The organism is Pseudomonas sp. NPDC087614 (assembly GCF_044743485.1).
GTDB lineage: Bacteria > Pseudomonadota > Gammaproteobacteria > Pseudomonadales > Pseudomonadaceae > Aquipseudomonas > Aquipseudomonas baetica_A.
The window spans coordinates 1-57,671 of sequence record NZ_JBIUWN010000032.1; the positions used below are offsets into that span (position 1 = coordinate 1).

Consider the following 57,671-nt stretch of genomic DNA (forward strand, 5'->3'; position numbering starts at 1 on the left):
TCTTTCGGGATCGAAGGAAACTGGGGTTTGGCCTCCGAGGCCGGTTTCTTTTTGGTCGGCATACATGCTCCTTTTCAACATGTTATGCCCGAACATAAAATTTCTGACAATCTCTCGCCAGGTCTGCGGGCTTGAGGCAGTAGACACTCCCTCCCAATCAGTCAGAACCCCGAACACTGCTGCGATACATAAACACCAAAGCCAACCCCAAACAAACCATCGCCAACATCCGGTTAGCGGACAAATCGATAGCCGGGTTACCAAGCCAGCCAAAGTTATCGATCAACATCCCCATCCCGAGCTGCCCGACAATTACCGCCACGGTCGCCACCGCGGTACCCACCCGAGGCACTGCACCGACCATCACGATCATGTACACCACGCCAAACAACGCACCGCTGAGCTGCCATTTCGGCACGTCGAGCAAACTCACCGCGTGGGCCGGTTCGAAGAACACAATCAGCAACCCGGTAACCAGCGCACCCACGGCAAACGTCAGCAAACTACTGCGCAACACCCCAACGGTTTCACCCAGACGCCCATTGATCGCAGCCTGAACACTCAACACCGCGCCCGCTGCAACCACCACGGCCAACAAAATAATCAGATTCATCATCAACCCCGAGCAATCAAGACAAGTGCCGCGACAATCAGCAGCAGCGCCAGCCAACGTTCACCGTTGACCTTTTTACGAACCGCGCCGAACCAGCCAAAGTGGTCGATCAACACACTCTTGCCAACCTGCCCGGAGAGAATCGCGATCATGGTCATGGCGATGCCGATGTGCGGGGTCGCCAGCGTCAGCACCACCACATAGACCGGTCCGAGAACACCTCCGATCAACTGCCAGCGCGGCAATGTGTTCAACGCCGGCCCTTGTTGCTGGCCGCTGAACAACAGGAGCAAAAACAGAATCGCCGAGCCCACGCCGAAAATGCTCAACGTCGCCCACAAATGCCCCACCTGCACACCCAACGGCCCGAGCAACCCGGCCTCTACCGACAACCCCATCCCCGCCAAAATCACCAGCGGCAGCAACAACAAGCGCAACCCCGGTCTGACCGCCGGCGGCGCAACACTCACTTCATCCAACGTCTGCATCACAAACATCCAGGCCAATAAACGATGGCGCGGATTATCGGCTGGCGCTGCTGTGCGATAAATGGGAGCATCCGGACAACACTTTTGCGCAATACGCACAGCAGGGCACCGCATGCACGGGTTTAACGAACTGGGATTCAAAGCGCTAAGGCTGTTTGTGGCCGTACTCGACCACGGCAGTTTTTCCGAAGTCGCCCGCCGCGAAGGCGTGGCGCCCTCATCGATCTCTCGGCAGGTCCAGTTGATGGAGCAGGCGCTCAACCAGCAATTGCTCTACCGCCACACCCGGGCGGTTACGCCAACCGAAGCCGGACGCATGCTCGGCCATCATGCGCGGCTGGTGCTGGTGCAACTGGAAGAAGCCGAGCAGGCGTTGCAGGAACAGCAAAGCGAACCCACGGGCCTGGTGCGAATCAACGCCCCCGTGGTGTTCGGCCAACGCCATCTGACGCCGTGGCTCGGTCAGTTATGCGCGCGCTATCCGAAGCTGCAACTGGATATTCAACAGACTGACCATTACGTCGATCCGCTGCAGGAAGGCGCCGATTTGCTGTTTCGCATCGGCCCTTTGCACGATTCCAGCATGCAAGCGCGGATTCTGGCGCCGCATCGATTCCAGGTCGCCGCCAGCCCCGCTTACCTCAAACGCCACGGCATCCCGCAACATCCGGATGATCTGGCGCAGCATCAGTGCCTGGCCTACAAAGGCGCGACCGGCCAACAGCGCTGGTTTTTTCGCCGTGAGGGGCAAGACTGGACGCCGTATTCGGTCAAAGGCCCGATCACCGGCAACCACGCCGACACCCTCACGCAAGCCGCCGAGCAAGGGTTGGGGCTGGTGATGTTTCCGTCATGGCTGATTGGTGAGGCGGTGCGCGAAGGCACGCTGGTACCGGTACTGAGGCAATATCAGGTCTCCAACAGCCTGGAGCCGCAGCAGATTGCAGTGCTGTGGCCGGGGAGCCGTCGGCTGTCGGTGAAGGTGCGCACAGTCATCGACTTCTTCATCGAATGCTTCGGCGAAATCCCCTATTGGGACAGACCTTAAGCCCTGCACAAAACCCAATGTGGGAGCGGGCTTGCTCGCGAAGACGGTGTGTCAGAGACACAAATACTGAATGTCACGACGCCTTCGCGAGCAAGCCCGCTCCCACAGGTTATGTGTAGCGTTCTAGATACGGAACTGCCCGACCAGTTTGCCCAGTCGCTGGCCCAGATCCGCCAGGCTGCGTGAAGTCTGCGCCCCCAACTGCGTTTCATCCGCCACGTTATCCACCGCCACCGCAATCTGATGCACGCTGCGGTTGATCTCTTCGGCCACCGCCGTTTGCTCTTCGGCAGCGCTGGCAATCTGCGCGTTCATCGAGTTGATTGTCGCAATCAACTCAGCCATCGCATCCAGCGAAGCCCCGGCCTGATTGGCCTGCACCGAGGTGCCATCACCTGCCTCACTGGAACGGCGCATGGCCTCGACCGCCGACTGCGTCCCGGCCTGCAGGCGATCGATCATCCCCTGGATTTCCTGCGTACTGATCTGCGTACGACTGGCCAGCGCCCGCACTTCATCGGCCACCACCGCAAAACCGCGTCCGGCCTCACCGGCCCGCGCCGCTTCAATCGCCGCGTTCAGTGCCAGCAGGTTGGTTTGTTCGGCAATCGAGCGGATCACCCCCAGCACGCCGACAATCGACGACACGTCCTGTTGCAGGCTGTCCAGCGACACGCCACTGCTGCGAATGTCGTCCACCAGCGCATGAATCTGCTTGATGCTGCCGGCCACCACGCGCTTGGCGCTCTGGCCTTCCTCGTCGGTCTGCTGGGCAGCGACGGCAGCGTTTTGCGCACTCTTGGCGACTTCCTGCGCGGCAGCGGACATTTCGTTGATCGCCGTGGCGACCTGATCGGTCTCGTGGCGCTGACGCTCCATCGCTTGATCCGAGCGCTGCGCCTGATCGGACACCTGCGTCACCAACCCGGTCAGTTGCGTGGTCATCTCGGTGATCTGGCGCACCAGACCATGAATCTTGTCGACGAAACGGTTGAACGAGCCGGCCAGTTCGCCGAGTTCATCCTGGCTGGTGATGGTCAGTCGGCGAGTCAGGTCGCCCTCGCCCGCCGCGATGTCATCGAGGTTGGCTTTCATCAAGTTCAGGGGACGCAGAATGGTGTTGGCCAGCAACATCCCCGCCACGGCAATGAGCAACAGCATCACCACAGCCACACCCACGATGCTCAGCACCACGCCTTGCATACGTTCCTGCACCTTGGCTTCGACCACCTCCACCTGCGCCTCGATGCCGTCAAGGTTGACCGAAGAACCGACGGCCATGTCCCACTTCGCCAGGTATTCGGTGTAGCCGAGTTTCGGCACCAGCACCTTGGCATTGCCTGGCAGCGGTGAGCTGTATTGCAGATAGTGGGTGCCGTCCTTCGCCACACTCACCAGACCGCGGTTGACGTAGACGCCGTTTGGATCGCGGTTGTCCTTGAAGCTTTTGCCTACGCCTTCGGGATCATTGGCCTTGAACAGGCGCACGGTCTGGGAGTCGTAACCGAAGAAGTAGCCATCCTTGCCGTAGCGAATACCCGACAACAGTTTGATCGCTTGCGCACGCGCCGCTTCATCGCCGGGAGCGGCGGCGTCGTATAAAGGCTTGATCGCGGTCATGGCCACGGCGACGTAACTTTGCAGCGTGGCTTTGGCGTCGCTGAGCAGACGCTGGCGGGTTTCTTCGACTTCCTTGCTGGCCTGATCCTGAAGGATGAACAGCGTGGTCAGGCTGATCACCAGCGCAAATAGCAACACCGGAAGAACGGCAAGGGAAAGGACTTTAGCCTTGAGACTCAGGCGCATGGGGGGCTCACTCTCTTGGTTTTATTGGCGTGGTTAAAGGCTTTAACGGCACGCCAGATCAAAAGTTGAGCAAACGATTCAATCCCCCCCTGTGGGAGCGGGCCTGCTCGCTCCCGCAGGGGGATTTGTGGTGTTAAAGAACCATCGCCCCGACCCAACCGAACGCCAGCAGTGGCAGGTTGTAGTGCAGGAACGTTGGCACCACGGTGTCCCAGATATGGTGATGCTGGCCGTCGATGTTCAGGCCGGAGGTCGGGCCCAGCGTCGAGTCCGAGGCCGGTGAACCTGCGTCGCCCAGTGCACCGGCGGTGCCGACAATGCACACGGTCGCCAGAGGGCTGAAACCCAATTGCACACACAGCGGCACGAAAATCGCCGCCAGAATCGGCACGGTGGAGAACGACGAGCCGATGCCCATGGTCACCAACAAACCCACCAGCAGCATCAGCAACACACCCACGCCCTTGCTGTGGTTGATCCATGTTGCCGACGATTCGACCAGTGTCTGCACCTGCCCGGTGGCCTTCATCACTTCGGCAAACCCGGAGGCGGCGATCATGATGAACCCGATCATCGCCATCATCTTCATGCCTTGAGTGAACAGGTCATCGGTCTCGCGCCACTTGACGATACCCGAGGCCGAGAAAATCAGAAAACCGGCCAGCGCCCCGATAATCATCGAGTCCAGCAACAACTGAACGACGAATGCCGCCGCAATCGCCACACCGGCCATCATCAGACTCAGCGGGTTGTACTGCACCGCCACTTGCTCGACCTGCTCGATTTTCGCCAGGTTGTAAACGCGCTTCTTGCGGTAGCTGACGAAAGCCATCGCCAGGCCGAACACCATGCCCAATGCCGGAATACCCATGGCGTGGGTGACATTGATGCCGCTGATGTCGACACCGCTGCGGGCAACGTTGGCCAGCAGGATTTCATTAAGGAAGATGTTGCCGAAGCCCACCGGCAGAAACATGTACGGGGTGATCAGACCGAACGTCATCACGCAGGCAATCAATCGGCGATCCAGTTGCAACTTGCTCAGTACATAGAGCAGTGGCGGTACCAGCAGCGGAATAAACGCGATATGGATGGGCAAGATGTTCTGCGAGGCTATCGCGACCATCCACAGCATGCCGATCAGCAGCCATTTGACGTTGCCGCCGTCGGTCGAATGCTGACGGTCAACCATTACCAGAACCTTGTCGGCCAGCGCGTGGGCCAAGCCGGACTTGGCAATCGCCACCGCGAAAGCGCCGAGCAACGCGTAGGACAACGCCACCGTCGCCCCGCCGCCCAGACCGCTATTGAACGCCTTGAGCGTGGCATCAATGCCCAGACCGCCGGTCAGACCGCCGACCAGCGCACCGACGATCAGAGCGATCACTACGTGCACGCGGGACAGACTCAGGATCAGCATCACGCCGACTGCTGCAATCACTGCATTCATTTCACTACCTCAAAATCACTGCGGTGCAACAGCCACCGCCAGACAGGATGAGCCCGCCCACGGAGCACCGGCGGATTTGCAAAGAGGGTCTTATTAGAAGGGCGCGCACTTTGCCGCAGAGTGGCAGCGGTGTCAAAGCCTCCAAACCCGCCAATGGCTGTGACAATCCGCCCTATTGTGTTTTAAGGATAAAGAAAGCCGATTCGCGGCCGCTACAGTGCAAAGTCTCAGATATTTATCGAATAAGGACGTCTCCATGTCGCTCAGACAACTTTCCATCCAATGGAAAATCACCCTGCTCGCCGGGCTTTGCCTGGCCGGTATCGTGACCCTGTTGGTCGGTCTTTCGCTGTACCGCATGGAGCACAGTTCCGAACTGGTGAAGGCTTCAAGTATGGAGATGCTCACCGAGTCGGCTCAGGCGCGCATCGAATCCCAGGGAGAAGTGCAGGCGGCGGGCATTCGCCAGCAGTTCATGGACGCCTATCAATACGGCCACGGTTTCTCGCGACAGGTGTTGTTCCTGCGTGAACAGGCAGAAAAGCGCTTTCTCGATGCCTTCGACCTGCGCGAAGACATGACCCGTCAGGTCAAGTCCGCGCTGCAAGCCAACCCGGATCTGCTTGGCCTGTCGCTGGTGTTCGAAGCCAATGGGCTGGACGGCAAGGACGAACTGTTCGCCGGGCAAGCGGAACTGGGCAGCAACGACAAGGGCCGCTTCGCCCTGTACTGGTCGCAGCCTGTGCCAGGCAAAGTCACGTCGATGGCGTTGCCGGAAAGCGACATGGCCGATACCAGCACCGGCCCCAGTGGCCAAGCGGCCAACGCGTGGTTCACCTGCCCGCGCATGACCCTCAAGCCCTGCGTGATCGAACCGTACTTCTACGTGATCGACGGCCAGAAGGTGCTGATGACCAGCATCGTCTTCCCGCTGATGGTCAACGGCAAGGTCATCGCTTCGCTGTCGGTGGACATCAACCTCAACAGCCTGCAAGCGATCAGTCAGGGCGCGAGCAAAAAGCTCTATGACGGCCAGACCGCCGTGAGCATCATCAGCCCCGCCGGCCTCCTCGCCGGTTACAGTCCGGACGCCGGCAAACTCAGCCAGCGCCTGGACGCCGTCGATACCACCAGCGGCGCCGAACTGCTGCGCCTGCTCGCCTCCAGCAGCAGCGTCAGCAGCCTGCACAGCAAGGGCCTGTTGAAAGTGCTGTCGCCGTTCCAGCCGATCCCGGGCGGGCCGTCGTGGGGTGTATTGCTCGATGTGCCGGAGAAAGTCCTGGTCAGCCGCGCCGAAGCACTCAAACAACAACTGGATGCGAGCAACACCTCGGGCACGCTGATCGAACTGAGCCTCGGCGTGCTGGCCGCGCTGGTTGGCCTGTTGTTGGTGTGGCTGATGGCGCGCAGCGTGACCAAACCGATCCTCGGCGTGGCGCACATGCTGGAAGACATCGCCAGCGGCGAAGGTGATCTGACCCGGCGCCTGGCCTACGACAAGAAGGACGAACTCGGTCAACTGGCCGGTTGGTTCAACCGCTTCCTCGACAAGTTGCAGCCGATCATCGCCGAAGTGAAACGCTCGGTTCAGGACGCGCGCAACACCGCCGACCAGTCCTCGGCCATCGCCTCCCAGACCAGTGCGGGTATGGAGCAGCAGTACCGCCAGGTCGATCAGGTCGCCACCGCGTCCCATGAAATGAGCGCCACCGCCCAGGACGTCGCCCGCAGCGCCGCCCAGGCCGCTGAAGCCGCCAAGGATGCCGATCGCGCGACCCGTGAGGGCCTGACGGTGATCGACCGCACCACGGCGAGCATCGACACACTCGCCAGTGACATGAGCGCTGCGATGGTCCAGGTCGAAGGCCTGGCCGCCAACAGCGAGAAAATCGGCACGGTACTGGAAACCATCCGCGCCATCGCCGAACAGACCAACCTGTTGGCACTCAACGCGGCCATCGAAGCCGCCCGCGCCGGTGAAGCCGGACGCGGTTTCGCCGTGGTCGCTGACGAAGTACGCAACCTCGCCCGCCGCACGCAAGAGTCGGTCGAGGAAACCCGTCAGGTCATCGAGCAGTTGCAGAACGGCACACAGGATGTGGTGGGTTCGATGGGCAACAGCCATCGTCAGGCACAGGGCAGTGTCGAGCAGGTGGGGCAAGCGGTGACAGCGTTGCGCCAGATTGGCGATGCGGTGACGGTGATCAGCGACATGAACCTGCAGATCGCCAGTGCGGCGGAAGAACAGAGCGCCGTGGCTGAGGAAATCAACAACAACGTGGCGACGATTCGTGATGTGACCGAGTCGCTGTCCGGGCAGGCGAATGAATCGGCGCGGGTGAGCCAGTCACTCAATAGCCTGGCCAATCAGCAGCAGGGTTTGATGGATCAGTTCCGGGTCTAAGGCTCACTGCACAACGCAATGTGGAAGCGGGCTCGCTCGCGAAAGCGGTAGTTCAGTCGACATCTTGATTGACTGATCCGCCGCCTTCGCGAGCAAGCCCGCTCCCACAGTGGTTTTATAGCGACCTGCGGTTCAGCGCCGGGGCAACTCGATCACCACCTTCAACCCGCCCCACTCGCTTTCGCCCAGCACCAACAACCCACCCCACGTATCGACGATATCCCGCACGATGCCCAGCCCCAGACCATGCCCCTGCGTCTGCTCATCAAGCCGCGTCCCACGGCTGAACACTTGACCCCGTTGCGCTTGGGGTATGCCCGGCCCGTCATCCTCCACGCTCAGGGCAAAGCCATCAGTACGCTTGATCACACGGAGACGAACCTCGGCATCCGCCCATTTACAAGCGTTGTCCAAGAGGTTGCCGAGCAGCTCCAGCAGGTCTTCCCGATCCCACGGTAATTGCAGCCCCGGTGGCGCTACGTAACTCAACGCCAGATGCTCGCCGTGGATCATGTTCAGGGTCGCCAACAGTCCCGGCAGTTCTGCGTCACAGTCAAACAACGCCCCCGGCAGCGCATCACCGGACAATCGCGCACGGTTGAGCTCGCGATTGAGCCGCTGCTGCACTTGCTCCAGTTGTTCCTTGAGGATCTTGCGTAACTCGGGATGGCCATCGAATTTTTCGCTCGCCGCCAGACTCAACAGCACCGCCAATGGCGTTTTCAGGGCATGCCCCAAGTTGCCCAGTGCATTGCGCGAGCGTTTCAGGCTGTCTTCGGTATGGGCGAGCAAATGGTTGATCTGCGCCACCAACGGTTCGAGTTCAACCGGCACCTGATCATCGAGTTGCGAACGCTGGCCCTGCTGCAATTGGGCGATCTGTTCACGCGCCTTTTCCAGCGGTCGCAAGGCACGGCGCACGGTGAGCCGTTGCAAAAACAGAATCAGCAACAGCCCGAGCACGCCCAAACCCAGTCCGATCTGGCGCATGCGCTGAAAGCTTTCGCGCACCGGGGTGTAATCCTGGGCGACGCTGATCGAGATCGACTGGCCCAGCCGTCGATAGTCCGAACGCAACACCAGCAACTGCTGCCCGTCCGGGCCCAACTGCAGATTGCTGTGCAGGCCTTGGTGTTCGAGCTGCGGCAGGTCCTGATCCCACAACGAACGGGAACGCCAGTGACTGTCGGCAAAATCAATGCGGAAATAGTGCCCGGAGAACGGTCGCTGATAGGCCGGCGACAGGTGCCGCTCATCCAGCTGCAAGCCTTGCGGGCCACGCACCAGCGCCACCAGCAGGCTTTCGCTGTCGTTACGCAAACCGGCCTCGAGATAGCGCTGCAATCCCACCTCGAACAGCCACAGACTGGTTTGCGCCAGCACCACGCCGACCACCACCAGCACGCTGATCAACCCCAGGCTCAAGCGGCGCTGGATTGACCTCACGACGCTTGCCCGCCGAACAGGTAACCCTGGCCGCGACGGGTTTCGATCACGCTTTTGCCGAGCTTGCGGCGCAGGTGATTGACGTGGACTTCAAGAACGTTGGAATCACGCTCGGTCTCACCGTCGTAGAGGTGTTCGGCGAGGTGGCTTTTGGAGAGGATTTGCTCGGGGTGCAGCATGAAATAGCGCAGCAAGCGAAATTCGGCGGCGGTCAGTTGAATGTCGGCGCCGTCGCGAACGACACATTGGCGACCCTCATCCAGATGCAGGCCGGCTGCCTTTAGCGTCGGCTGGTTGGCCTGGCCTTTGGAGCGGCGCAACAACGACTGAATGCGCAAATAAAGCTCTTCGGGATGAAACGGTTTGGTCAGGTAATCGTCGGCACCGGCCTTCAGGCCTTCGATGCGCTCGGCCCAGGAATCGCGTGCCGTGAGGATCAGCACCGGCACCGCCAGGCCACCGGCACGCCATTGCGCCAGCACCTCTAGCCCCGGTACGCCAGGCAAGCCGAGGTCGAGGATGATCAGGTCATAGGGTTCGCTGCGGCCCTGATACACCGCATCCCGACCATCCGCCAGCCAATCCACTGCGTAACCTTGGCGTTGCAGGCCGGCGAGCAACTCGTCGGCCAGCGGTACGTGGTCTTCCACCAAAAGCAAACGCATCGATCAATCTTCCTCGTCTTTCACAAGTTCACCGGTATCAGCCTTCAGGTGCAGCTCTCGCGCCACACCCTCGACGGTCAGCAACTCGACTTCATACATGTAGACGTCGTGCTTCTCTTCCAGCTCGACCTCCAAAAGCTTCGCGCCGGGGTAACGCGCCATTGCCTGATGCAGCACTTGCTCCAGCGGCAAAATCACACCCGCGCGAACCAGGCGCAGCGCTTCGTCCTGATCGAGGTCGCGAGCCATCGCCGTCGAACAAAAAATCACGAGCGCCAACGCCGTGCAACGGGTGGCGCGAACATTAACCTTCATTACTTATCCTGATGATCCCTGAGAACCTGCCCCGTCACCGCGTTCAATTCCAGATCCCATTCCTGCCCCTGCGGATCACGCATTTCAATCTGGTAGATGTACTTGCCGTACTGCTCTTCCAGCTCGGTGTCGGTGATCTCGGAACCCGGATGTCTGGCCAGCGCCGTGGTATTGAGCTTCTCGAAGGAGACGATAGTACCAGCGTCGTGCAGACGCAGGGCTTCATCGGGGCCAAGGTCGCGGGCGTGGGCGATGCTGGCGGTCAAGCCGAAAAGCGAGGCGATGGACAGGGCAGTCAGGGTTTTCATGGGTGACTCCATATTTTTATGTGTTGCAACGCAGGGCACCTTAGCGGGATGAACTTAACTGAAACTGAATTGCCATCATTGTTTCCTCGCTCCCACAGAGGGCCGCCGTGGTTCTATAATCCTTCGCTTGCTAACGATCGAGACCGGTATGACAGCCATCCACATCAAGTTTCCGTCCCTCACCCTCAAGGCCGGCCCCCGGGCCATGGCGCGCATCCGCGCCCAAGGCCTCAACGCTGCTGATGTCGGCACCCTGCCCGGCGCGGCCGGTGGGCCAAAGGCCTTGGGGATTCAGGGGCTGGATCTGGCCTTGTTCGGTGAGTGGCTGCCGAGTGCGCCGCGCGAACGTTCGCTGATCGGTGCGTCAGTGGGTTCCTGGCGCTTCGCCAGCGCCTGCCTGCCGGACGCCGCCGCAGGCATTCGTCGCCTCGGCCACCTGTACGCCGAGCAGAATTTCAACAAAGGCGTGACCATGGCCCAGATCAGTCAGAGCTCGCAGCGCATGCTCAATGACCTGCTCGATGGCCGCGACGACAGCATTCTCAATAACGCCGATTACCGCTTGAACATCATGGTGGTCAAAAGCCAGGGCCGTCTGGCGGACGACCATCGCGCTCAACTCGGGCTGGCACTGGGCTCGGTGATTGCCGATAACCTGCGCGGTCGCGCGCGGCTGTCGCGACATTTCGAACGGCTGATCATCCACGATCCGCGCTTGGCACCGCCGGTGCATGCGCTCAACGATTTCCCGTCGCGCTTCGTCGCGCTCAATGCTGCCAATCTGCGTCAGGCGCTGCTGGCCTCGGGTTCGATTCCGATGATCATGGAAGGCGTGCGCGACCTGCCCGGCGCCGGTGCAGGGACTTTCCGCGACGGCGGTCTGCTCGACTATCACCTTGACCTGCCCTACAGCGGCGACGGCATCGTGCTCTATCCGCACTTCACCGACCGTGTGATTCCGGGCTGGTTCGACAAGACCCTGCCATGGCGCCGGGCCTCGGTGGAGCGCTTGCAAGACGTGTTGTTGCTCGCGCCGTCAAAGGAATATCTGGCACGCCTGCCCTACGGCAAACTGCCCGACCGCAACGACTTCAAGCGCTTCATGGGCGATGCGCCGGGCCGGCAAAAATACTGGCACGCGGCGATGGACGAGAGCCGGCGCCTGGGGGACGAATTCCTCGAACTGGCTGCCAATGGTCGCCTCGCCGAGCGCTTGCTGACCCTTTAGTCAGCAAGGCCAAACACAAGCTGATAAACTCGCCGCCTGCCCGAATCGCTGCGGCGAACGCCATCTGAACAGAGCCGAAACTACTGTGGAAATCTTCAAGGAATTTACATTCGAATCCGCCCATCGCCTGCCGCACGTACCGGACGGCCACAAGTGCGGGCGCCTTCACGGCCACTCGTTCAAAGTGGCGATTCACCTGAGCGGCGACCTCGATCCGCACACAGGCTGGATCCGCGACTTCTCCGAGATCAAAGCGATTTTCAAGCCGCTCTACGAGCGCCTGGATCACAACTACCTGAACGACATTCCCGGCCTGGAAAACCCGACCAGCGAAGTCCTGGCCAAATTCATCTGGAATGAATTGAAACCACTTCTGCCGGAACTGAGCGCGATCCGCATCCACGAAACCTGCACCAGCGGCTGCATCTATCGCGGCGAGTAATTCAATACACATCCCCTTGTAGGCGTTGCCAGAAGCCGCTTCAGGGGATCGGTGTTCATCAAGGATATAGAGAACAGCCTTCGCGGCTGTTTTTTTATGCCTATGCTTTTTTGGCTCCCACCCTGCCAAGAGGACAGGACCATGACGGACTGGCTGCTGGATCAAGTCTTCGACTTCAACGGGCATAGCGTGCGGTTGACTCACAAAACATCGACATCACCATTAAGAGTCAGTCCTTCAATCCATGTATGAAGCCCCCGCTTGATAACATGCCGTGATTTGAACGCCCCTGACTCCTCTAGAATATCTTTCAATATCGGTGAATGCGTAACAACCCAAATCTGCGATCGCTTACTGGCAGAGCTAATCAAACCAGCCAACGATCTGAGCATATCAGGATGAAGGCTGTTATCAGGCTCGTTCAAAACAATAAAAGGAGGCAAAGAACCGGATGTCAGCGCAACGACCAGGCAAATATACTGCAACGTACCGTCAGACAACTCCCACGCATTACTTGTCCGATTACTGTGAGCGAAACGCAAACCAAACGAAACGGTACGCTCGGGCTTTGAAATATCCAAAGTTGCTCCACCGAATGTATCCGCAATCAGTTTTTCAATAACATCAAGATCCTGAACTATATATTTTTGCGTCGCCAAAACAGCAGCGAGATTTGTTCCACAGGAATCAAGCACGGTACCACTAACAGCGTAGCAAGGCTTACGGATGGGTGACTCAATATCAGTCCTGAAACCATGATAAAAACGCCACCCCATTATTTCATGTTTGATACGCAACACCTCGGGAAAACGCTCCGCATCTGTGAGAGAGTTTAATGCCGTTGCCGAGGGAAATAGTCGAATAGAATTAGTCATGTCCAGCATGGCCATTTCTCGACCCATGACTTTCAAGAAACTATTCTCTCTGACCATCAGAATATGAGTTTTTCGCCCATCATAAAACGATAGCTTTTCATTTTTAATTTGCGGTTCAAACTCAAAGCCATCGCCCAATACAATTTTCTCTCCAAAAACATTTTTTTGCGGCACCAAGCCTGCTGTAATTCTATAACTGTAATAGCCATCATCTGGAAAAGTTGAAAAACGCACTTCAAGAATAATTTTTGAGCGTTCGGCACTGCGCTTTGAACTTTCCGAAAGGATCGACTGCATGCCACCTTCCCTAACGATAAACTTTGAGAACTCCCCCGTCGCGGCGGCCTGCACGAGCTTTAGTGCATTATACAAATTGGTCTTCCCAACTCCATTAGCGCCATGAAAAATGTTCAATCCGTCAAGATTAATAAACACATCATCAATAGAGCGATACCCTTTAACTGAAACAGACAAAACTCTCACTACTAAAGCTCCACACAATATTCGCCATTAAACGAGACTACTCGATCAGCCAGCTTTAATATTGACTCGCGATGAGCAACAATGATCACAATGTTAGACGCATTATATTTCTTTATATTTGATATGACTGTACGCTCTGCCGCCTCATCAAGAAACGCGGTACTCTCATCAAAAACAACCACCTTATGATCCCGCAAAAAACTTCTTGCCAGCGCAAGACGTTGGCGCTCTCCTCCCGACAACATTAGACCTCTGTCTCCAATTTCCGTGTCCAGTCCGGACGGTAATCCTTTCAGGAATACCTCAAGATTAGCGAGCTTTAGAACAGCTTCCAGTCTCTCATCCGGTGCATTCTGATCGGCAACTTTTAGATTAAATCTCAGCGTACCGTTGAACAAACCAACCTCTTGGGACACGAAAGAAAACCTGGAATAAAAATCGTGATCAGACAAATCGCCTATCGCAACACCACCATATTTAATTAAACCTGACGATGGCACGTAGAGTCGCATCAGCAATTTGACAATAGTTGACTTACCCACGCCAGACGGGCCAGTGATCGCGACGACTTCACCCGGAGCAAATCGAATTGACAAATCACACAGCACCTTTTCTACAGGTCGGTTAGGGTAAGAGAACCCAACATTACAAAACTCCAGACCATGACCAACGTTCGGAAGTTTATTATTTTTATCAACACGCCGAATTTCGCAAGCGTCAAAATGCTTTAGTAATGGTGCAAACCCACTTAGTGACTCGATCATGCTTCCAACACTCTTTAAAAGAGCGTCGTACGGCTGACAAACCTGAAACATATAGGCTGCAACCATTACTAAATGACCAACACCTATCTCACCGGAAAGCAACCTTAACGAGGACTCATAAATAACCACAAAAAAAACCAATGAAAAAACAACTATCCTGACCACCTCCAGAGAAGTACTTTTCCTATAGAAATCCAACCAAGACTGGTAAACCCCTTCTTGATCTTCGCGAAAAAACCGCAGTAGAAACTCCTCAGCTAAATAAATACGTATCGTCTCAATATTCGAAACAATGCCATGGACAGTTTTAGAACATCCCATTTCCTTCAATATCACAGCTTTGAATAGCTCTGACAAACGACCTATCACTGAAGCGCTAAGAATGGCATATACAAAAACATATAAAAAAATCATAAACATTACGAAAAAATCTTCAAAAAACAGCAACACTACAAACGATACTAATATCTGAACCAAGGACGGCAGCACACCAACCAATAAAGAGCGCACAGTATTATCCATACTCGCAGAAGCACATTGCAACACCTGCGCAAGGTGTGCCGGCCCTTGTACAAGACTCTCATTCGCAGATAAACCAATTGATTTCTTAATAAACATCTCACCAAGATTTATATTAACCCTCTGAATAAACATCATTGTCAACACATCAGACGAATGAGATAACACCTGAGATATAAAAACAACACCAATCACCAAAACCAGAAAGTTCAAGAACTGTTCATGATCACTTGAAGCGACCGCAAGCATCCGTTGAAAAAACATGGGCAACAACCCAAACCCTATCGCGGTAAGAAAAACCAGCGTCACCAAAAAGGCCAAACGACCTGCATCCTTTGATTTCATGGACAACTTTAATAGCTTATAAGCATCGACAAACCCTTTGGCCTTCATTCGAATACTTCCTGAAAGTTAAGCTTGAACAATTCATGAGGTAACAGGGGAAAGGATCGATCACTTGTCATCAGGGATTTCAGGGCTAGGCATTCTCCGGCACTTCCTTTCATCAGACCACAACCTAAAGTGGCCGAACCATGAATCGACCAATACTTACTTTCCAAATCACTATTCAAAGCTTTCTTGAATAGTCGCCGATAAATCAACTCTACGCCCAAGGCTCCGTTGGAAACTGAGAAACTTTCTTTTTTGCCAGGTTCTAAAACACTCGCCTCAAATAATGCACGAACATTGTATTTCTGTAGGAACTCATTGATCATGCAGATATTAAAATGTCTTTTTAAAAAATCTAATACATAAATAATCCCTGCCCCCCCATAAGCCCACCCAAACTCATCTTGAAGTTCTATATTTCGAGGTTTACTTCTCAAATCAGGCCAATTACCACGCTGAGGGTCGAAGCAATTGATTTCCGACATGATCACGCCTTTTATCAATGGCAGGATCGCCCCATCAGGAATATCAAAAACAAGGGCATATACCGCGATCGAATAAGCGACTCCTGCTTGACCATGCGAAAGCCCAGATAATATCTTCTTTGCGTGCCTTGAGATATTGGCAGAAAATATTATCTGCTCACCATCGAGTTCGGATCGCGCTACTAAAACATCGAATAGCGACCTAGCAACATCTCGCCAAACCTCCATCCGTGATAGTTCAAAGTAACAACTTGCAATCACTAGAGCCCCGGCAAGACCATAAACCAATCCCGAACCCATTTTCTTATATTCACATGCATAAATAGACGTGACAATTTTATCGGTTGCAGCGGAAATAGAGGTCAGGTTCCCATCTATAAAAATCGGAGCTATCGAACTCAACCCACCGACATATGCTCCACCTATTGGGGACGAGGAGAGGAACTCACTACCCACCACCATTTCATAATACGCGGAGAGAAACTCCTTATTCTCAGACTCTGACTCGAATAACCCCCCAGTAGAGGCGAGATACCCAAGCCCTCCCGAACCCGAAAACAAATCGAACCCTACCGAAGTTAGCTCAAGATAGCTCTCACTTCTACTGGTAAACAGTAACGGGGGAGATTTTTTATAAAGCATGTGCTTAGCAGTTCTCTTTACTGAAGCGGAAGTCGTGTCTAAAGAAAAACAATTAGAGACTTCTCCATCATCAAAGAAGCCAACCCTATTAAACCTAAAGTTCATATCGACTACTTTTCCAGCCTCTTTATACACGCACTTTAAAAATTCAATCTCGTGACCATACCCATCACTTACTATACGATGCAAATCACTCCTTACACTATCGTACCCACTCACATAGTTAATCAGTTTAATACTTTTCACAGCATGAACTGAACAAACGAAAAGAGCCTTTGCACTAGACGTAAACCTTGGGACATCCCCAAGAAAACAGGCTTCAACCTCAGCCTTTAAGAGAGCGGGCTCAGCCCGATAATCTTCGATTGATCCGAGGCAGGACTCGATATAGTTTTTTCGCCCTTCATTACTCTTTAGAAGTAGCGGATGAAAAGACGCCTCAATCACCAAGCAATAATTAGCCGTGTCTCTCAATATCATTCTATTTTTAAGATTAGAAGCTTGATTAAAAACCTCACAAACCGCTGATACTCAGCAGTTATAATTTTATAGCACTCCACACAGCCAGCAACCATACAATCAATATAGTCCATCGGAATCTGTACACAACCATCAAACACTACCGCGTTCGGATTTTTGTTCAAAGATGCTTTTCCAATGATTTCTTTCCGAAATATATTTCCTATCCCCGCGTGCTCGGTGTCGGCAAGTCCATCTGTGTATTTAATAACATTCGGCACAAGCCCAGTTCTAGCTATTGCCGAACGAGACGCGTCAACATAGACATGATGAAATACTGCTTCCAAGTCAACCGGCACAGGATTTCCATGATGAGTTACTATATTTTCATAATGAAGATCGGTAACCCCTAACGAAGCAACTGCGGCAATCAAATAGCCTGCTAACTTATAATAGTTCTCTACCTCCGCTTGGCTCTTCAAAGGAACCTGATCACACCACTTCACCCATCCGAAATCCTGCCCCGATATATATTCAGGAAACTCCCAGCCTTGGATATCACATTGATCCTTAAAGAAATCCCCAAGAAACTCGCTTGTTTTCCTTTCCAGTTCCAGGTCGCGCAATTTCAAGGCAAAGGCGGGGCATCCCCGTACGTAAAATAGAGCGACATTTTTATTTCCATCGTGACTTTCATCCCCGAGCAAAAACACATCACTCACTTCATGAGCGTCCGCCAGAAAACCAGTCCGTAGCAATTCCGGAAGCGACTGAACAAAAGCCCCCTTTACTAAGGAAAAGTTTTCCAACTCATCCGCAAAAAGTTTATCTAGCAAGTACTGCAGTGATTCATATTTACTCAAAAATTCTAGATACAACTCATCCTTCTCTAAAAAATCCTCGTACGTCATACTGACGCCGAGATCTTCATTGACATGCGAAACTTCTGCCTCAATGGTTTGCCGAACATAACTTTCCACCTTGTTCGCAACATGTATAGCAAACGCATTAGCCAGTTTTTTATCGAACAAAGAAGCAAGATCGAACTCTTTACTCTTATACAGTTCATTCAGATAATCATTTACTAAAACTCTATGCGCTCCGAAATAAGTCGACATGGATTCAACTTTTGAAAAACCACTCATCAACATTTCCTTATGTCAAATAAAATACCGCCTTTCGGCGGTTTGCGACTAGTTAAAGACAACTACATTGGCACTTGGCACCAGCCCATAACACGTCCCGCTTTTTATTGATTTTGGCGAGTAGGAAGCATAGCAACACCTGCTGAAGCATTGAGTACAGTTACTTGTCGCCGGCCCCGTGTGTACAGGTCTTGTAAGCTCCATTCCAGGGGGAGTATTTTCAATTTGCAAAAGAAGTGGATCTACATACATTTTTACGAAGGCAGCACTCATCATGACGCCATCCGCCCGAATAACATTTTTAATAGATTCAATATCGACACTACGATTACTCATCTTACGTCCTTGTATTGCCATTAGAATGCTTTGAAAAATTGAGAATCATTTGGAGCTATAGATATATTGGATCAAACCTTTACGGTCAATAAATTCGAAGCAGGAACAGGACTAATATCCTGTAGGACTATTCCAGTGGGGCCATAGGAACAATCCAGACTCAATTCAAAATATTAAGTTCTTTCATACAAGAAATTGACAGAACAAAACGTCAAGATGACAGCTCACCCCAATAGTTGTTAATCCAACAACTATCAATTCATATAGTTCTCAAGCATTGGAAATAGCTATTCAAACTTGGTTCGAACTCTGCAACCTTCCCCGCCTCTCTCTCATTCCAGCAAGGAACGCCCTATGGCGCAGAGCGATGCCGGCAACGATCCCCCCCTCAGCGAAGTCCCCAAAGTGGCGATTCACCTAAGCGGCGACCTCGATCCGCACACGGGCTGGATCCGCATCCACGAAACCTGCACCCGTGGCTGCATCTATCGCGGCGAGTTATCCATGAAGAACACTGAAATTCCTGTAGGGACGGGCAAGCCCGCGCACAGGGGTGATGCATGACGAATTCATAAATCACAGGCAAAAAAAAACCGCAGTGGGCGATACCCATGCAGTTCTGTTGAATCGTTCGATGTTCGTTAAGGTGGTAACCCCACCAGCCACACCCCGGCACACAATGTTCCCGCTGTGGCTGCTTCCTTCCGGATCTGACCAGGTTCACGGGTAATCGTTGCGGGGGGACCGATGGGGTCACCATAACGACACTCACCTGTCGGCGAGCCGCGCCATTGTACCTATCTGAGACGAAGTTACAACCGTTGGTTTCAGATAAAAAACATGAAGAGGTTCAAGCACTTGCTATTGCGCTTGCAACACCTCATCCGCCCTGCCGCCCTCTTGCTGGATCACCAGGTGAATGAAGTGCAGCTTGGCAATCGCCGCCGCCGGCAACACGAACGGGTAGAAGTCCGGCTGACCCATGCTGCGTGACAATTCGTTGAGCATGCCGGCCAGTTCTATCCAGGCGTTGACGAACGACAGAAACGCCCCGCCGCCAGGATGTTCAGGTTCGTACAGAGTGCTTGGCGCAAATGGCTGGTAGTCGAAGTCCATTTCCCGCGCACTCATGCCAAAACCCAGCGCAGTGTCCACTGCGTCCATCATGTGCAGGTAATGCGCCCAGGTTTCCGCCCAGTCTTCCCAAGGGTGCATGGTCGCGTAGGCACTGACGTAATGCTGCGGCCAGTCCAGTGGGGCGCCTTGTTGATAGTGGTGGTCAAGTGCCTCGGCATAGCTGGCGCGCTCGTCGCCAAACAGGTTGCGGAATGATTGGAGCCATGGACCGTTAGCGATCAGCCGATCCCAGTAGTAGTGCCCAACCTCGTGGCGAAAATGCCCCAGCAGCGTGCGATAGGGCTCATGCATTTGCGCCCTCACCCGCTCGCGATGGGCGTCGTCGGCTTCTTTGATGTCGAGGGTGATCAGGCCGCTCGCGTGGCCGGTCATTGGTGAATTGCCTTCGAGGTCGACGCCGATGAAATCGAAGGCCAGTCCGGTTTCTTCACTCACCGTTTTCGGGATGACCTGCAAGCCGAGGGTGATCAGTTGTGCCACCAGGCGGCGCTTGGCCGTTTCCACCTTGCGCCACAGTTCGGGGTTTTCAGAAACCGAAAGATCGGGAATCGTGCGATTGAGGCTGCAGGCAACACACAGGAGGTCGCGACCGTTGTCCGGCAGCAACCAGTTGCACGCCGCAGGCGTATCGAGATTGGCACAACGACGGAACAGTCCCGCCTCGGGATCGGCATCCAGCGTCCAGGAGCCTTCCTGCGGCCCCGGTTGCAGCGAGGTCAGGCGACTTTGTTCAGACTGATAACCGAGCAATGCGCTGCAAGCCAGGCACTGACTGTTGCGAAAGAACAGTGACTGACCGCAGCGACACGGCCAGACTTTGCTGTTGCGTGAAGATTCGCCCATGAACGGCGCGACGATGCGAGAACTGAGTTGCTCGAAAAAGCGGTACATGGCGATCTCTCCTTGGGGCTTGCCAAGACTAGATCATTCCCGCCCAAAGATCGTTCCCACGCAGAGCGTCACTAGTGTCCGGTAAAACCTGTTTCATAGCAGAAGGCAGCCTTGAGCTGCCTTCTGCTCCGTTCGCTTCTGCCTTCGATGTTCAAGATGTTCGATGCTTGATGGCCGTTCGAACAACGTGTGGGCTAGCCGAATGACGAAGCTGGAAATAGCCCAGAGCCACCTGACCGGCGCTGATAAAGGTGCAGCAAGAGGTACGTGATCAAAGCGCTGTATATCTGAAGACGAACGGCATTTTCGGAGAACTTGAAGCATCTGTGCAAATCGGGTGCTGCTGAACATAGGCGAAAATCGAGCCTGAAAAACCTGATTATTGCTCAGGAAGCAGGCACAGCAAGGGGGAGCAAGCTCCCCCTTCAGTTTTTACCGGACACTAGTGACGCAATGCGTGGGAACGAGAGGTCAGACGGAGAGGCCACAGCCCTTCAGGAACGCGATAAATGCCTCCTCATCCATCACCTTCACCCCAAGCTCATTGGCCTTGGTCAGCTTGGAGCCAGCGCCTGGGCCGGCCACCACGCAATGCGTCTTCGCCGACACCGAACCGGCCACCTTCGCCCCAAGGCTTTCCAGATGTTCCTTGGCGACATCGCGGCTCATCAACTCGACCTTGCCCGTCAGCACCCAAGTCTGCCCGGACAGCGGCAAACCTTCGACGACCTTCTTCTCGCTGTGCCAGTGCATGCCGAAATCACGCAGTTGCTTCTCGGCCTCTTCGGCCAGTTGGCGATGCTGCGGCAGCGCAAAAAACTCACGTACCGAATTGGCCTGTTTCTCCGGCAATGCCTGACGCATGTCCAGCCAGTCGGCGCTCATTACCGCGTCGAGCGAGCCAAACCTGTCTGCCAGCTTCTGCGCCCCGCCTGGGCCGACCGAAGGAATGTGCAGCTTGTCGAGGAAGCCGCCCAGCGTAGTGCTGGCGGCAAACTCGGCGCCCAGTTCGCCCTGATCCTGAATCTGCAAACCATGCCCGAGCAATTCGCCGATCACCTGCTGGTTGTGCGCATCTTCAAAGAAGCTGTGAATCTCGTGTGCCACTTCCAGGCCGACATCCGGCAGATAGGTCAGCACCTGCGGCAACGCCTGTTGTACGCGCTCCAGCGAACCCAGCGAACGCGCCAGTACCTTGGCCGTTTCTTCACCAACATCGGGAATGCCCAGGGCATAGATGAAACGCGCCAGCCCCGGCTTCTTGCTGTCTTCAATGGCCGCGAGCAGTTTGTTGCCGGACACCTCGGCAAAGCCTTCCAGATCGACGATGTCATCAAACTTCAGCGCGTATAAATCGGCCGGCGAACTGACCAGGCCTTCATCGACCAATTGCTCGACGCTCTTGTCGCCGAGGCCTTCAATGTCCATCGCACGACGCGAGACGAAGTGAATGATCGCCTGCTTCAATTGCGCGCCACAGGCCAGGCGCCCCACGCAGCGATACACCGCGCCTTCGCTGACGGTTTCCTTGCCCTTGCTGCGCTTGATCAGTTGCGTGCGCTCAACGTGGGAGCCGCACACCGGACAGCTCTCCGGAATCGCCACAGGTCGTGCATTGTCCGGACGGCGTTCGGTGACCACTTGCACCACTTGCGGAATCACATCACCGGCACGACGGATAATCACGGTGTCGCCGATCATCAGGCCCAGCCGCGCGACTTCGTCCATGTTGTGCAGCGTTGCATTGGCCACGGTGACGCCCGCGACCTTGACCGGTTTCAGGCGCGCCACCGGAGTGACGGCGCCGGTACGGCCAACCTGGAATTCCACATCGAGCAACTCGGTGAGCTCTTCCATCGCCGGGAATTTATGCGCGATCGCCCAACGCGGTTCGCGGGCGCGGAAGCCCAGTTCACGCTGATCGGCAATGCTGTTGACCTTGAACACCACACCGTCGATTTCGTAAGTCAGCGAGCTGCGTCGCTCACCGATGTCGCGGTAGTAATCCAGGCACTCACCGATGCCTTTGGCCAGTTTCAGCTCGTGGCTGATCGGCATGCCCCACTTTTGCAATTGCTTGAGGTTGCCGATGTGGGTGTCGGAAATATCGTGGGAGACCTGACCGATGCCGTAGCAGCAGAACTCCAACGGACGGTTGGCGGTGATCTTCGAATCCAGCTGACGCAGGCTGCCGGCAGCGGCGTTGCGCGGGTTGGCGAAGGTCTTGCCACCGATGTCCAGTTGCGAGGCGTTGAGGCGCTCGAAACCGGCCTTGGACATGAACACTTCACCGCGCACTTCCAGGGTCGCCGGCCAGCCTTCGCCGTGCAGCTTCAGGGGAATGTTGCGCACGGTGCGCACGTTGACGCTGATGTCTTCGCCGGTGGTGCCGTCACCGCGTGTGGCGCCACGAACCAGCAGGCCGTCCTGATACAGCAGACTGACCGCCAGGCCATCGAGCTTCGGCTCGCAGCTGTACTCCACCGCCGAGCCACCGCCGAACAGATCGCCAGCCGGCAGATCCAGACCTTCAGTGACGCGGCGATCAAACTCGCGCATATCGGTTTCTTCGAAGGCGTTGCCGAGGCTGAGCATCGGTACTTCGTGGCGCACCTGAGTGAACGCCGTCAGCGCCACACTGCCGACACGCTGGGTCGGCGAGTCACGGGTGATCAACTGCGGGTTGGCTGCTTCCAGAGCCTTGAGCTCGTGGAACAACCGGTCGTACTCGGCATCCGGAATGCTCGGCTCGTCGAGGACGTGGTAACGGTAGTTGTGCTGATCCAGCTCAGCGCGCAGCGCTAGAATGCGGTTTTGGGCGGCGGTCATGGGTGTTCTCTCATAAAGCAAAAGAGCAGCCGAGGCTGCTCAATCTATTTTGCCGATTGCCTCTTTATAACGAGGCAATCTTTTCAATCAACGCTTATGGGTCAGGGCGCGGCGCTCGAACTCGACGATGCGCTGACGGTAATGCTCGATGGTCTGCGCGGTCAGGACGCTGCGTTGGTCATCCTTGAGTTCACCGTTCAGTTCCTGGGACAGCTTGCGGGCAGCGGCCACCATCACGTCGAAGGCCTGCTTCGGATGACGCGGGCCAGGCAGACCGAGGAAAAAGCTCACCGCCGGGGTGCTGAAATGATCGATGTCGTCCAGATCAAAGATGCCCGGCTTGACCGCATTGGCCATGGAGAACAGCACCTCACCGTTGCCAGCCATGCTTTCGTGACGGTGGAAAATATCCATCTCACCAAAACGCAGACCGCTTTCCAGAATATTCTGCAACAGCGCTGGGCCTCTGAAACCGGCAGCGTCGCGGCAGATCACGCTGATCACCAGAACCTCTTCGGCTTGCGGTTGATCCTTGTCACTGACCACCGGTGCAGCCTTGGCATCATTGGCGAAGTCTTCACGACTGCTGAAGCTCGGGCCGCCGTCCAGATCCAGGTCAAGGTTCAGGTCGCCCTGGGCCGGACCGTTGCTGCCACGCTTGCCACGCTTGGAGCCGGATTCGCGAGGCTCGCGTGCTTCGCGGGCCGGCATGCTCACCGACGGCAGATCGTGCTCGTCCAGTTGTGGCTCTTTATGGGTGTCCAGAACGCGGGCCGGGCCCAACAGCTCGGCGCTGGTGTCCTCGTCCGGCAGATTCGACAGACTTCGATCAAGACGGAATTTCAGTTTTCCCTTGCCGCCGCGCATCCGGCGCCAGCCATCGAAAAGAATACCGGCTATCACAATGATGCCGAGGACGATCAGCCACTCGCGCAGACCGATTTCCATGTAATCCCGTGCCTCTATAAAAAATGCTGAAAAATAAGGGGTTTACACTGTGCAAACCGCTTTAAAACGTGGCGCCAACTCTATGTTCTGACAGGTGTTTTGCCCACGTATACGAAAAATTGACATTAAACTAGCACGATCAAAGGCTTCGCAGCTACAAGCTTTAAGCTCCAGGCTGCAAGCCGCTTCACTTGCCGCTTGAAGCTTGCAACTCGCCGCTGCGCCGCTAGGCGTCCACCATCGCCATCGCCATCGCCTCCTCGACATCCACAGCTACCAGTCGCGAACAACCCGGTTCATGCATCGTCACACCCATCAACTGCTCGGCCATTTCCATGGCGATCTTGTTGTGAGTGATATAGATGAACTGCACCGTCTGAGACATCTCCTTAACCAATCGTGCGTAGCGTCCAACGTTAGCGTCATCCAGTGGCGCGTCAACTTCATCGAGCATGCAGAACGGCGCCGGGTTCAACTTGAAGATCGCAAAAACCAGTGCCAGCGCGGTCAGGGCTTTTTCCCCGCCGGAGAGCAAATGGATGGTGCTGTTCTTCTTTCCTGGCGGCTGCGCCATGATCGTTACCCCTGTATCGAGTAGATCTTCGCCCGTCAGTTCCAAATACGCGCGCCCGCCACCGAAAACTTTTGGAAAAAGCGCCTGTAAACCGCCATTGATCTGATCAAAGGTATCTTTGAAACGGTTGCGGGTTTCCTTGTCGATCTTGCGAATAACGTTTTCCAGCGTCTCCAGTGCCTCGACCAGATCGGCATCCTGAGCATCCAGATAACGTTTACGCTCGGATTGTTGCGTGTATTCGTCGATGGCCGCGAGGTTGATCGCACCCAGACGCTGAATCCGGGCATTGATCCGTTCGAGTTCCTCTTCGGCTTCGCGTTCACTGGCTTGTGCCGTTAATGTCGCGAGCACGCCATTGAGATCGTAGCCATCTTCGAGCAGTTGATCCTGCAGAGCCTTGCGGCGCACGGTCAGGGCTTGCCATTCCATGCGCTGCTGTTCGAGCTGGCCACGGATCAACTGCGATTGCTGCTCGGCTTGCGTCCGGCGTTTTTCCGCTTCGCGCAATTCACGGTCGGCATCTTCCAGGGCGATTTGCGCAGTCTTGAGTTCTTCGTCGACGGTCATGCGCTTGTCGAGCAGCTCTTCGAGTTTCAGGCGCAGTTCTTCCAGAGGGGCCTCACCCTCCTCCAGATTCAGACTCAACTGTTCGCGCTTTTCGGTCAGACGCTCGGCCTGCATTTCCAGACGCTCCAGCGCCTGGCGCGTGGAGTCATGCTGCGCGCGCAACGAGCCGAGCCGCACGGCCAATTGATGCGCATGGTCCTTGTGCTGCCGCGCTTCCTGACGCACGCGGTCGAGGCGCTCGCGCAAGCTGTCGCGCTGGGCCAGCAGCAACTCGCGTTGCTCGGTGTCCAGCGCCATGGCGTCGAGGGCGTCCTGCAATTGCATGCGCGCTTCGCCTATTTGCTCATGCTCAAGCTCACGCTGTTCGCCGAGCTCGATCAGCTCTTCATCGAGACGGGTACGGCGCAGCGTGAGTTGTTCGGCCTTGGCTTTGCCGGCGGACAACTGGGCTTTCAATTCACCTTGCTGACGGGCTTCGTCTTGCAGCAAGCGACGTAAATGTTCGCGACCGTTTTCCTGCTGACGCTGTTGCGCGCGCAGGGTTTGCAAACGGGTTTCCATCGCCTCGACCGTGGCTTCACGCTCTTCACGTTCGAGATGCAGCGTCTCGATTTCCTGGCCACGGGCAAGCATGCCGCTTTCGGCTTCGCTGGCACGGCGCACGCGCAGGAAATGCCGACCGACCCAGTATCCATCACGACTGATCAGGCTCTGCCCGGCGCTCAACTGACCGCGCAAGGCCAAGGCCTGCTCCAGACTGTCGACCGGTTTGACCTGACTGAGCCATGGCGACAGGTCAATCTGCGCCTCGACCTTGTCCAGCAAGCTGCCCGCCACTCGCACGCCATCGGTGCCGGGGCTGAGCAGGCGCAAATCGCCCTGAGTGAAGCCGGACAAATCAAAACCGTTGAAATCATCCACCAGCACCGCTTGCAGGTCGGCGCCGAGCACGGTTTCCACCGCCAACTCCCAACCGGCCTCGACCTTCAGGCCTTCGGCCAGACGCGGTCGTTCGGCCAGGTTGTGCTCCTTCAGCCATTCAGCCGTGCCGGTGCCCGGATCGAGCGCGGCTTGCTGCAAGGCTTCCAGCGAGGCCAACCGGCCATTCAAACGCTGCAAATCGCCCTGCGCCTGTTGCTGCGCGGTCAACGCTTGCTGCAACTCCTGGCGCAGTTGCTCAAGCTTTTCGACCTGAGCCTCTTCGCTGGTCTGCAAATCTTCAAGCGTCGCTTCGGACTCGGCGAGTTGTTCGTTGAGCGCAATGATCGCCGCGTCTTCCGGATCGGCCGACAGCAATGCACGCTCTTCGCCGAGGCGCTTTTGCCGATCGGCCAGACGCTCCATGCTGGTTTCCAGCTGCTGGATGCGCGACTGCTGGACTTCAGCCTGACGGCGCGGTTCGGCGGCGGTCAGGTTGAAGGTGTCCCACTGCTCCTGCCAGCCGTGCATGACGGTTTCGGAATCTTCCAGCGCGGCGGCAGCCTCTTCGGCGGCGGCGCTGGTGACTTCCTGCTCGGGGGTGAGCATGTCCAGCTCTTCACCGAGGGTCAGCAGCAACGTGCGGTCGTGGCCCAGGTGCGATTCGGTTTCCAGACGCGCGCGCTCGGCTTCTTTCAAGTCGTCCTGCAATTGACGCAAACGTTGCTGGCCGTGCTGGATGCTCTGCTCGACCCGGGCGATGTCGCCGCCGACCGAATAGAAGCGTCCCTGCACCAGATTGAAGCGTTCGGACAGGTCATGATGCCCGTCGCGCAGGCGCTCGATAGCGGCGTCGGCGTTACGTTGCTCGGCGACCAGCGCTTCGAAACTGATTTCCTGGGTGCCGATGATCGACTCGCGCTGGCCAACCTGATCGTTCAGATCCTGCCAGCGCAGGGCCGACAGTTGCGCCTTGAGCTGACGCTCCTCGGCTTTGAATTCCTGATACTTCTTGGCGGCCTCGGCCTGGCGGTGCAAGCGCTCGAGTTGACGCTCGAGTTCTTCGCGCAGGTCGGTCAGGCGGGCAAGGTTTTCGTGGGTGCGGCGGATGCGGTTTTCGGTCTCGCGCCGACGCTCCTTGTACTTGGAAATGCCGGCCGCTTCTTCGATGAAGTTGCGCAGATCTTCAGGCTTGGACTCGATCAGCTTGGAGATCATCCCCTGCTCGATGATCGAGTAGCTGCGCGGGCCGAGGCCGGTGCCGAGGAAGATGTCGGTGATGTCGCGACGACGGCATTTGGTGCCGTTGAGGTAATAAGTCGTCTGGCTGTCGCGGGTCACTTTGCGACGAATGGAAATCTCCGCGTAAGCGGCGTATTCGCCCAGCAGCGTGCCGTCGGAGTTGTCGAACACCAACTCGATGCTCGCCTGACTCACCGGTTTACGGCTGGTCGAGCCGTTGAAGATGACGTCGGTCATCGACTCGCCACGCAGGTTCTTCGCCGAACTTTCGCCCATCACCCAGCGTACGGCGTCGATGATGTTCGACTTGCCGCAACCGTTCGGCCCGACGACCGCCGCCATGTTACTGGGGAAGTTCACCGTGGTCGGGTCGACGAAGGATTTGAATCCCGCCAGTTTGATGCACTTGAGCCGCACGCTTAGGCGACCGTCAGGGCGGACACCACCAGATCGCAACTGCGCTGGGCGTAAGCCGTCAGCACGATGCGGATCTGCGGCAGATCACGGGCAAGCACGGCGGCCAGCAAGCGCTCGAACAGTTCGAGGAACTCGCTCATCTCGGCCTTGCGCTGCTCGAGGGCGAGGAAGTAGGCGCGGCTCATCGCCGGTTGCAGGTTCTCGACGGTCTCTTGCAGGTACGGGTTGTTGGCAAACGGATAGGCCGCGCGCATCACGGCGAAACTGTCATCGACGAAGGTACGGATGTCCTGACGCTCGTAGCTGGCGGTCAGGCGCTGCTGGATCTGCACGAACGGCGCCATGTCGGCCTGGTCTTGCCAGCCGTTGGCCACCGAGTTGCCGAGCAGGATGTACAGCTCGCTCATCAGCGTGCACAGGCTCTGCACCTTGTGCGCCGTCAACTCGGTGACGTGCGCGCCACGGCGCGGCAGGATCGCGATCAGGTGGCGGCGTTCGAGGATCAACAAGGCTTCGCGAACGGATCCGCGGCTGACATTGAGTGCCAGCGTGACCTTCTGTTCCTGGATGCGCTCTCCCGGCTTCATTTCGCCACGAATGATGCGTTCGGCGAGGTGGTGAGCAATTTGCTCGGCGAGGCTGTCCGGCGCCTTGAACGTCATGGTTGTCCTTCAAACTCTATCGATCTGCACAAGCGGCGCAGTGTAGCGCAAATGCACGGTCATGGCGGAGTGCCCACTCAGCGGTTTTTGGCACGAATCCCGCAAAAAAGCAGAGGATCCAATGAGGGTCAATACTGAATAGACACGTTGCTGATCGACGAAACGCATTTTCCTGACCTTTAAGTCAGAAAACCATTGACCGAAAAGTCAGACCTGCTAAATTCGGTTCACGTCGGTTAACAACAATAATGAGTCTGCGAGGCCTTCCGTGATCCAGTTTTTACTTAACCAGGAACTCCGTAGCGAGCACGCCCTGGACCCGAATCTGACCGTGCTCAATTACCTGCGTGAGCACGTCGGCAAATCCGGCACCAAAGAAGGATGCGCCAGCGGTGATTGCGGCGCTTGCACCGTAGTAGTCGGCGAGTTGCAAACGGATGACGCTGGCCGCGAACACATTCGTTATCGCAGCCTCAACTCGTGCCTGACGTTCGTGTCGTCGCTGCACGGCAAGCAACTGATCAGCGTCGAAGACCTCAAGCACCAAGGCGAACTGCACAGCGTGCAGAAAGCCATGGTCGAGTGCCACGGCTCGCAGTGCGGTTTCTGCACCCCCGGTTTCGTCATGTCGTTGTTCGCCCTGCAAAAGAACAGCAATGCACCGGATCATGCCAAAGCCCACGAAGCACTGGCCGGCAACCTCTGCCGTTGCACCGGCTACCGGCCGATCCTCGCCGCTGCCGAACAATCGTGCTGTGGCAAGCAACCGGACCAGTTCGACGCCCGCGAAGCCGAAACCATCGCCCGCCTCAAAGCCATTGCCCCCACCGATATCGGCGAACTCAACAGCGGCGACAAGCGCTGCCTGGTGCCGCTGACCGTGTCCGATCTGGCCGACCTCTACGACGCCTACCCGCAAGCCCGACTGCTGGCCGGCGGCACCGATCTGGCGCTGGAAGTCACGCAGTTCCACCGCACCCTGCCGGTGATGATTTATGTCGGCAATGTCGCAGAAATGAAGCGCATCGAAACCTTCGACGACCGCATCGAAATCGGCGCCGCCACCGCCCTCTCCGACTGCTATGAAGCACTGAACGCCGAGTACCCGGACTTCGGCGAACTGCTGCACCGCTTCGCCTCTCTGCAAATCCGCAATCAGGGCACCCTCGGCGGCAACATCGGCAACGCCTCGCCCATCGGTGACTCACCGCCCCTGCTGATCGCCCTCGGTGCGCAGATCATGCTGTGCAAAGGTGACACCCGGCGCACGTTGAATCTTGAGGACTACTTCATCGACTACCGTGTCACGGCGCGTCAGGAAAGCGAGTTCATCGAGAAGATCATCGTCCCGCGTGCCAGCGCCGAGCAGCTGTTCCGCGCCTACAAAGTGTCGAAACGTCTGGACGACGACATCTCTGCCGTCTGCGCCGCGTTCAACCTGCGCGTCGAAAACGGCGTGATCACTGACGCCCGCGTCGCCTTCGGCGGCATGGCGGCGATCCCGAAACGCGCCGCCCATTGCGAAGCCGTGTTGCTCGGCCAGCCGTTCAACAACGCCGTGGTCGAACGCGCCTGCGCCGCGCTGGCCGAGGACTTCACACCGCTCTCGGATTTCCGCGCCAGCAAGGAATATCGCCTGCTCAGCGCGCAGAACCTGCTGCGCAAATACTTCATCGAACTGCAAACACCGCACATCGAGACTCGGGTGACCGCTTATGTCTAACCATCACGCCGTAGAGAAGACCCAAGCTGAACTGGCTGAACTGTTCGCCAAAGACCTGACCACCGGTGTCGGCCGTAGCGTGAAACACGACAGCGCCGCCAAGCATGTGTCCGGTGAAGCGCAGTACATCGATGATCGCCTGGAATTCCCCAACCAGTTGCACCTGTACGCACGCCTGTCGGACCGCGCCCACGCGAAAATCATCAGCATCGACACCAAGCCTTGCTATGAATTCGAAGGCGTACGCATCGCCATCACCCACCAGGACGTGCCGGGCCTGAAAGACATCGGCCCGCTGATGCCGGGCGATCCGTTGTTGGCCATCGATGATGTGCAGTTCGTCGGTCAACCGGTGCTGGCCGTCGCCGCGAAAGATCTGGAAACCGCGCGCAAAGCGGCAATGGCCGCGATCATCGAATACGAAGACCTGGAGCCGGTGCTGGATGTGGTCGAAGCCCTGCGCAAACGCCACTTCGTGCTCGACAGCCACACCCACCAGCGCGGCGATTCGGCCGGTGCTTTGGCCACTGCCGAACACCGCATTCAAGGCACGCTGCACATCGGCGGCCAGGAACACTTTTACCTGGAGACGCAGATCTCCTCGGTAATGCCGACCGAAGACGGCGGCATGATCGTCTACTGCTCGACGCAGAACCCCACCGAAGTGCAGAAACTGGTCGCCGAAGTGCTCGACGTGTCGATGAACAAAATCGTCGTCGACATGCGTCGCATGGGCGGTGGTTTCGGTGGCAAGGAAACGCAAGCCGCGAGCCCGGCATGCCTGTGCGCGGTGGTCGCGCACCTCACCGGCCAGCCGACCAAGATGCGTCTGCCGCGCGTTGAAGACATGCTGATGACCGGCAAGCGTCACCCGTTCTACGTCGAGTACGACGTCGGCTTCGACAGCACCGGGCGCCTGCACGGGATCAACATGGACCTGGCCGGCAACTGCGGCTGCTCACCGGACCTGTCTGCCTCGATTGTTGACCGGGCGATGTTCCACTCGGACAACTCCTACTACCTGGGCGACGCGACCATCAACGGTCATCGCTGCAAGACCAACACCGCGTCGAACACCGCGTACCGGGGTTTCGGTGGCCCGCAAGGCATGGTTGCCATCGAAGAAGTGATGGATGCGATTGCCCGTCACTTGAACCTCGATCCGCTGGCCGTGCGCAAGGCCAACTACTACGGCAAGACCGAACGCAACGTCACGCACTACTACCAGACCGTCGAGCACAACATGCTCGAAGAAATGACCGCTGAACTGGAAGAAAGCAGCCAGTATCACGAGCGCCGCGAAGCGATCCGTCGCTACAACGCCAACAGCCCGATCCTGAAAAAAGGCCTGGCGCTGACCCCGGTGAAATTCGGTATTTCCTTCACCGCCAGCTTCCTGAACCAGGCCGGTGCGCTGATCCACATCTACACCGACGGCAGCATCCACCTGAACCACGGCGGCACGGAGATGGGCCAGGGTTTGAACACCAAAGTCGCGCAGGTCGTGGCCGAAGTATTCCAGGTCGAAATCGATCGCGTGCAGATCACCGCAACCAACACCGACAAGGTGCCGAACACCTCGCCGACCGCTGCCTCCAGCGGTGCCGACCTCAACGGCAAGGCCGCGCAGAACGCCGCCGAGATCATCAAGCGACGCCTGATCGAATTCGCCGCACGCCAATACAAGGTCAGCGAAGAAGACGTCGAATTCCACAATGGCCATGTGCGTGTGCGCGACCACATCCTGACCTTCGAAGCGCTGATCCAGCAGGCGTATTTCAATCAGGTCTCGCTGTCGAGCACCGGGTTCTACAAGACCCCGAAAATCTACTATGACCGCAGCCAGGCCCGTGGCCGCCCGTTCTACTACTTCGCCTTCGGCGCGGCGTGCTGCGAAGTGATCGTTGACACCCTGACCGGCGAGTACAAGATGCTGCGCACCGACATCCTCCACGACGTCGGCGCCTCGCTGAACCCGTCCATCGACATAGGTCAGGTGGAAGGCGGTTTCGTCCAAGGCATGGGCTGGCTGACCATGGAAGAACTGGTCTGGAACAACAAAGGCAAGCTGATGACCAACGGCCCCGCCAGCTACAAGATCCCGGCCGTGGCGGACATGCCGCTGGACCTGCGGGTGAAACTGGTGGAAAACCGCAAGAACCCGGAAGACACCGTGTTCCACTCCAAGGCTGTGGGCGAGCCGCCGTTCATGCTCGGGATTGCCGCGTGGTGCGCGATCAAGGACGCCGTGGCGAGCCTCGGTGACTACAAGCATCAACCGAAAGTCGATGCACCGGCGACCCCTGAGCGGGTGCTGTGGGGGTGCGAGCAGATGCGCCAGCTCAAGACTGTGAAAGCGGTAGAAACAGAGACCGAGCTGGCTTCGCTCTAGACCGAGGCGCGCCATTCGCGAGCAAGCCCGCTCCCACAGGAAAATGCATTCCAAATGTGAGAGCGGGCTTGCTCGCGAAGACGACTGAACAGACAACACAGATGTCGAGGTGACTATGTACAACTGGATCGACGCCCTCGCCGACCTGCAGAACCAGGGCGAACCCTGCGTTCTGGTGACGATCATCGAAGAACTCGGCTCGACGCCACGCAATGCCGGCTCGAAGATGGTGATCAGCGCGAACCAGAGCTTCGACACCATCGGTGGCGGGCATCTGGAATACAAAGCCATGCAGATCGCCCGCGACATGCTCGCCAGCGGCAAGCAAGACACTCATCTGGAGCGCTTCAGCCTCGGCGCCAGCCTCGGCCAGTGCTGCGGCGGCGCCACCGTGTTGCTGTTCGAACCGATGGGCCAGGTACAGGCGCAGATCGCGGTGTTCGGCGCCGGCCACGTTGGCCGTGCTTTGGTGCCGTTGCTCGCCAGCCTGCCGTGCCGGGTGCGCTGGATCGACTCGCGGGAGGCGGAGTTCCCCGAACAGATCCCCCACGGCGTGCGTAAAATCGTCGCCGAAGAGCCCGTGGATGAAATCGATGACCTGCCCGCCGGCAGCTACTGCATCGTCATGACCCACAACCATCAGCTTGATCTGGAGCTGACCGCCGCAATCCTCAAGCGCAACGACTTCACCTGGTTCGGCCTGATCGGTTCGAAGACCAAACGGGTCAAGTTCGAACATCGCCTGCGTGATCGCGGTTTCGACCCCAGCGTCGTGCAACGCATGCGCTGCCCGATGGGCATCGGCGAAGTCAAAGGCAAACTGCCTGTGGAAATCGCCATCTCCATCGCCGGCGAAATCATCGCCACCTATAACGCCAATTTCGGCCAGCACAGCGCCAGCGCCGAGCCGATTGCCAAACTGCTGCCCGTATCGCGCCGCAGTCAGGCCACCAAACTCAAAGCCTCAAACTGATTAGAGAACCCTCATGCCTCTGACTCGCAAAGCCTACCGCGCCGCCATCCTGCACAGCATCGCCGACCCCGCCGAAGTCGGGATCGAAGCCTCCTACGAATATTTCGAGGACGGCCTGCTGGTGGTCGATGGCGGCAAGATCAGCGCCCTCGGCCACGCCAGCGAACTGCTGCCGACCCTGCCGGCAGACATCGAGATCACCCAGTATCAGGACGCGCTGATCACTTCGGGCTTCATCGACACTCACATCCACCTGCCGCAGACCGGCATGGTCGGTGCCTACGGCGAGCAACTGCTGGACTGGCTCAACACTTACACCTTCCCGTGCGAAAGCCAGTTCGGTGACAAAGCTCACGCCGATGATGTGGCCGATATCTTCATCAAGGAACTGCTGCGCAACGGCACCACCACCGCGCTGGTGTTCGGCAGCGTGCACCCGCAGTCAGTGAACTCGTTCTTCGAGGCGGCCGAGAAGCTTGACCTGCGCATGATCGCCGGCAAGGTGATGATGGATCGCAATGCGCCGGACTACCTGACCGACACCGCCGAATCGAGCTACGTCGAAAGCAAGGCACTGATCGAGCGCTGGCACGGCAAGGGTCGTCTGCACTATGCGGTCACGCCGCGTTTCGCCCCGACCAGTACCCCGGAACAGCTTGGGCTGGCGGGGCAACTGCTGACCGAATACCCCGATCTGTACATGCAGACCCACATCAGCGAGAACCTCAAGGAAATCGAGTGGGTCAAGGAACTGTTCCCGGAGCGCAAGGGCTACCTGGACGTTTACGATCACTACAACTTGCTCGGCGAGCGCTCGGTATTCGCTCATGGCGTACACCTGTGCGATGACGAGTGCGCACGGCTGGCGCAAACCGGCTCGGCGATCTCGTTCTGCCCGACCTCGAACTTCTTCCTCGGCAGCGGCTTGTTCAACCTGCCGATGGCCGAGAAGCACAAGCTGAACGTCGGCCTCGGTACTGACGTCGGCGGCGGCACCAGTTTCTCGCTGCTGCAAACCCTGAACGAAGCCTACAAAGTGATGCAACTGCAAGGTGCGCGCTTGAGTCCGTTCAAGTCGCTGTACCTGGCGACCCTGGGCGGCGCGCGGGCACTGCGCCTGGAAGACAAGATCGGCAATCTGAAACCGGGCAGCGATGCCGACTTCCTGGTGCTGGACTACAACGCCACGCCGTTGCTCAGCTATCGCTTGAAGCAGGCCAACAACATTGCCGAGACGTTGTTTGTGTTGATGACGCTGGGCGACGACCGGACGGTGCAGCAGACGTATGCGGCGGGTGCGCTGGTGCATCAGCGCTGAGTTTTCCCGAGGCAAAAAAATCCCCCGGTGGTGTTTAGCCCCCGGAGGATTTTTGTTGTCGGTCAGCACGCCTTCGCGAGCAAGCCCGCTCCCACAGGGGAATGCAGTCCAAATGTGGGCGCGAGCTTGCTCGCCAAGGGTGCGACTCGGTGTCGGTTAGAGCTTGGCCGCAGGACGCCCCGGCTTCTTGGTCTGCAACAAATGCGAGAACACCGCATGCAGGTCATCCGACGCACTCTCCTCATCGAGGTTGAGCTTGCTGTCGATGTGGTCCATGTGGTGCATCATCAAGTCCACCGCCAGCTCAGCGTTGCGCGCTTCGATGGCGTCGATCAACTGGGTGTGCTCGTCGTAGGAGCAATGCGAGCGGTTGCCGCTTTCGTACTGGGCAATGATCAGCGAAGTCTGCGAAACCAGGCTGCGCTGAAAACTGATCAGCGGAGCATTCTTTGCCGCTTCGGCGAGTTTCAGGTGGAATTCACCCGAAAGACGAATACCGGCGCCGCGATCACCACGGGAGAAGCTGTCGCGCTCGTCATTGACCATCTGACGAAGTTCTGCGATCTGCTCGGCGGTGGCGTGTTGCACCGCCAGTTCAGTGATCGCACGCTCGACCAGACGCCGTGCCATGAACACCTGGCGGGCTTCTTCAACGCTCGGGCTGGCAACCACGGCGCCACGGTTGGGTCGCAACAGCACCACGCCTTCATGGGCCAGACGCGACAGCGCGCGGCGAATGATGGTGCGGCTGACCCCGAAGATCTCCCCCAGCGCTTCTTCGCTCAACTTGGTGCCGGGCGCCAGACGCTGTTCGAGGATGGCCTCGAAGATATGCGCGTAGACAATATCGTCCTGGGTGCCGCTGCGGCCGGCTTTGCCTGCTCGCGGTTGTTTCTTGAGGGGTTGCAACTGTTCGTTCATGGGCACTCGAGTCGGGAGAACTGCGGCGAATAGACCGTGACTGTAATACGGCACAGTAGGTCGCTGGCAAGTATCGCGTAAAAAACAGCGCGATTGTACACAATGGATGGTGGCAACACGACTGTATGGCTGTTTGTGACCTCGGCTGTATTGCAACGATCCGTTACGTTTGAGTTTAGGCTTGTTCGCAGAATCCGCAGCCAGAACACAACTCCCACAGGGGTTCAGGGTAATTGCGCACATCTTCATCTGTATAAGGAACACCGCCGTCATGAACGACGCCACCTACACCCGGCTGCGCCCTCTCGCCGATACTTCGCCATCGGCCATCGTCGCCGGTTTTATCGCGATGATGACCGGCTACACCAGTTCACTGGTGCTGATGTTCCAGGCCGGGCAAGCGGCGGGTTTGAGCAGCGGGCAGATTTCCTCGTGGATCTGGGCGATTTCGATCGGCATGGCGGTGTGCTCGATCGGTCTGTCGCTGCGCTATCGCACGCCCATCACCATCGCCTGGTCGACGCCCGGTGCGGCGCTGCTGATCACCAGCCTTGGCGGTGTCACCTATGGCGAGGCCATTGGCGCCTACATCACCTGCGCCGTGCTGGTGACGATTTGCGGCCTGACCGGCAGCTTCGAACGCCTGGTGAAAAAGATCCCGGCATCGCTGGCGGCGGCGTTGCTGGCGGGGATTCTGTTCAAGATCGGCAGCGAAATCTTCGTCGCCGCGCAACACCGCACCGGGCTGGTGCTGGGGATGTTCTTCACCTATCTAGTGGTCAAGCGCCTGTCGCCACGTTACGCGGTGCTCGCCGCGCTGCTGATCGGCACCGCGCTGTCGGGCTTCATGGGCCTGCTGGATTTCAGCGGTTTCCATCTGGAAGTGGCGACGCCGGTGTGGACCACGCCGCACTTCTCGCTCGCGGCGACCATCAGCATCGGCATCCCGCTGTTCGTGGTGGCGATGACCTCGCAGAACATGCCCGGCATCGCCGTGCTACGCGCCGACGGCTACACCGTCCCGGCCTCGCCACTGATCACCACCACCGGCATCGCCTCGCTGCTGCTGGCGCCGTTCGGTTCCCACGGCATCAACCTCGCGGCCATCAGCGCGGCGATCTGCACCGGGCCGCACGCCCATGAGGATCGCAACAAGCGTTATACCGCCGCAGTCTGGTGCGGAATTTTCTACGGGATTGCCGGCGTATTCGGCGCCACATTGGCGGCGTTGTTTGCGGCACTACCCAAAGAATTGGTGCTGTCGATTGCTGCGCTGGCACTGTTTGGCTCGATCATCAACGGGCTGAGCATCGCCATGAGCGAAGTGAAGGAACGTGAAGCGGCGCTGATCACCTTTATGGTCACGGCGTCGGGGCTGACGCTGTTTTCCATCGGTTCGGCGTTTTGGGGGATTGTGGCGGGGGTGGTGACCTTGCTGATCCTCAACGGGCGCAAAACCCAGGCATAAAAAAACGGCGACCCGAAGGTCGCCGTTTTTTTCAGTATCACTTAGCCGCGTTGATCGGCTTTTCCGGATACCAAACGTCCAGCAGCGGGCTGACGGTCATACCGGTCAGTTCGCTACGGTTTTTCAGCCAGGCTTCAACAGCAGCGCGCTGCTCTTCGTTGACCGAGCCACGCTTCTGCAGGCATACCAGACCGAAGTCGTCGCCGCCAACATAACCCAGACCGTTGGCTTCCATGGCTTCTTTGATGAAGGCTTCGAGGAACGCGTCAATGGCTTCTTCGGACAAGTCTTCTTTGAAGTCCAGGTTCAGTTCGAAACCCAGCTCTTGAAATTCATCAACGCACAGTTTTTTGCGCAGACGCTGGGAACGGTTAGTCGCCATTGGAACAATCCTCTTAAGTAATAACGGCCGGCACTTTACCAGTTTAAAACGTCAATTGCCCGCCTCTGTGGACACAGCGCCCGACCGCCTGTAAAAAAATAACCCGTTGGCCGCCTCCAGCACGGCACAAGCGGTAACACCTTGGGGCATAATGCCGACACTTTCATGACCACTGAGGGCTTTTTCATCCATGTCCTCGCCTTTTTTCCCCTCTTCTGCAGGGTTTTATTTCATATGATCAAATCGTTGCGTCCTCTATTTCTCGCCGGCCTTCTTCTGCCATTGGCCCTGCCTGTTTCTGCTGCCACGATCAATACCGCCCTCACCCCCAACGTCGAAAAAGCGCTCAAGGCCAGCAAGTTGCAGCCCAGCGCTTTGTCGCTGGTGATGGTGCCGCTCGACGGCCCGGGTACCCCGACCGTGTTCAACGCTGACGTATCGGTCAACCCGGCCTCGACCATGAAGCTGGTCACGACTTACGCGGCGCTGGAAATGCTCGGCCCCAACCATCAATGGAAAACCGAGTTCTACACCGACGGCGACCTGAGCGGCGGCATCCTCAATGGCAACCTGTACCTCAAGGGCGGCGGCGATCCCAAGCTGAACATGGAAAAACTCTGGCTGCTGATGCGCGACTTGCGCGCCAACGGCGTGACCCAGATCACTGGTGATCTGGTGCTGGACCGCAACTTCTTCGTGCAGCCGCAACTGCCGGAATTCAACGATGACGGCAACGATCAGAACAAGCCGTTTCTGGTCAAGCCCGATTCGCTGCTGGTCAACCTCAAGGCCTTGCGCTTCGTGGCGCGCAATGACGGTGGCCGGGTGCTGATCTCGGTGGAACCGCCGATTGCCAGCATCCACATCGAAAACACCGTCAAAGCCCTCAATTCCAAGCAATGCACCGGCGGTGTGCGTTACAACCCGGTGCCGCAGGCTGATGGCAGCGTGACCGTGACCGTCGCCGGCCAATTGGGTGACGGTTGCAGCTCGCAGACTTACCTGTCGCTGCTCGACCATGCGACTTACACCGCCGGCGCCGTTCGGGCGATCTGGAAAGAACTGGGTGGCAGCATTCAGGGCAAGAATCGCCTGGCGTCCACCCCAAGCAACGCCAAACTGCTGGCTCGCGCTTATTCGCCGGACCTGGCGGAAATCATCCGCGACATCAATAAATACAGTAACAACACCATGGCCCAGCAACTGTTCCTGAGCCTGGGCCAGAAGTACCGCAACGACGCCGACGGTGACGATGCCAAAGCCGCTCAGCGCGTGGTGCGTCAGTGGCTGGCAAAGAAAGGCATTACCGCGCCGCACCTGGTGATGGAGAACGGCTCTGGTCTGTCCCGTGCCGAACGGGTCAGCGCCCGTGAAATGGCGAACATGCTACAAGCGGCCTGGCATAGCCCGTACGCCGCCGAGTACATCAGCTCGCTGCCGATCGCCGGTACCGACGGCACCATGCGTAAACGTCTGAAGACCACCGCCATGCGCGGCGAAGCCCACATCAAGACCGGCACTCTGAACACTGTGCGGGCGATTGCCGGCTTCAGCCGCGACGTCAACGGCAACACCTGGGCGGTGGTGGCGATCCTCAACGACAAAGCGCCGTTTGGTGCGTCGTCGGTGCTGGATCAGGTGCTGCTGGATCTGTATCGCCAGCCGAAAACGGCGCAGACCGCTTCCGTGCTGTAAGCACACTGCCGAACCTGTGGGCGCAGGCTTGCCCGCGAAGACGTCAGTTCAGCCAGAACGCTATTGACTGACATTGCGCCTTCACGAGCAAGCCCGCTCCCACTGGGGATTAGCGCCCACAGGTTTAATTCATCTGCCGCTCGACACGATCCCGTCCGCCCTGCTTCGCCGCGTAAACCCCTGAATCCGCGCGCAGCAATAGCGAATCAGCCCCCTCTCCCGGTCGCCAACTGGCGATACCGAAACTCGCGGTGACCACACCAACCACATCCACCGGCGCGCTGCGAAGGCCCTGCCACAACTTCACGGCCAACCTGTACGCGTGTTCACCGTCGATGTCCGGACACAGCACCATGAACTCCTCACCACCCAAGCGGCAAAACACATCCGTACGCCGCAACCGGTGGCCAATACGCTCGCACACGGCTTGAAGCACCCGATCACCCACCGCGTGACCATACTGGTCGTTGATGCGCTTGAAATGATCGATGTCGAGCATGATCACCGACAGCTCGCCACCACCCCGCTCAACCCGAGCCATTTCGCTGGTCAGTCGTTCCTGGAAGTAGCGACGGTTGTGAATGCCGGTCAACGAATCTGTCACCGACAGTGCTCGCAGTTCCTCCTGCACTCGCTTGAGGTCGGAAATGTCTGAAATGTAGCCGTGCCACAGCACGCCCCCGCCCGGCAGCTCTTCGGGCGTCGCTTCACCGCGAACCCAGCGCACGCCGCGCTCGGGTAGCTGCACGCGGTACTCCTCGCGCCATGGGCTGAGGTTTTCAGCCGATGCACGAATCGATTTGCGCACGCGGGTGATGTCCTGCGGGTGGATGCGAGAAAAGATCGCCTCGGCGTCGAGCAACAGCACGTCCGGCTCAAGTTCGTAGATTTCCCGGATGCCGTCGCTGGCGTAGATCACGCTGAAACGCCCACCGAACTCCATTTTGAATTGATAGATGCCGCCCGGGACATGGGCACTGAGCTTCTTTAACAACACGTCCCGCGCCGCCAGTGCCTCGTGCACCCGCTTGCGTTCGGTGATGTCGATGCAGATCGCCAGATGCCCGACCCAAAGGCCTTGCTCATCGAGAACCGGTGTTGCGAGCATGTTCACCGGCAAATGACTGCCGTCGTGGCGTACCAGCGTCCATTCACGCGCTTCGTGACCGCCCACTTCTCCCCCCTCGACCAACATCGCCTGACAGGTCGGAATGGTCTTGCCATAGCGCGCGCTCAACTCGGCAGAGCGCGCCGTCAACTCACGCGAAAGGTGCAGGTTTTCCAGGGTCATGTGGCCGACGACATCGGCGCTGCTGTAGCCCAGCATCTGTTCCGCACCCGGGTTGAAAGTGTTGATCACGCCGCGCAAATCAGTGGCGATAATCGCTACTTGCGTGGCGGCATTCAGCACGCCACGCAACTGGCCGTGGGCGCCGCGCAGCTCCTGCTCGCGGGCATGCAGTTCCCGGGTGCGTTGCTCGACCAGGCGCAGGGCTCGTTGACGCTGACTGACCAGTACGTAGAGCAAGGCACTGAGCAAAAGACTGAGCATCGCCCCCAGTACCACCAGGCTGCTGATGGAGGAGTGATTGGCCTGCAGGAACGCTTCGCTGGGCTGCATTTCAACCTGATAGTCGTGGTCAGCCAGGCGCAACAGCCGGGTCGATTCCAGATCGCTCGCCCCGGGTTTGTTCGCCGATTCGTACAGCACCTCGTGTTGCTCGGCGGTGGAGAGGTCGAGAATGCGCACCGTCAGGAAATCATGGTTTTCTTCAGGCAACCCGTCCGCGAGCAACTGACGCATGCTGATCACCGCCATGACGTAGCCTTGCGGCATTGCGCCCGGCGCGCCTGCGCGGTTGACCGGCGCCAGCAGCAATACTCCCCGCGCATAGGCCGGCTCGATGCTGACCAGATGCAACGGTTGCGAGACGGCCATACGGCCGGTGTGATCGGCGCGCTCCAGCGTTGCACGGCGCAGCGGCTGCGCCAGCAGGTCATAACCCAACGGGGCCGGCAAGCGACTCTGAGTCTGGGTGTAGAGCACCGGCACGTACTCGGCGCGATCCCCCGCCACTTGCAACTGGCCGTCGGCGCTCAGTTCGCGAAAGGTAAAGGTGCTCAAGCCCTCGTCACGGACCGCCTGCTCCAGCGCAAGTCGCTGTGCACGCGGCACGCGAGGGGCATAGGAATAGGCTTGAGTGCGCAACAGCAGGGGTTTGGCATAACCATCGAACTCGGCGCGGGACACCGATTGGGAGTTGACGAAGAAGCGGCGCAAGCCGTCCAGGCGCTGTTCCTGATCCTGAAAGCGCTCTTCGATGCGGCTGTAGCGTTCATTGGCCAGCAGTTGAAAACGCTGATGCAATTGTTGCTGCAACTGATTGAGGGTCGCCCAGGCGAGCAGCCCCGTGAGAATCCCGCCGGCGAGCAATACCAGCATCGCGACCAGCCAGGCCGAGACGTCTTCGCTGATAAAACCCAGAATCTTCGGGCGCACGGGGTGCAACGACATAAGGGCCACTCACTACGCCACTATTACGGAAAACGCCATTGGCCATGAGTGAGTTATAGCTATTAGCCACTAATTTGGCTAGCACTGAGAGAATCCAAGAGCCTTTAAAAATCAAGGCTCTGTGGATCCAATCTTTCCAAGCGTCAACGAGCAGTGATTTTCCAGGCGCGGTGAATCTTGGTGTTACGGGCGAAATCCGGATCAAGGGTCTGCGCGCTGATTTCCTCGACCGCATAACGCTCGGTCAAATTCTCCTCCAACTCGAACTTGCGGAAGTTGTTGGAGAAGTACAGCACGCCCCCCGGCGCCAGGCGAGCCATGGCCAGGTCGATCAACTGCACCTGATCACGCTGCACGTCGAAAATCCCTTCCATGCGCTTGGAGTTGGAGAAAGTCGGTGGATCGATGAAGATCAGGTCGTACTCGTCCCGGCAGTTCTCCAGCCACGCCATCACATCGCCCTGCTCCAGACGGTTCTTGTCCGAGTAGCCGTTCAGCGACAGGTTACGGCGCGCCCAATCGAGGTAAGTCTTCGACAGGTCAACGCTGGTGGTGCTGCGTGCACCGCCCTTGGCCGCGTGGACGCTGGCCGTCGCGGTGTAGCAGAACAGATTGAGGAAGCGCTTGCCGGCGGCCTCTTTCTGAATGCGCATGCGGATCGGCCGGTGGTCGAGGAACAGACCGGTGTCGAGGTAGTCGGTGAGGTTGACCAGCAACTTCACGCCGCCCTCGCTGACTTCGTTGAACTTGCCCTGTGCGCTCTGGCGCTCGTACTGCTTGGTGCCGCTCTGGCGTTCGCGGCGCTTGACCACCACGCGGTTCTTGTCGACGTTCAGCGCCTGCGGAATCGCCGCCAGGGCATCGAACATGCGGGCCGAGGCCTTTTCCGGGTCGATGGACTTCGGCGCCGCGTATTCCTGTACATGCACCCAATCGTGGTACAGGTCGATGGCCATCGAATACTCAGGCATGTCGGCATCGTAGACGCGGTAGCAATCAATGCCTTCGCGCTTGACCCACTTGCTCATGGCCTTGAGGTTTTTTTGCAGACGGTTGGCAAACATCTGCCCGCCTTCGCTCAAGCGCGGCTGCTCGATCACTGGCGCAGGGGCTGGCGTCGGTTTGATCGGATTGCCGTTCTTGTTGAATTTGCGCTCTTGTGGCTCGTCCGGGGTTTGATCGTAAGCGGCTTGCTCACGCTCGGCCTGACGCTGTTCCGGTGTGCGACGCTCACCGGTGACAAACTGATCCGGCAGCACTTTGATCAACAGCAGCTTGCACGGCAGCGCACCGTTCCAGAACGAATACTGCTTGTGGCTGCGAATGCCCATGCGCTTGCCCAGATCCGGCGCGCCGGTGAACACCGCCGCTTCCCAGTTCAGGCAGGCCTGACGCAGGCGCTCGCCGAGGTTCTGGTAGAGGTAAAGCAGGCTGGCTTCGTCACCCAGACGCTCGCCGTACGGCGGGTTGCAGATCACCAGACCTTTCTGGTTCTGATCCGGACGCGGCTCGAACGTCGCGACTTCGCCCTGGTAGATCTTGATCCACTCGCTTAAACCCGCACGTTCAACGTTGTTGCGGCCCGGTTGAATCAGGCGCGGGTCCGCTTCGTAACCGCGAATCCACAGCGGCGTCTTGGCCAGACCGGCAGCGGCACGCTGGGAAGCTTCTTCGTAGAGTTTCTTCCACAGCGCCGGGACGTGACCGAGCCAAGCGGTGAAGCCCCACTGTTCACGACGCAGGTTCGGCGCCATATCGGCGGCGATCATGCCGGCTTCGACGAGGAACGTACCGACACCGCACATCGGGTCAGCCAGCGCGCCGCCTTCAGCCGCAATGCGCGGCCAACCGGAACGGATCAGAATCGCCGCCGCGAGGTTTTCCTTCAACGGCGCCGCGCCCTGCTGCAAGCGATAGCCGCGCTGGTGCAGGCTGTGGCCGGAAAGGTCGAGGGACAGAATGGCTTCGCCGCGATCCAGACGCAGGTGAATGCGCAGATCCGGGTTCAGCTTGTCGATGCTCGGGCGATCGCCCTGCGGGGTACGCAGTTTGTCGACAATGGCGTCTTTGACTTTCAAGGCGCCGAAGTGGGTGTTGTCGATACCCGAGCCGTGTCCACTGAATTCAACGGCCAGGGTGCCGTCGCTGAGCATGTGGTCCTGCCACTCGACGTCGAGCACGCCGTGGTACAGGTCTTCAGCGTCTTTCATCGGAAAACGCTTGAGCACCAGCAGCACACGGTTGGCCAGACGCGACCAGAGGCACAGGCGATAAGCGGTTTCCATGGTCGCCATGCCACGCACGGCGGACGTGTGCTCGCGGGCTTCTTCAAGGCCAAGCCCGACGGCTTCCTCGATGAGCAGGCCTTCAAGGCCTTTGGGGCAAGTGAGGAAGAGTTCGAAACGATCGGACATGGTTTTTCCAGAGCCTTTGGCTAGTGAATCGGCAACGCATTGCCGATCCGGTTTTCAATCAGGCGCTTTTCTAAAAGAACGCCCGCGTGGCACGAAGGTGTGCCATTCCATCCCCGCTGCTCGGGTTAAAAGAGCTTAGATGCAAGGACAGATAAAAACGTGGTGAAACAAATTGCCGTAAAACGACCCTTCGTCGAATAGTACCTGACGCTAAACGTGGGTCATTCTCACTAAACAATTAACCCCATCATCCAGCGCGGAGCCGATCATACCGGGGTTTGCCTAAAGAACACCCATAAAACCCGTCGGTACTTATGGCAATAGCACTATTTTTGTTACGTGCTTATGACAAAACGATCATTCCATCGGTGTGACTCATTGGTTAGAACTGAGCACAGGTTGACGTTGAAACGGCGTCAACACCTTGGCTCGCCACGCCGGCAGCGAGCCGCCAACGGCAGGAGATTTCTGCCAGACCTCGATTGAGGTCAACGCGTCAAGAACAGTCAACAAGTGAGGGAAACACCCTATGAGAAGACTTAAGCGTGATCCGTTGGAAAGAGCATTTTTGCGCGGATATCAATATGGCGTTGGTGGAAAATCCCGTGAGCTTTGCCCATTTACTATACCGTCGGTACGCCAAGCCTGGATCAACGGCTGGCGAGAAGGACGCGGCGACAACTGGGACGGTATGACCGGCACTGCGGGAATCCACAGACTCAACGAACTTCACGCCGTCGGCTGACACAGGGCATTTACTACGACACGACAATCTGAATGTTTAACGCATTAACCACGCACGTCCTTCCCGGACGGCGGGCTGCGGCCCAGGGGCTCCTTCGAGGAGCCCTTTTTTATGCCTGAATGATCATTTTTTGTGCTGGATCACATAACCTGCGAAATCAGCGCAGGGCAGCGATGGCGTCGACCGATTCACGAATCAACGCCGGGCCTTTATAGATGAAGCCAGAATAAATCTGCACCAGGCTCGCACCGGCCGTGATCTTCTCAGCCGCATGTTTGCCTTGCGTGATACCGCCTGCGGCAATGATCGGCAAACGACCACCCAACTCACCCGCCAGCACCTTCACCGTGTGCGTGCTCTTGTCTCGCACCGGCGCGCCCGACAGACCACCCGCCTCATCACCATGCTCCATGCCTTCAACACCCACACGGCTCAGGGTGGTATTGGTCGCAATCACCGCGTCCATCCCGGTTTCGATCAACGCTTGCGCGACCTGCGCAGTTTCTTCGTCAGTCATGTCCGGAGCGATCTTGATCGCCAGCGGCACATGTTTGCCATGACGCAACGCCAGTTCGGCGCGGCGCGTGGCCAGGTCAGCCAGCAACTGTTTGAGCGAATCACCGAACTGTAAACTGCGCAGACCCGGGGTGTTCGGCGAGCTGACGTTGACCGTGATGTAGCTGGCGTGGGCGTAGACTTTGTCCAGGCAGATCAGATAATCGTCCACGGCACGCTCGACCGGGGTGTCGAAGTTCTTGCCAATGTTGATGCCCAGCACGCCTTTGTATTTGGCCGCTGCGACGCGCGCCAGCAGGTTATCGACACCGAGGTTGTTGAAGCCCATGCGATTGATGATCGCCTCGGCTTCCGGCAGGCGGAAAATCCGTGGTTTCGGGTTGCCTGGCTGTGGGCGTGGAGTCACGGTGCCGATTTCGACAAAACCGAAACCCAGTTGCGCGAAGCCGTCGATGGCCGCGCCGTTCTTGTCCAGACCGGCCGCCAGACCCACCGGGTTCGGGAACTCCAGCCCCATGACCGTCACCGGCATCTTCGCCGGTGCCTTGCACAGCAAGCCATTGAGGCCCAAACGCCCACCCGCGCCGATCAGATCCAGCGACAGATCGTGGGAGGTTTCCGGGGAAAGTTTGAACAACAGCTGACGGGCCAGGGAATACATGGGCGGCGATGACTCGGGCGGCGAAAAGAGGCGGCGATTATAGCCGTGCATCGACCTGCCGCGCGAGGCGCACACGCAAATCGTGGCGACTGGCATATGCCTTGCACTTTCATCGTCATCAGCTCACAGGCCAACGGCGGCGTGCGGGCAATGACAATGGCGTCGTCCTCGGGTTTTGCCTGCGCAAAGCCTGGGACGGCGTTTTTTTTGAAGGCGGCTTTTGCAGGTGCACTCGATGAATGAACCCTCCGTCGGGCCGCTGGCCTGGGTCAACGGCAGTGATGCCCCGGAAAAAAGCGCAATCAACCTGGGTTTCATGGCCCTGAGCGATTGCGCCTCCGTGGTCGTCGCCGCCACTCAGGGCTTTGCCCAACCTTATGGGCTGACCCTGAACCTGAAACGCCAGACGTCGTGGGCCAATTTGCGCGACAAACTGGTCAGCGGCGAACTCGACGCCGCCCACAGCCTCTACGGGCTGATTTACGCGGTGCACCTGGGCATCGGCGGTGTTGCTTCGACCGACATGGCAGTGCTGATGGGCCTGAATCAGAACGGCCAAAGTCTCAACCTGTCCCACGGTCTGCAAAACCTCGGCGTGACCAGTCCTGAAGCACTGGATCGTCATGCGCACCAAAGCCGCGCAAAACTGACCTTCGCCCAGACGTTCCCCACCGGCACTCACGCGATGTGGCTTTATTACTGGCTGGCGAGCCAGGGCATTCATCCGTTGCAGGATGTTGAGAGCGTGGTGGTGCCGCCACCGCAAATGGTCGCGCACCTGCAAGCCGGGCGCATCGATGGTTTTTGCGTCGGGGAGCCGTGGGCAGCCAGCGCGGTACAGCAGGATCTTGGTTTTACATTGGCCACCAGCCAGACCATCTGGCCCGATCACCCGGAGAAGGTTCTCGGCTGCACCCGTGCCTTTGTCGAGCAATACCCCAACACCGCGCGGGCGTTGGTGATGGCGATCCTTGAAGCCAGTCGTTTTATCGAACAAAGCCCGCAGAATCGCCGCAGCACTGCGCAGTTGCTCAGCGCGCCGCAATACCTGGACGCGCCGATGTCGTGTATCGAACCGCGCTTTCTCGGTGACTATGCCGACGGCTTGGGCAATCGCTGGCAAGATCCTCACGGCTTGCGCTTTCACGGCAAGGGCGAAGTCAATTTGCCGTACCTGTCCGACGGCATGTGGTTCATGACTCAGTTCCGCCGCTGGGGGTTGCTGCGCGAAGATCCGGATTACCTCGCCGTCGCCCGCCAGGTTCAGCAACTCGACATCTACCGTGAAGCCGCGACCGCCGTGGGCGTTGCCGCGTGGGCTACGGACATGCGCAGCAGCGAGTTGCTCGACGGCAAAGTCTGGGACGGCAGCGATCCGGCCGGTTACGCCCGCAGTTTCAAGCTGCACGCCCTGGGCGACGACGCTCCCCTTCTCGCCCGACGCTGACAGGAGACCGTGAACATGTTGCGTATTCTGCTGATCAACGACACGGCGAAAAAAGTCGGACGTCTGAAAACCGCGCTGACCGAGGCGGGTTTCGAGGTAATCGACGAGTCCGGCCTGACCATCGATCTGCCCGCGCGCGTCGAAACAGTGCGCCCGGACGTGATTCTGATCGATACCGAGTCACCCAGTCGCGATGTCATGGAGCAAGTGGTACTGGTCAGCCGCGACCAGCCAAGGCCGATTGTGATGTTCACCGACGAACATGACCCCAGCGTGATGCGTCAGGCGATCAAGTCCGGGGTCAGTGCCTACATCGTCGAAGGTATTCACGCACAACGGTTACAGCCGATTCTTGATGTGGCCATGGCCCGCTTCGAGAGCGATCAGGCCTTGCGCGCGCAACTTCAGGCCCGCGACCAGCAACTGGCAGAACGCAAGCGCATCGAACTGGCCAAGGGTTTGTTGATGAAGATGAAGGACTGCAACGAGGAAGAGGCCTACACCCTGATGCGCCGCCAGGCCATGAGCCGCCAGCAGAAGCTGATTCAGGTGGCGGAGCAGATCATTGCCATGAGTGAGTTGCTGGGCTGAAACCGATATCGCGAGCGGGCGTACCTTGATCTCAACCTGTTGGCACAAATCTGGCTAGGCATTCAACACAGGTAACCAACGGCGGTTGCCCCACCCTCGACAAAGACGTCGCTCACCCGTTCGCCCCTCCCGGCGAGTCAGGTAGCGGCGTTTTTTCGTTTTGGCCCCACAGACCGGGGCCGGTGGTGCGGCCGTGGCGGCGCCCCACCTGCTGTGCATGACTCCTTTCGAGACTCTTTTCAGCTGAGGTGCGCGATGAATTCAAGCTTCTGGAAATCCGGCCATACCCCGACCCTGTTCGCAGCCTTCCTCTATTTCGACCTGAGCTTCATGGTCTGGTACCTGCTCGGCCCGTTGGCGGTGCAGATCGCCGGCGACCTGCACCTGACCACTCAACAACGCGGCCTCGTCGTCGCCACACCGATCCTCGCTGGCGCCGTACTGCGCTTTGTGATGGGCATGCTCGCCGATCGCCTGTCACCAAAAACTGCCGGAATGATCGGCCAGGTCATCGTGATCTGTGCACTGTTCGGCGCCTGGAAACTTGGCATTCATAGCTACGAACAGGCGTTGATACTGGGCCTGTTCCTCGGTATGGCCGGCGCGTCGTTTGCCGTGGCCCTGCCATTGGCGTCGCAGTGGTATCCGCCGCAGCATCAGGGCAAAGCCATGGGCATTGCCGGTGCGGGTAACTCCGGCACCGTGTTCGCGGCACTGATCGCCCCGGTACTGGCTGCATCCTTCGGCTGGAGCAACGTCTTCGGTTTCGCCCTTATTCCGTTGATCCTGACACTGGTGCTGTTCACCTTGCTGGCGAAAAACGCCCCCCAGCGGCCAAAACCCAAAGCCATGGCTGACTACTTCAAAGCCCTTGGCGACCGTGACAGTTGGTGGTTCATGTTTTTCTACAGCGTCACCTTCGGTGGTTTCATCGGCCTGGCGAGCGCCCTGCCCGGCTACTTCAACGATCAGTACGGTTTGAGCCCGGTGACCGCCGGTTACTACACCGCGGCCTGTGTGTTCGGTGGCAGTTTGATGCGGCCACTGGGCGGCGCCCTGGCTGATCGTTTCGGCGGCATCCGTACCTTGCTGGCGATGTACACCGTCGCGGCTATTTGCATCGCGGTTGTTGGTTTCAACCTGCCAAGTTCCTACGCGGCGCTGGCGCTTTTCGTCTGCACCATGCTTGGTTTAGGGGCAGGCAATGGTGCGGTTTTCCAACTGGTCCCCCAGCGTTTTCGTCTGGAAATCGGCGTCATGACCGGGCTGATCGGCATGGCCGGCGGTATCGGCGGTTTTGCGTTGGCGGCGGGCATGGGTGCGATCAAACAGAGCACCGGCAGCTATCAATTGGCGCTGTGGTTGTTCGCCAGTCTTGGCGTGCTGGCGTGGTTTGGTCTGCACGGGGTCAAGCGTCGCTGGAGAACCACCTGGGGGTCGGCGGCGGTGACGGCGGCGCGGGTCTGAAGAGTCCATGGCCCTGCAACTGAGTTTTGCCCAGGCCAGTGCCACCGGCCCGCGCGCGGAGAATCAGGACGCCTTGCGTCTGGTCACGCCCGCTCCGGCGCTGGCAGCGAGCAAAGGTTATCTGTTCGCCATCGCCGACGGTGTCAGCCAATGCGCCGATGGCGGACTCGCTGCACGCTCGACCTTGCAGGCCCTGGCGCTCGACTATTACGCCACACCGCAAACCTGGGGCGTGGCGCAGGCACTTGAGCGCTTGCTGATTGCGCAGAATCGTTGGTTGCAAGCCAACGGCGGTGGGCAACCGCTGCTCACCACAGTCAGCGCTTTGGTCATGCGTGGCCGGCGCTTTACCCTCGCCCATGTCGGCGATTGCCGGGTCTATCGCTGGCAGGCCGACCGCTTGCAGCGCATCTCCCAGGATCACGTCTGGGAGCAGCCGGGCATGCAGCACGTACTCAAGCGTGCGCTGGGGCTGGATCAGCATCTGGTGCTGGATTTCCTTGATGGTGAGCTGCGCGCGGGCGAGTGTTTCGTGCTGCTCAGCGATGGCGTGTGGTCGACCCTGAGCGATACCGCGATTGCGGCCATTCTGCGCGACCAGCCGGGTCTCGACAGCGCCGTACAGACGCTGGTCAACGCCGCGCTCCTGGCGGGCAGTCAGGACAACGCCAGTGCTTTGCTGGTGCGGGTCGATGCCGTCGGTGAGGCGAGCATCGGTGACGCATTGATTCATTTGCAGCAATGGCCACTGCCGCCGCCGTTGAAAAACGGGCAGATGTTCGAAGGCTGGCAGGTGCAAGGCGTTGTCGGCAAGAGCCAGCAATCGCTGCTCTATCGAGTCATTGATGGGCAAGGTCGGCGCTGGTTGCTGAAAACCCTGCCGGCGCGTCTGGCCGATGATCCCCAGGCCGGGCAGGCCTTGCTCTCGGAAGAATGGTTCCTCAAACGTGTCGCCGGCAGACATTTTCCCGAAATCCATGCCGGCCATCAGCGTCAGCATTTGTACTACGTGATGCGGGAATATGCCGGGACGACGCTGGCGCAGTTGTTTCAACAAAACGCTCCACTGCCCCTGGCGCAATGGCAAGACATTGCCGAGCGCTTGTTGCGGACGGTGGGGCTGCTGCATCGGCGGCAGATCCTGCACCGCGACATCAAGCCGGAGAATCTGCATCTGGGCGACGACGGGGAATTGCGGCTGCTGGATTTCGGTCTGGCGTATTGTCCGGGGCTTTCGCAGGACACGCCTGCCACATTGCCCGGCACACCGAGCTACCTCGCCCCGGAAGCCTTTCGCGGCGACCCACCGAGTGCGCAACAGGATCTGTACGCGGTAGGCGTGACGCTCTATTTTCTGCTGACGGGGCACTTTCCCTATGGCGAGGTCGAAGCCTTCCAGCGGCCACGATTCGGCGTGCCGGTGAGTGCCGGTCGCTACCGCCCGGACGTACCGGAATGGGTCGCACAAAGCCTGGAGCGCGGTGTGGCTGGCGACCCGCAACAACGATTTGAAACAGCGCAAGAATGGTTATTGGTGTTGGAACAAGCGGAACGACGCAGCCTCAGCGTGCGGCCCAGGCCTTTATTGGAGCGTGAGCCTTTGAAGGTCTGGCGGACGATGGCGTTGCTGGCCTTGTTGGGGAATCTGGTGCTGCTGGTTTTGTTGTTTCACAGTTGAGACCGCGAAAGCGTCGGCCAGGCCAGCGCAAATTCATCAGCCAAACGCTCCACGAACGAGCAACCCGCATCGATTCGGTGCAAAAAACCGGCAGTAACATACGGTTTCCCCCAATAAACCCGGCAATGCATCACTTGGCACAACCACTGCATTGCTCCGTTCACCACACATAAAGCCCAACCTTCAACGACGAAGGCCCGGCTTCCCGAGAGAACGGGACCAGGACAAAGGCGTCCTCGCTAGGCAACTAGCGGGACGCCTTTTTTTTGTTTGCGCAAAATTTGTCGAGCAACGCCTGACTGCCCACAAGAGGCCAGCCGAAGCTCCCCGGAGAACCTGATGAAAAAACTCAAACTGGTGATGATCGGCAATGGCATGGCCGGCGTCCGCACCCTGGAAGAACTGCTCAAACTGAGCAACGAGCTGTACGACATCACGGTCTTCGGCGCCGAGCCGCACACCAACTACAACCGCATCCTGCTGTCCCCGGTGCTGGCCGGCGAGCAAACGTTCGAAGAGATCGTGCTCAACGACCTCGACTGGTACCTGGAAAACAACATCAAGTTATTGCTCAACCGCAAAGTGGTGGAGATCGACCGGGTCAAACGCCGGGTGATCGCCGAGGACGGCACCGAAGCCGAATACGATCGCCTGCTGATTGCCACCGGCTCGACGCCGTTCATCCTGCCGATTCCCGGCAACAACTTGCAGGGTGTGATCGGTTACCGTGACATCGCCGACACCCAGGCGATGATCGACACCGCGAAAACCCACAAACACGCCGTCGTCATCGGCGGTGGCCTGCTGGGCCTCGAAGCCGCCAACGGCCTGATGCTGCGTGGCATGCACGTCACCGTGGTGCACATCGGCGAATGGCTGCTGGAGCGGCAACTGGACAAAACCAGCGGCCAACTGCTGCAAACCGCCCTCGAATCCCGTGGCCTGCATTTCCGCCTGTGCGAACAGACCCAGGCCCTGCACGACGCCGGCAATGGCCGCGTCGGCTCGGTGCAGTTCAAGAACGGCGACATCATCCCCGCCGATCTGGTGGTCATGGCCGCCGGCATCCGCCCCAATACAGAACTCGCGGAAAAGGCCGGCATCCCATGCAACCGCGGAATTGTGGTCAACGACACCCTGCAAACCTATGACCCGCGCATCTACGCCATCGGCGAGTGCGCCAGCCATCGCGGCATTGCTTATGGCCTGGTCGCGCCGCTTTTCGAGCAAGCCAAGGTTTGCGCCAACCACCTCGCGCAACTGGGCTTCGCGCGCTATCAAGGGTCGGTGACCTCGACCAAACTCAAAGTCACCGGCATCGACCTGTTTTCCGCCGGCGACTTCATGGGCGGCGAAGGCACCGAAACCATCACCCTCTCCGACCCGATCGGCGGGGTGTACAAGAAACTGGTGATCAAGGATGACGTGCTGGTCGGCGCCTGTCTGTACGGCGATACGGCAGATGGCGGTTGGTATTTCCGGCAGATTCGTGAGAATCACGCCATCGGCGAGATCCGCGATCACCTGATGTTCGGTGAAAACGCCTTGGGCGATGTAGGACATCAGGGCCAGGACAAAGCCATGTCCATGGCCGACACCGCCGAAGTCTGCGGCTGCAACGGCGTATGCAAAGGCACCATCGTCAAGGCGATTCAGGAACACGGCCTGTTCAGCGTCGATGAAGTGAAGAAGCACACCAAGGCTGCCAGTTCCTGCGGCTCCTGCGCCGGGCTGGTCGAGCAGATCCTGATCAACACCGTCGGCGGCGCGGCCGACGTCAAACCGAAAAGCGAAAAAGCCATCTGCGGTTGCAGCGACCTCAACCACGGGCAGATTCGTCAGGCGATCCGCGAACAACATCTGCTGACCATCGCCGGCACCATGAGCTACCTCAACTGGCGCACCCCGAATGGCTGCGCCACCTGCCGTCCGGCGCTGAACTATTACCTGATTTCCACCTGGCCCGGCGAAGCCAAGGACGACCCGCAATCGCGCCTGATCAACGAACGCGCCCACGCCAACATTCAAAAGGACGGCACCTATTCGGTGGTGCCACGGATGTGGGGCGGCGTGACCAACCCGTCGGAGTTGAGACGAATTGCCGATGTCGCCGACAAGTACAACGTGCCGATGGTCAAAGTGACCGGCGGCCAGCGCATCGACTTGCTGGGCATCAAAAAGCAGGATCTGCCGGGCGTCTGGAAAGACCTCGACATGCCGTCCGGCCACGCCTACGGCAAATCCATCCGCACGGTAAAAACTTGCGTCGGTAGCGAGTTCTGTCGGTTCGGCACGCAAAACTCGACACAACTGGGCATCGAGCTGGAACACGACCTGTTCAACATGTGGTCACCGCACAAAGTGAAACTGGCCGTCTCCGGATGCCCACGCAACTGCTCGGAAGCGGGGATCAAGGACGTAGGAATCATCGGCGTCGATTCCGGCTGGGAGATGTACATCGGTGGCAACGGCGGGATCAAAACCGAAGTCGCCGAGTTCTTCGTCAAGCTCAAAACCGCTGAAGAAGTCCGCGAATACAACGGCGCATTCCTGCAGCTCTATCGCGAAGAAGCGTTCTATCTGGAACGCACCGTGCACTACCTGCAACGGGTCGGCATGGAGCACATCAAGAAAGCCGTACTGGAAGATCCCGAGCGTCGCAAAGCGCTGAACGAACGCCTGCAATTCTCCCTGTCATTCGAACAGGACCCGTGGAAAGAGCGCCTGGCGCAGCCGCAACTGAAAAAAGAATTCGATGTGATCCCCGTGAAAAACCTGGAGGTACCGGCATGAACTGGCTCGATATCTGCGCCCTCGATGAGATCAACGCCCTCGGTTCACGGATCATTACCGGGCCTAAAGGCGACATTGCGATTTTTCGTACAAGTGACGATGAGGTTTTCGCCCTCGACGACCGCTGCCCGCACAAGGGCGGGCCGTTGTCCCAGGGTTTGATCTACGGCAAACGCGTGGCCTGCCCGCTGCACAACTGGCAAATCGACTTGCAAACGGGCGAGGCACAAGCCCCGGACGTCGGCTGCGCCCACCATCACCCGGCGCGGATCGAAAATGGTCGCGTGCAACTGGCCCTGCGGGACGCCGTCTGATGAATCGCCAGACGAGCGCCTCGACCTGCTGTTATTGCGGAGTCGGCTGCGGCGTGCTGATCGAGCATGACGGCGAGCGCATTCTCGGCGTCAGCGGCGATCCGGCGCACCCAGCCAACTTCGGCAAACTGTGCAGCAAAGGCTCGACCTTGCACCTGACCGGCGACCTCGCGGCCCGGGCGCTGTACCCGGAACTGCGCCTGGCCAAAGGTTTGGCCCGCAGCCGCACTGATTGGGATACGGCGCTGGAACACGCCGCCAACGTGTTCGCCGATACCATCACCGAGCATGGCCCGGACAGCGTGGCGTTCTATATTTCCGGGCAACTGCTGACCGAGGATTATTACGCCTTCAACAAACTGGCGCGGGCGCTGGTCGGCACCAACAACATCGACAGCAATTCTCGACTGTGCATGTCGTCGGCAGTGGTCGGCTACAAACGCAGTCTCGGTGCCGATGCACCGCCGTGCAGCTACGAGGATCTGGAACTCAGCGATTGCGTGATGATCGTCGGCAGTAACATGGCCTACGCCCATCCGGTACTTTTCCGGCGACTGGAAGAAGCCAAATCCCGCCGCCCATCGATGAAAGTCATCGTGATTGATCCTCGCCGCACCGATACCTGCGATCTGGCAGATCTGCATCTGGCAATTTTGCCCGGCACCGATGTCGCTTTGTTCCATGGGATTTTGCATCTGTTGTTGTGGGAAGACTGGATCGACCGTGACTTCATCAACGCCCACACCGAGGGCCTGACGGCGCTGAAAAGCCTGGTGCGCGATTACACCCCGCCGATGGTGTCGCAGTTGTGCGGGATCAGTGTCGAGCAGTTGCAGCAATGTGCTGAATGGGTGGGCACTTCGCCGAGCTTCCTGTCGTTGTGGTGCATGGGTTTGAACCAGTCCACCGCCGGCAGCGCCAAGAACAGTGCACTGATTAATCTGCATCTGGCTACCGGACAAATCGGCCGTCCCGGCGCAGGACCTTTCTCCCTTACCGGTCAGCCGAATGCCATGGGTGGGCGGGAAACCGGCAGTCTGTCCAACCTATTGCCCGGCCATCGTGACGCAGGCAATCCGGAGCATCGCGCCGAGGTAGCGGCTTATTGGGGGGTGGAACGGTTGCCCGAAACCACTGGACTGAGCGCCATCGAACTGTTCGAGCAAGTACGCAGCGGCAAGATCAAGGCGTTGTGGATTGCCTGCACCAACCCTGCGCAATCGATGCCGGATCAAAGTGCCGTGCGTGCAGCACTGCAAGCCTGTCCGTTCGTGGTGTTGCAGGAAGCCTTTCGCACCACCGAAACCGCTGCGTTTGCTGACTTGCTGTTGCCCGCCGCCAGTTGGGGCGAAAAGGAAGGGTCGGTCACCAATTCCGAGCGGCGAATTTCCCACGTTCGCCAAGCGGTAGTCGCACCGGGCGAAGCGCGTCCAGACTGGGCGATCACGGTGGACTTCGCACAGCGTCTGGAGAAACGTCTGCGTCTTGATCAGCCAAGTCTGTTTGCCTTCGATCAACCCGCGCAGTTGTTCGATGAATACAAACTGCTGACGCGCGGGCGTGACCTGGATTTGTCGGGGATCAGCCATGCCTTGATCGACGAGATAGGCCCCCAGCAGTGGCCCTTCCCCTCCGGAGCCAGGCAAGGCACCCCACGCTTGTACGGCGACGGTATTTTTCCTACGGCAAACGGGCGTGCGCAGTTCATTGCCGACCCCTATCGCGCCGCCAAGGAACCGCGCGATGCACGTTTTCCACTGACGCTGATCACCGGTCGCCTGCGCGATCAATGGCACGGCATGAGCCGCACCGGCACCGCGGCGCAATTGTTCGGCCATGTCAGCGAAGCGGTATTGAGTCTGCACCCCGACGAGTTGCGCCGGCATCGCTTGCAGCCCGGGGATCTGGTCAACCTGAAAAGTCGTCGAGGGGCTGTGATCGTCGCGCTAAGCAGCGATGACAGTGTGCGTCCAGGTCAGGCATTTTTGCCGATGCATTGGGGCGATCGCTTTCTCAAGGGTGGCGTGAACACGCTGACACTGAGCGCCTTCGACCCCCTGTCCAGGCAGCCGGAACTCAAACACAGCGGAGTGCGCGTGGAATCGGTGAACTTGCCATGGCGGCTATTCGCCCTCATTGAGGGCGATGTACAACGGCATTTCGAGACCCTAAGACCACTCTGCGAGGCATTTTCCTACGTAAGTCTCAGCCTTGTCGGACGTGAACGATCGGCATTGCTGATACGCGCCGCCAGCAGCGAGGCGCCAGATCCGCAATTACTGCGTGAGATTGACCAATGCCTGTCGCTTATCGACGGGCCCGTACTGGCCTACGACGACCCACGTCGCGCCATTGGCAAACGCGTGAGAATCGAAAACGGCCGGATCACTGCGATTCGGCTGGCCGGTGAGACCCTCGCACAGCACTGGCTGCAGGGCCTATGGCTGGAAGGCCGCGCGGACGAACAACTGCGTCGCTGGCTACTGGCGCCAATGAGCGCACCACCCGGTAGCGCCGAAGCACAAATCGCCCCGGATAAAACCTTGTGCAACTGCGAAAACGTCAGCCTCAACGCAGTCTGCGCCGGTATTCGTCAGGGTCTGGATCTGCAAGGGCTGAAAAACCAACTGGGCTGCGGCACGCAATGCGGCTCCTGCGTTGCGGAAATAAAACGCTTGCTGGCCGCCGATGTGCAGCCAGTCGCGACCATCGGATGAGGAAAACACCATGAATGCAAAAGTCTGGCTGGTGGGCGCGGGCCCCGGAGACCCGGAACTGCTGACCCTCAAAGCGGTACGCGCCTTGCGCGAAGCCGATGTGGTGCTGATCGATGATCTGGTCAACGACGCAGTGCTGGAACACTGCCCCACCGCGCGGATTATTGCGGTGGGAAAACGCGGTGGGTGCCGCTCGACACCGCAGGCGTTCATCCATCGGTTGATGCTGCGCTATGCCCGCCACGGTAAATGCGTCGTGCGGCTCAAGGGCGGTGATCCGTGCATTTTCGGGCGTGGCGGCGAAGAAGCGCTGTGGTTGCGCGAGCGTGGCGTCGAAGTCGAGTGGGTCAACGGCATCACTGCCGGGCTGGCCGGAGCGACGCAGTGTGATATTCCTCTCACATTGCGGGGTGTCGCTCGCGGTGTGACGCTGGTGACCGCA

Annotated in this window: 43 protein-coding genes, 1 other RNA gene and 2 pseudogenes (1 of these 46 running past the window's edge); 21 read left to right on the plus strand and 25 right to left on the minus strand. The window is 58.4% G+C overall.

Translation table 11 applies throughout. The features are described from left to right. Window positions 1–157 precede the first annotated feature (157 nt). Both ACIOWA_RS13965 and ACIOWA_RS13970 read right to left on the minus strand, forming a co-directional pair. Entirely contained in the window at window positions 158–613 is a 456-nt protein-coding gene (locus ACIOWA_RS13965; RefSeq protein WP_339432439.1) for a DMT family transporter, read from the minus strand. A 2-nt stretch (window positions 614–615) separates the two neighbouring features. Further along, window positions 616–1,101, minus strand: coding sequence for a DMT family transporter (locus ACIOWA_RS13970; protein WP_339432440.1), 486 nt, complete (start codon window positions 1,099–1,101; stop codon window positions 616–618). Between the two features lie 112 nt (window positions 1,102–1,213). Between ACIOWA_RS13970 and ACIOWA_RS13975 the strand changes: the two genes are divergently transcribed. Beyond that, entirely contained in the window at window positions 1,214–2,149 is a 936-nt protein-coding gene (locus ACIOWA_RS13975; RefSeq protein ID WP_401160313.1) for a LysR family transcriptional regulator, read from the plus strand. Between the two features lie 123 nt (window positions 2,150–2,272). Here the strand turns inward: ACIOWA_RS13975 and ACIOWA_RS13980 are convergent, their stop codons facing one another. Together ACIOWA_RS13980 and ACIOWA_RS13985 are read right to left on the minus strand one after the other, a co-directional pair. Then, entirely contained in the window at window positions 2,273–3,955 is a 1,683-nt protein-coding gene (locus ACIOWA_RS13980) for a methyl-accepting chemotaxis protein (RefSeq protein WP_339493809.1), read from the minus strand. A 133-nt stretch (window positions 3,956–4,088) separates the two neighbouring features. After that, window positions 4,089–5,405, minus strand: a complete 1,317-nt coding sequence (locus ACIOWA_RS13985) for a Na+/H+ antiporter family protein (RefSeq protein ID WP_401160316.1) — start codon at window positions 5,403–5,405, stop codon at window positions 4,089–4,091. A gap of 1,399 nt (window positions 5,406–6,804) precedes the next feature. Here ACIOWA_RS13985 and ACIOWA_RS13990 point away from each other — a divergent pair. Together ACIOWA_RS13990 and ACIOWA_RS13995 are read left to right on the plus strand one after the other, a co-directional pair. Beyond that, window positions 6,805–6,951 (plus strand): annotated as a pseudogene (locus ACIOWA_RS13990) (HAMP domain-containing protein); the annotation flags it as partial. Between the two features lie 102 nt (window positions 6,952–7,053). Further along, a complete protein-coding gene (locus ACIOWA_RS13995; protein ID WP_401160353.1) occupies window positions 7,054–7,809 on the plus strand; it encodes a methyl-accepting chemotaxis protein in 756 nt (251 codons plus the stop codon). Window positions 7,810–7,941: 132 nt separating this feature from the next. Here ACIOWA_RS13995 and ACIOWA_RS14000 read toward each other — a convergent pair whose 3' ends face one another. The 4 genes from ACIOWA_RS14000 to ACIOWA_RS14015 are packed head-to-tail and all read right to left on the minus strand — an operon-like array spanning window position 7,942 to window position 10,543. Beyond that, entirely contained in the window at window positions 7,942–9,255 is a 1,314-nt protein-coding gene (locus tag ACIOWA_RS14000; protein ID WP_339432445.1) for a sensor histidine kinase, read from the minus strand. After that, the gene (locus tag ACIOWA_RS14005; RefSeq protein ID WP_221732956.1) at window positions 9,252–9,920 is read right to left on the minus strand and encodes a response regulator transcription factor; all 669 of its coding nucleotides are present in this window, start codon (window positions 9,918–9,920) and stop codon (window positions 9,252–9,254) included. Before ACIOWA_RS14005 ends, ACIOWA_RS14000 begins: the two co-directional genes overlap by 4 nt. Before the next feature lie 3 nt (window positions 9,921–9,923). After that, complete coding sequence (locus tag ACIOWA_RS14010) at window positions 9,924–10,235, minus strand: PepSY domain-containing protein (RefSeq protein WP_339432446.1); 312 nt, start codon at window positions 10,233–10,235, stop codon at window positions 9,924–9,926. Further along, window positions 10,235–10,543, minus strand: coding sequence for a PepSY domain-containing protein (locus ACIOWA_RS14015; RefSeq protein ID WP_339464958.1), 309 nt, complete (start codon window positions 10,541–10,543; stop codon window positions 10,235–10,237). Before ACIOWA_RS14015 ends, ACIOWA_RS14010 begins: the two co-directional genes overlap by 1 nt. Window positions 10,544–10,691: 148 nt before the next feature. Between ACIOWA_RS14015 and ACIOWA_RS14020 the strand changes: the two genes are divergently transcribed. Both ACIOWA_RS14020 and queD read left to right on the plus strand, forming a co-directional pair. Continuing rightward, window positions 10,692–11,771 (plus strand): patatin-like phospholipase family protein, encoded by a 1,080-nt coding sequence (locus tag ACIOWA_RS14020; RefSeq protein WP_401160319.1) that lies wholly within the window; start codon window positions 10,692–10,694, stop codon window positions 11,769–11,771. A gap of 85 nt (window positions 11,772–11,856) precedes the next feature. Beyond that, window positions 11,857–12,213: a 6-carboxytetrahydropterin synthase QueD gene (gene queD / locus ACIOWA_RS14025; protein ID WP_007955941.1), complete on the plus strand. Its 357-nt coding sequence runs from the start codon at window positions 11,857–11,859 to the stop codon at window positions 12,211–12,213. 200 nt (window positions 12,214–12,413) lie between these two features. Here queD and ACIOWA_RS14030 read toward each other — a convergent pair whose 3' ends face one another. From ACIOWA_RS14030 to ACIOWA_RS14050, 5 genes and pseudogenes are all read right to left on the minus strand, one after another. Further along, window positions 12,414–13,571, minus strand: coding sequence for an AAA family ATPase (locus ACIOWA_RS14030; protein ID WP_401160321.1), 1,158 nt, complete (start codon window positions 13,569–13,571; stop codon window positions 12,414–12,416). Between the two features lie 2 nt (window positions 13,572–13,573). Further along, entirely contained in the window at window positions 13,574–15,247 is a 1,674-nt protein-coding gene (locus tag ACIOWA_RS14035) for an ABC transporter ATP-binding protein (protein WP_401160323.1), read from the minus strand. Continuing rightward, the gene (locus ACIOWA_RS14040; RefSeq protein WP_401160355.1) at window positions 15,244–16,560 is read right to left on the minus strand and encodes a lanthionine synthetase LanC family protein; all 1,317 of its coding nucleotides are present in this window, start codon (window positions 16,558–16,560) and stop codon (window positions 15,244–15,246) included. The genes ACIOWA_RS14035 and ACIOWA_RS14040 overlap by 4 nt, the downstream gene beginning before the upstream one ends. A gap of 153 nt (window positions 16,561–16,713) precedes the next feature. Beyond that, a pseudogene (locus ACIOWA_RS14045) lies at window positions 16,714–16,851 on the minus strand (hypothetical protein); the annotation flags it as partial. After that, window positions 16,848–17,975 carry a DUF4135 domain-containing protein gene (locus ACIOWA_RS14050; protein ID WP_401160325.1) on the minus strand — a complete coding sequence of 376 codons (1,128 nt, stop codon included), beginning with the start codon at window positions 17,973–17,975 and terminating at the stop codon, window positions 16,848–16,850. The gene ACIOWA_RS14050 and the pseudogene ACIOWA_RS14045, both read right to left, overlap by 4 nt. Before the next feature lie 690 nt (window positions 17,976–18,665). On the opposite strand from ACIOWA_RS14050, the gene ACIOWA_RS14055 reads away from it, so the two are divergent. Next, window positions 18,666–18,875: a hypothetical protein gene (locus ACIOWA_RS14055; RefSeq protein WP_401160356.1), complete on the plus strand. Its 210-nt coding sequence runs from the start codon at window positions 18,666–18,668 to the stop codon at window positions 18,873–18,875. Between the two features lie 89 nt (window positions 18,876–18,964). On the opposite strand, the gene ffs is transcribed toward ACIOWA_RS14055, so the two are convergent. The 6 genes from ffs to ACIOWA_RS14085 all read right to left on the minus strand — a co-directional run bounded on the left by ffs (window position 18,965) and on the right by ACIOWA_RS14085 (window position 28,499). After that, an RNA gene (gene ffs, locus ACIOWA_RS14060) (signal recognition particle sRNA small type) lies at window positions 18,965–19,061 on the minus strand. A 111-nt stretch (window positions 19,062–19,172) separates the two neighbouring features. Beyond that, a complete protein-coding gene (locus ACIOWA_RS14065; protein WP_401160327.1) occupies window positions 19,173–20,339 on the minus strand; it encodes a putative zinc-binding metallopeptidase in 1,167 nt (388 codons plus the stop codon). Between the two features lie 471 nt (window positions 20,340–20,810). Further along, the gene (gene ligA, locus ACIOWA_RS14070; protein WP_339432453.1) at window positions 20,811–23,168 is read right to left on the minus strand and encodes an NAD-dependent DNA ligase LigA; all 2,358 of its coding nucleotides are present in this window, start codon (window positions 23,166–23,168) and stop codon (window positions 20,811–20,813) included. Between the two features lie 87 nt (window positions 23,169–23,255). Beyond that, window positions 23,256–24,116 carry a cell division protein ZipA gene (gene zipA / locus ACIOWA_RS14075; RefSeq protein ID WP_401160329.1) on the minus strand — a complete coding sequence of 287 codons (861 nt, stop codon included), beginning with the start codon at window positions 24,114–24,116 and terminating at the stop codon, window positions 23,256–23,258. A gap of 226 nt (window positions 24,117–24,342) precedes the next feature. Next, window positions 24,343–27,837, minus strand: coding sequence for a chromosome segregation protein SMC (gene smc, locus ACIOWA_RS14080; RefSeq protein ID WP_401160331.1), 3,495 nt, complete (start codon window positions 27,835–27,837; stop codon window positions 24,343–24,345). Between the two features lie 2 nt (window positions 27,838–27,839). Continuing rightward, on the minus strand, window positions 27,840–28,499 hold the full coding sequence (locus ACIOWA_RS14085) for a GntR family transcriptional regulator (RefSeq protein WP_339432456.1): 660 nt from the start codon (window positions 28,497–28,499) through the stop codon (window positions 27,840–27,842). A 268-nt stretch (window positions 28,500–28,767) separates the two neighbouring features. On the opposite strand from ACIOWA_RS14085, the gene xdhA reads away from it, so the two are divergent. The 4 genes from xdhA to guaD all read left to right on the plus strand — a co-directional run bounded on the left by xdhA (window position 28,768) and on the right by guaD (window position 34,905). After that, the gene (gene xdhA, locus ACIOWA_RS14090) at window positions 28,768–30,222 is read left to right on the plus strand and encodes a xanthine dehydrogenase small subunit (protein ID WP_401160333.1); all 1,455 of its coding nucleotides are present in this window, start codon (window positions 28,768–28,770) and stop codon (window positions 30,220–30,222) included. Next, on the plus strand, window positions 30,215–32,614 hold the full coding sequence (gene xdhB / locus ACIOWA_RS14095) for a xanthine dehydrogenase molybdopterin binding subunit (protein ID WP_339432458.1): 2,400 nt from the start codon (window positions 30,215–30,217) through the stop codon (window positions 32,612–32,614). Before xdhA ends, xdhB begins: the two co-directional genes overlap by 8 nt. A 115-nt stretch (window positions 32,615–32,729) precedes the next feature. Further along, entirely contained in the window at window positions 32,730–33,587 is an 858-nt protein-coding gene (xdhC, locus tag ACIOWA_RS14100; RefSeq protein ID WP_339432459.1) for a xanthine dehydrogenase accessory protein XdhC, read from the plus strand. Window positions 33,588–33,600: 13 nt separating this feature from the next. Beyond that, a complete protein-coding gene (gene guaD / locus ACIOWA_RS14105) occupies window positions 33,601–34,905 on the plus strand; it encodes a guanine deaminase (RefSeq protein WP_401160336.1) in 1,305 nt (434 codons plus the stop codon). 156 nt (window positions 34,906–35,061) lie between these two features. Here the strand turns inward: guaD and ACIOWA_RS14110 are convergent, their stop codons facing one another. Beyond that, complete coding sequence (locus ACIOWA_RS14110) at window positions 35,062–35,826, minus strand: GntR family transcriptional regulator (protein WP_008146364.1); 765 nt, start codon at window positions 35,824–35,826, stop codon at window positions 35,062–35,064. A gap of 271 nt (window positions 35,827–36,097) precedes the next feature. On the opposite strand from ACIOWA_RS14110, the gene ACIOWA_RS14115 reads away from it, so the two are divergent. After that, window positions 36,098–37,294 (plus strand): benzoate/H(+) symporter BenE family transporter, encoded by a 1,197-nt coding sequence (locus ACIOWA_RS14115; protein ID WP_339432461.1) that lies wholly within the window; start codon window positions 36,098–36,100, stop codon window positions 37,292–37,294. Between the two features lie 37 nt (window positions 37,295–37,331). Here the strand turns inward: ACIOWA_RS14115 and ACIOWA_RS14120 are convergent, their stop codons facing one another. Together ACIOWA_RS14120 and ACIOWA_RS14125 are read right to left on the minus strand one after the other, a co-directional pair. Then, window positions 37,332–37,676: a YggL family protein gene (locus tag ACIOWA_RS14120; protein WP_003223308.1), complete on the minus strand. Its 345-nt coding sequence runs from the start codon at window positions 37,674–37,676 to the stop codon at window positions 37,332–37,334. A gap of 51 nt (window positions 37,677–37,727) precedes the next feature. Next, window positions 37,728–37,868, minus strand: coding sequence for a hypothetical protein (locus ACIOWA_RS14125; protein WP_339432462.1), 141 nt, complete (start codon window positions 37,866–37,868; stop codon window positions 37,728–37,730). 42 nt (window positions 37,869–37,910) lie between these two features. Between ACIOWA_RS14125 and dacB the strand changes: the two genes are divergently transcribed. Then, window positions 37,911–39,371: a D-alanyl-D-alanine carboxypeptidase/D-alanyl-D-alanine-endopeptidase gene (dacB, locus tag ACIOWA_RS14130; protein WP_339432463.1), complete on the plus strand. Its 1,461-nt coding sequence runs from the start codon at window positions 37,911–37,913 to the stop codon at window positions 39,369–39,371. Window positions 39,372–39,495: 124 nt separating this feature from the next. Here dacB and ACIOWA_RS14135 read toward each other — a convergent pair whose 3' ends face one another. Both ACIOWA_RS14135 and rlmKL read right to left on the minus strand, forming a co-directional pair. Next, complete coding sequence (locus ACIOWA_RS14135; protein WP_401160339.1) at window positions 39,496–41,886, minus strand: diguanylate cyclase; 2,391 nt, start codon at window positions 41,884–41,886, stop codon at window positions 39,496–39,498. A gap of 143 nt (window positions 41,887–42,029) precedes the next feature. Continuing rightward, entirely contained in the window at window positions 42,030–44,300 is a 2,271-nt protein-coding gene (gene rlmKL / locus ACIOWA_RS14140) for a bifunctional 23S rRNA (guanine(2069)-N(7))-methyltransferase RlmK/23S rRNA (guanine(2445)-N(2))-methyltransferase RlmL (RefSeq protein ID WP_401160341.1), read from the minus strand. Between the two features lie 529 nt (window positions 44,301–44,829). Here rlmKL and rmf point away from each other — a divergent pair. Continuing rightward, entirely contained in the window at window positions 44,830–45,045 is a 216-nt protein-coding gene (gene rmf, locus ACIOWA_RS14145) for a ribosome modulation factor (protein WP_401160343.1), read from the plus strand. A gap of 157 nt (window positions 45,046–45,202) precedes the next feature. Here the strand turns inward: rmf and ACIOWA_RS14150 are convergent, their stop codons facing one another. Continuing rightward, window positions 45,203–46,222, minus strand: coding sequence for a quinone-dependent dihydroorotate dehydrogenase (locus ACIOWA_RS14150; RefSeq protein WP_339432466.1), 1,020 nt, complete (start codon window positions 46,220–46,222; stop codon window positions 45,203–45,205). Window positions 46,223–46,457: 235 nt separating this feature from the next. Here ACIOWA_RS14150 and ACIOWA_RS14155 point away from each other — a divergent pair, with 235 nt between their 5' ends. The 8 genes from ACIOWA_RS14155 to cobA all read left to right on the plus strand — a co-directional run. Next, on the plus strand, window positions 46,458–47,669 hold the full coding sequence (locus ACIOWA_RS14155; RefSeq protein WP_401160345.1) for a CmpA/NrtA family ABC transporter substrate-binding protein: 1,212 nt from the start codon (window positions 46,458–46,460) through the stop codon (window positions 47,667–47,669). A gap of 15 nt (window positions 47,670–47,684) precedes the next feature. Beyond that, a complete protein-coding gene (locus ACIOWA_RS14160; RefSeq protein ID WP_339432468.1) occupies window positions 47,685–48,260 on the plus strand; it encodes an ANTAR domain-containing protein in 576 nt (191 codons plus the stop codon). Window positions 48,261–48,515: 255 nt separating this feature from the next. Further along, complete coding sequence (locus ACIOWA_RS14165; protein WP_339432469.1) at window positions 48,516–49,727, plus strand: nitrate/nitrite transporter; 1,212 nt, start codon at window positions 48,516–48,518, stop codon at window positions 49,725–49,727. 7 nt (window positions 49,728–49,734) lie between these two features. Then, window positions 49,735–51,405: a protein kinase gene (locus ACIOWA_RS14170; RefSeq protein WP_401160348.1), complete on the plus strand. Its 1,671-nt coding sequence runs from the start codon at window positions 49,735–49,737 to the stop codon at window positions 51,403–51,405. Window positions 51,406–51,744: 339 nt separating this feature from the next. Continuing rightward, window positions 51,745–54,198 (plus strand): nitrite reductase large subunit NirB, encoded by a 2,454-nt coding sequence (nirB, locus tag ACIOWA_RS14175; protein ID WP_339432471.1) that lies wholly within the window; start codon window positions 51,745–51,747, stop codon window positions 54,196–54,198. Further along, window positions 54,195–54,512 carry a nitrite reductase small subunit NirD gene (gene nirD, locus ACIOWA_RS14180; RefSeq protein ID WP_339432472.1) on the plus strand — a complete coding sequence of 106 codons (318 nt, stop codon included), beginning with the start codon at window positions 54,195–54,197 and terminating at the stop codon, window positions 54,510–54,512. Before nirB ends, nirD begins: the two co-directional genes overlap by 4 nt. Then, complete coding sequence (locus ACIOWA_RS14185) at window positions 54,512–57,229, plus strand: molybdopterin-dependent oxidoreductase (protein WP_339538546.1); 2,718 nt, start codon at window positions 54,512–54,514, stop codon at window positions 57,227–57,229. The genes nirD and ACIOWA_RS14185 overlap by 1 nt, the downstream gene beginning before the upstream one ends. 10 nt (window positions 57,230–57,239) lie before the next feature. Beyond that, on the plus strand, window positions 57,240–57,671 hold the 5' portion of the coding sequence (cobA, locus tag ACIOWA_RS14190; protein ID WP_339464971.1) for a uroporphyrinogen-III C-methyltransferase. It continues 315 nt past the right edge of the window; the window shows 432 of its 747 coding nt (coding positions 1–432); its start codon is at window positions 57,240–57,242; its stop codon lies off the right edge, out of view.

Bases quoted from the DNA above. Each gene is read 5' to 3' on its own strand.
- ACIOWA_RS13965 (WP_339432439.1), bottom strand. From the start codon at position 613: ATGAATCTGATTATTTTGTTGGCCGTGGTGGTTGCAGCGGGCGCGGTG.
- ACIOWA_RS13970 (WP_339432440.1), bottom strand. From the start codon at position 1,101: ATGCAGACGTTGGATGAAGTGAGTGTTGCGCCGCCGGCGGTCAGACCG.
- ACIOWA_RS13975 (WP_401160313.1), top strand. From the start codon at position 1,214: ATGCACGGGTTTAACGAACTGGGATTCAAAGCGCTAAGGCTGTTTGTG.
- ACIOWA_RS13980 (WP_339493809.1), bottom strand. From the start codon at position 3,955: ATGCGCCTGAGTCTCAAGGCTAAAGTCCTTTCCCTTGCCGTTCTTCCG.
- ACIOWA_RS13985 (WP_401160316.1), bottom strand. From the start codon at position 5,405: ATGAATGCAGTGATTGCAGCAGTCGGCGTGATGCTGATCCTGAGTCTG.
- ACIOWA_RS13995 (WP_401160353.1), top strand. From the start codon at position 7,054: ATGGAGCAGCAGTACCGCCAGGTCGATCAGGTCGCCACCGCGTCCCAT.
- ACIOWA_RS14005 (WP_221732956.1), bottom strand. From the start codon at position 9,920: ATGCGTTTGCTTTTGGTGGAAGACCACGTACCGCTGGCCGACGAGTTG.
- ACIOWA_RS14010 (WP_339432446.1), bottom strand. From the start codon at position 10,235: ATGAAGGTTAATGTTCGCGCCACCCGTTGCACGGCGTTGGCGCTCGTG.
- ACIOWA_RS14015 (WP_339464958.1), bottom strand. From the start codon at position 10,543: ATGAAAACCCTGACTGCCCTGTCCATCGCCTCGCTTTTCGGCTTGACC.
- ACIOWA_RS14020 (WP_401160319.1), top strand. From the start codon at position 10,692: ATGACAGCCATCCACATCAAGTTTCCGTCCCTCACCCTCAAGGCCGGC.
- ACIOWA_RS14035 (WP_401160323.1), bottom strand. From the start codon at position 15,247: ATGAAGGCCAAAGGGTTTGTCGATGCTTATAAGCTATTAAAGTTGTCC.
- ACIOWA_RS14050 (WP_401160325.1), bottom strand. From the start codon at position 17,975: ATGAGTGGTTTTTCAAAAGTTGAATCCATGTCGACTTATTTCGGAGCG.
- ACIOWA_RS14055 (WP_401160356.1), top strand. From the start codon at position 18,666: ATGGCGCAGAGCGATGCCGGCAACGATCCCCCCCTCAGCGAAGTCCCC.
- ACIOWA_RS14065 (WP_401160327.1), bottom strand. From the start codon at position 20,339: ATGTACCGCTTTTTCGAGCAACTCAGTTCTCGCATCGTCGCGCCGTTC.
- ligA (WP_339432453.1), bottom strand. From the start codon at position 23,168: ATGACCGCCGCCCAAAACCGCATTCTAGCGCTGCGCGCTGAGCTGGAT.
- zipA (WP_401160329.1), bottom strand. From the start codon at position 24,116: ATGGAAATCGGTCTGCGCGAGTGGCTGATCGTCCTCGGCATCATTGTG.
- ACIOWA_RS14085 (WP_339432456.1), bottom strand. From the start codon at position 28,499: ATGACGTTCAAGGCGCCGGACAGCCTCGCCGAGCAAATTGCTCACCAC.
- xdhB (WP_339432458.1), top strand. From the start codon at position 30,215: ATGTCTAACCATCACGCCGTAGAGAAGACCCAAGCTGAACTGGCTGAA.
- xdhC (WP_339432459.1), top strand. From the start codon at position 32,730: ATGTACAACTGGATCGACGCCCTCGCCGACCTGCAGAACCAGGGCGAA.
- guaD (WP_401160336.1), top strand. From the start codon at position 33,601: ATGCCTCTGACTCGCAAAGCCTACCGCGCCGCCATCCTGCACAGCATC.
- ACIOWA_RS14110 (WP_008146364.1), bottom strand. From the start codon at position 35,826: ATGAACGAACAGTTGCAACCCCTCAAGAAACAACCGCGAGCAGGCAAA.
- ACIOWA_RS14115 (WP_339432461.1), top strand. From the start codon at position 36,098: ATGAACGACGCCACCTACACCCGGCTGCGCCCTCTCGCCGATACTTCG.
- ACIOWA_RS14120 (WP_003223308.1), bottom strand. From the start codon at position 37,676: ATGGCGACTAACCGTTCCCAGCGTCTGCGCAAAAAACTGTGCGTTGAT.
- ACIOWA_RS14125 (WP_339432462.1), bottom strand. From the start codon at position 37,868: ATGGATGAAAAAGCCCTCAGTGGTCATGAAAGTGTCGGCATTATGCCC.
- dacB (WP_339432463.1), top strand. From the start codon at position 37,911: ATGATCAAATCGTTGCGTCCTCTATTTCTCGCCGGCCTTCTTCTGCCA.
- ACIOWA_RS14135 (WP_401160339.1), bottom strand. From the start codon at position 41,886: ATGTCGTTGCACCCCGTGCGCCCGAAGATTCTGGGTTTTATCAGCGAA.
- rlmKL (WP_401160341.1), bottom strand. From the start codon at position 44,300: ATGTCCGATCGTTTCGAACTCTTCCTCACTTGCCCCAAAGGCCTTGAA.
- rmf (WP_401160343.1), top strand. From the start codon at position 44,830: ATGAGAAGACTTAAGCGTGATCCGTTGGAAAGAGCATTTTTGCGCGGA.
- ACIOWA_RS14150 (WP_339432466.1), bottom strand. From the start codon at position 46,222: ATGTATTCCCTGGCCCGTCAGCTGTTGTTCAAACTTTCCCCGGAAACC.
- ACIOWA_RS14155 (WP_401160345.1), top strand. From the start codon at position 46,458: ATGAATGAACCCTCCGTCGGGCCGCTGGCCTGGGTCAACGGCAGTGAT.
- ACIOWA_RS14160 (WP_339432468.1), top strand. From the start codon at position 47,685: ATGTTGCGTATTCTGCTGATCAACGACACGGCGAAAAAAGTCGGACGT.
- ACIOWA_RS14165 (WP_339432469.1), top strand. From the start codon at position 48,516: ATGAATTCAAGCTTCTGGAAATCCGGCCATACCCCGACCCTGTTCGCA.
- ACIOWA_RS14170 (WP_401160348.1), top strand. From the start codon at position 49,735: ATGGCCCTGCAACTGAGTTTTGCCCAGGCCAGTGCCACCGGCCCGCGC.
- nirB (WP_339432471.1), top strand. From the start codon at position 51,745: ATGAAAAAACTCAAACTGGTGATGATCGGCAATGGCATGGCCGGCGTC.
- nirD (WP_339432472.1), top strand. From the start codon at position 54,195: ATGAACTGGCTCGATATCTGCGCCCTCGATGAGATCAACGCCCTCGGT.
- ACIOWA_RS14185 (WP_339538546.1), top strand. From the start codon at position 54,512: ATGAATCGCCAGACGAGCGCCTCGACCTGCTGTTATTGCGGAGTCGGC.